The organism is Lysinibacillus telephonicus (genome assembly GCF_003966145.1).
GTDB lineage: Bacteria > Bacillota > Bacilli > Bacillales_A > Planococcaceae > Ureibacillus > Ureibacillus telephonicus.
The window spans coordinates 56,058-113,728 of record NZ_RXNR01000001.1; the positions used below are offsets into that span (position 1 = coordinate 56,058).

A 57,671-nucleotide genomic window follows, 5' to 3' on the forward strand; every position below is an offset into this window, starting at 1 on the left:
TATAATTCTGTGTAGATCACACCATCTTTCAAAAATAACACACGAGAACAAAAGCTTGCCGCAACAGAATCGTGCGTTACCATCATTATTGTCACAGATTTTTCCTTATTGATATTTTCTAAATTTGTTAATAATGCGGTAGCCGATTTTGAATCGAGTGCTCCAGTAGGCTCATCTGCAAATACTAGAGAAGGATTTGAGATTAGGGCTCTTGCTGCGGAAGTTCTTTGCTTCTGGCCTCCCGACACTTCATTTGGATATTTATTTAAAATATCTTTTATCCCAAGCAATTCAACAATTTCTTTCAAACGACTTTCAGCAACAGCTTTTGGCAGTTTACTAATCGAAAATGGCAATAGAATATTTTCCTTAACCGTTAAAGTATCTAACAAATTATAGTCCTGAAAAATAAATCCAAGCTGTTCTCGTCTAAAGTTTGCCAGCGCTTTTTCTTTCATTGAACGTAAATTTTGACCGTTAATTTCAATAATTCCTTCTGTTGGGTGGTCAATTGAGCATAGGACATTTAATAGAGTCGTCTTGCCAGAGCCAGAAGGACCCATAATGCCGACAAATTCCCCTTTATTTACTTCTATATCAATGCCTTTTAAAACTTCTTGCGAATTCGTTTTTTTACCATATGTTTTTCTTATTTTTCTTCCAACTAAAACAGCCATATTTTCCGCTCCTTTCATTACAATTACATTGTACAGTGGTAGTTCTGTAACTGCCTTCGATTTAGATGACAAAATAAAATGGTAGGTGACAATTTTGTCATCTACCTAATATATTTTGATATTCATTTCGATTGGGAAACTTTAATGTAAAACATGCCCCTTCATTGGGTGATGACCTTACTAAAATTTGAATTCCAAGTTTTTGAGCGGCATTTTTGGCTAAGTAAAGTCCCATCCCTGTAGACTGAACTGATTCTCTACCAATTGTACCCGTATAGGATTTATTAAAAATACGCGGCAAATCTTCCTGGGGAATTCCTACGCCATAATCCTGAAAGTGAAGTTGCGTTCCCTTTTCATTGGTTTCTGTATAGATTTTAATTTCGCTGTTATTATGACTATATTTAATTGCATTGGACAGTATCTGTCGAACGATAAATGCCAGCCACTTTTTATCCGATACTACAACTTCTTCAAGGTCGTCAATTTCAAAACCTATCCCCTTTTCTAAGCACCAAGATTGAAAATCCTTTATTTCTTTATAAACAATAGGACGTAATTCTACTTTTTCAAGTCGATTATCTTTCTCGATGGAAGCTAATCTTGTGCTATGGAGCTGCTGGTCCAATAATAAATGAATACGCATCCACTCATTTTCAAGCTTTTTGCGTACCTTTACATCCTCTACCTGTTCAATTACTAGTTTCATTGCAGTTAATGGTGTTTTCATTTCATGTACCCAAGCCAACAAGTCTTCTGTATCCTCCTGAAGTTGGACCTTTGATTGATTTAACATCAGTTCTTTTTTTTCGATTATTTCAAGCATTTCCTCAATGTATTTTCTTTGGAAGGGGGATAACGATATGTTTTCTGGAAATAACAAATCAGCCCGATTCGACAAATTTCCCAGGAAATTTTTAAGCAGCCATATTTCTTTTATACAACGCCATACTACGAATAAAGTGAATAAAGTAATAGTGACTATATTAAAATAGCTTACTGATATTCCCGAAAATCCCTCATCAAGATAAAAGAAAAGATTGATGCAAAGAAGAAATGAAATAATGAATATTATCCACGAGCTGCGTTCTTTTAGGAATAAAATAAGCATATTTCACCTCTATGAAGTAATGGCCATATATCCAAGACCTTTTTTAGTAATGATTACATTCTCCAATCCAATTTCTTCAAGCTTAATACGCAATCGATTTACATTGACCGATAGTGTATTATCATTGACGAATCGTTCATCATCCCATAATTTTCGCATGAGTTCATCTCTTGAAACGATATTATCAACTTGCTGCAACAATATACGTAAAATAAATAGTTCATTTTTTGTTAATTCACAGGTTTTGCTTCCGAGACTAATTATTCCTTTTCCGTAATCGATTGTAGCACCGTTCCAACGAATCAGCTCCTTGTGTTCTTCGATATAATCATATGTTCTACGCAAAATAGCCTGTACCTTTGCTAAAAGAACTTCCATATGAAATGGTTTTTGAACAAAATCATCAGCACCCATCTGCATTGCCATAACCATATCCAATGGATGATCACGTGAAGATAAAAATATAATAGGGACTTTGGAAACTGCACGTATCTCTCTGCACCAATGAAACCCATCAAAGGCAGGCAATTGTATATCAATTATGACTAAATGCGGCTCTTCTTCTATAAAATAATCCATCACTTTTTGAAAATCAGGTGGTCCAACTACATGCATGTCCCATCCTTCAAAACGTTCTTGAATCATTTCAAAAATTGATCGATCATCTTCTATTAAAAGAATTTTTGTATTCATCAAATCACCCCTCAAATCCAATTGTAACACCTGAATAGAAATAGATGGAAGAAATAAGGTGATCACTTTTATAAGAAAAAAAACCAATTCGTAGGCGTCCCCACGAATTGGTTTAGAAAGCTAAAAGCTAAATTATTTTTGGATAGAAGCTACTACTCCAGCTCCTACAGTACGGCCACCCTCACGGATAGAGAATTTTGTACCTTCTTCAAGAGCGATTGGAGAGATTAACTCAACGTTCATTTCGATGTTGTCACCAGGCATAACCATTTCTACGCCTTCTGGTAAGTTAATAACACCAGTTACGTCAGTTGTACGGAAGTAGAACTGAGGACGGTAGTTTGAGAAGAATGGAGTGTGACGTCCACCTTCTTCTTTTGATAATACGTAAACTTCAGCTTTGAAAGTAGTGTGTGGAGTGATTGAGCCTGGTTTAGCTAATACTTGTCCACGTTGTACTTCTTCACGAGCAACACCACGAAGTAAAGCACCGATGTTGTCACCAGCTTCAGCATAATCTAATAATTTACGGAACATTTCAACACCAGTTACAGTAGTTGATTTTGGTTCTTCTACTAAACCGATGATTTCGATAACGTCACCAACTTTAACTTGACCGCGTTCTACACGACCAGTTGCAACTGTACCACGACCAGTGATAGAGAATACGTCCTCTACTGGCATCATGAATGGTTTTTCAGTGTCACGTTCTGGAGTTGGGATGTAGTTATCTACAGCATCCATTAATTCAACGATTTTCTCTTCCCATTCTGGTTCACCTTCAAGAGCTTTAAGAGCAGAACCTTTGATTACAGGAACATCGTCACCTGGGAAATCGTATTCAGAAAGTAAGTCACGTACTTCCATTTCTACTAATTCTAATAACTCTTCGTCATCAACCATATCACATTTGTTTAAGAATACTACTAAGTAAGGTACACCTACTTGGCGTGATAAAAGGATGTGCTCACGAGTTTGTGGCATTGGGCCGTCAGCAGCAGATACTACTAAGATACCGCCGTCCATTTGAGCAGCACCAGTGATCATGTTTTTAACATAGTCAGCGTGTCCTGGGCAGTCAACGTGTGCATAGTGACGAGTTTCAGTTTCATACTCTACGTGAGAAGTATTGATTGTGATACCGCGTTCTTTTTCTTCTGGAGCGTTATCGATTTGGTCGTAAGATTTTGCTTCCCCACCAAGACGTTTTGAAAGAACTGTTGCGATTGCAGCAGTTAATGTAGTTTTACCATGGTCAACGTGTCCGATTGTACCAATGTTAGCATGCGTTTTCGAACGGTCAAATTTTTCTTTAGCCATTAGAGTTAGCCTCCTAATATGTGTTTTTATTATTTTTTTATGTTACAACTGCTGGCTGATAAGGGCCCTTCTCAGCCAGTCAATCATAGCTTACAAATTATTTATACTTGATACAAGATGAAATTTCAATTATTCACCTTTATTTTTTTTGATGATATCTTCTGCAATTGATTTAGGCACTTCTTCATAGTGATCGAATACCATTGAGAATACACCACGACCTTGAGTAGCAGAACGTAATGTAGTCGCATATCCGAACATTTCAGAAAGTGGAACCATTGCACGAACAACTTGTGCGTTACCACGAGCTTCCATACCTTCTACACGTCCACGACGAGAAGTAATGTTACCCATGATATCTCCAAGGTATTCTTCAGGAATTACTACTTCTACTTTCATCACAGGCTCTAAAAGAACAGGGTTACATTTAGAAACTGCGTTTTTAAGTGCCATAGAAGCAGCGATTTTGAATGCCATTTCGTTAGAGTCAACATCATGGTATGATCCATCGAATAATTTCGCTTTGATATCGATTACTGGGAAACCAGCAAGTACACCATTTTCAAGTGCATCTTTAAGACCAGCTTCAACTGCTGGGATATATTCACGAGGAACAACCCCACCAACGATTGCGTTTTCGAATTCGAATCCTTTACCTTCTTCGTTTGGAGAGAATTCAATCCAAACGTGACCGAATTGACCACGACCACCAGATTGGCGAACAAATTTACCTTCAACTTGAGCTGAACCGCGGAATGTTTCACGGTAAGAAACCTGTGGAGCCCCTACGTTAGCTTCAACTTTGAATTCACGTTTCATACGGTCAACAATAATGTCAAGGTGAAGTTCACCCATACCAGAAATGATTGTTTGACCAGTTTCTTGGTTTGTATATGCACGGAATGTTGGATCTTCTTCTTGAAGCTTTTGTAAAGCTTGACTCATTTTATCTTGGTCTGCTTTTGATTTTGGTTCTAATGATAAATCAATAACTGGTTCTGGGAATTCCATAGACTCTAAGATAACAAGGTTTTTCTCGTCACAAAGAGTGTCACCAGTTGTAGTATCTTTAAGACCTACAGCAGCTGCGATATCTCCCGCGTAAACTTTTGTAATTTCTTCACGAGAGTTAGCGTGCATTTGAAGGATACGTCCAACACGTTCACGCTTACCTTTTGTAGAGTTTTGTACGTATGAACCTGATTCTAAAATACCAGAGTACACACGGAAGAAAGTTAGTTTACCAACATAAGGGTCAGTCATAACTTTAAATGCTAATGCAGAGAATGGTTCTTCATCGCTAGAATGACGAACAATTTCTTCACCTGTATCAGGATCTACACCTTTAATTGCTTCTACGTCAGTTGGAGCTGGTAGATAGTCAATTACAGCATCAAGCATTAATTGAACACCTTTGTTTTTAAATGCAGTACCACAAAGAACTGGGTAGAATTGTACTGATAATGTAGCTTTACGGATACCAGCTTTTAATTCTTCGTTCGTGATTTCTTCACCAGCGAAGTATTTTTCCATAAGCTCTTCATCTAATTCAGCAACCGCTTCAATTAATTTTTCACGGTATTCTTCAGCTTGTGCTTTGTGTTCTTCTGGAATTTCACGAACCTCGATATCAGTACCTAGGTCGTTTCCGTAGAATGTAGCCTTCATTTCAACTAAATCGATAATTGCTTCGAATGCATCTTCAGCACCGATTGGTAATTGAATTGGGTGAGCGTTTGCTTGTAAACGATCGTGAAGAGTTTTCACTGAGTACAAGAAGTCCGCACCAATTTTATCCATTTTGTTAACAAAAACGATACGTGGAACACCATAAGTTGTAGCTTGACGCCATACAGTTTCAGTTTGTGGCTCAACACCAGATTGAGCATCAAGTACTGTTACCGCTCCATCAAGTACACGTAATGAACGTTCAACCTCAACAGTGAAGTCTACGTGTCCTGGTGTGTCGATGATGTTTACTCGGTTGCCTTTCCATTGAGCTGTTGTCGCAGCAGAAGTGATAGTGATACCACGTTCTTGCTCTTGCTCCATCCAGTCCATTTGAGAGGCACCTTCATGAGTTTCACCGATTTTGTGAATCTTACCAGTGTAATAAAGGATACGCTCAGTTGTTGTTGTTTTACCAGCATCAATATGAGCCATGATCCCAATATTACGTGTATTCTCTAGTGAGAATTCGCGTTTCATAGGAAATTTTCTCCTTCCATATTGGGTATAGACTTTTTTTGTTGATTATATATTTAAATCTACGTACTAGCACGCAGCTAGCACGTAGTTTAAATTACCAACGATAGTGTGCAAATGCTTTGTTTGCTTCTGCCATTTTGTGCATATCTTCGCGTTTTTTAACTGATGCACCAGTGTTGTTAGATGCGTCTAAGATTTCGTTAGCTAAACGTTCTTCCATAGTTTTTTCACCACGAAGACGAGAATAGTTAACTAAATAACGAAGACCTAAAGTAATACGACGTTCTGGACGTACTTCAACTGGTACTTGGTAGTTAGAACCACCAACACGGCGAGCACGTACTTCAAGAACTGGCATTACGTTATTTAATGCAGCTTCAAATACTTCTAATGGATCTTGACCAGAACGTTCTTTAACTAATTCGAACGCACCGTATAAGATCTTTTGAGAAGTACCTCTTTTACCATCAATCATCATTTTATTGATTAAACGAGTTACTAGTTTTGAATTATAAATTGGATCTGGTAACACGTCACGTTTGGAAACAGGACCTTTACGAGGCATGTGTTTTCCTCCTTTCAAGTAATTATCTCTTTTATCTAATCAAGTTGCCATTTGCATTCTATATTCACTTTCGAATCGTGCGCACATTTCATATGAATTCAAAAACAAATATGAATTACAAAGGCATGTGTTATTTCAGGAAACTAGATTATTTTTTCTCTTTTGGACGTTTTGTACCGTATAGAGAACGTGATTGCATACGGCCGTTTACACCAGCAGTATCAAGAGCACCACGAACGATATGGTAACGTACCCCTGGTAAGTCTTTTACACGTCCACCGCGGATTAATACTACGCTGTGTTCTTGTAGGTTGTGACCTTCACCAGGAATGTAAGCTGTAACTTCGATTTGGTTAGTTAAGCGTACACGAGCATATTTACGTAACGCTGAGTTTGGTTTTTTAGGTGTCATAGTACCTACACGAGTACAAACACCACGTTTTTGAGGAGAATTAACATTTGTTAAAGATTTTTTAAAGCTGTTATATCCCTTGTTTAACGCTGGTGAATTTGATTTCGTTACTTTGGATTTACGAGGCTTACGTACCAATTGGTTAATTGTAGGCATCGGTTTTTCCTCCCTTCATTTATTCCTTGTAATACCACACATCCAGGTGGTTCATTTTTAGGGTAAAAACAAAGTCTTTGTGTTTCACACACAAAAACTAACTTACAGCGATTGCAACAACCGCAGCTCCAACATGAATACCACAAGCTTTGCCAAGTTCTTTTTTAGACTCAACGAGACTCACTGGTACGCCGACTTCTTTTGCAAGAATAATGACTGGATCGGTTACCCAACTGTCTGCATCAAGTGCTACAAAAAGCTCTGTCACTTGACCAGCACGGATTGCTTTCACTGCTTGCTTTGTACCTATGATTGTTTTACTGGCCTGTTTTACTTTTTCATAAGACATTTTCATATCCTCCGAAGCACAGACAGTTAACTATCAACCTTTAGTATATTATCACTATCAATTTAAACTGTCAATATTTTTTATAAAATCCACTCGGGAGAAGGATGCTCCCCCGAGTGATTTTACTATTATTATTCAGCAGAAGAAAATTCTTCTGTAGCTTCTACAGCGTCTTCTTCAATACGAATTTGTCGGTAGCGTTGCATACCAGTACCTGCAGGAACTAGTTTACCGATAATTACGTTTTCCTTCAGACCAAGAAGCTCATCACGTTTACCTTTAATTGCAGCATCCGTTAACACACGAGTTGTTTCTTGGAATGATGCAGCAGATAAGAATGATTCTGTTTCAAGAGATGCTTTTGTAATACCTAGGATTACAGGACGACATGTTGCAGGATTTTTACCGCCTAGAATTGCTTCTTTGTTCGCCTCTGAGAATTGGTGAATATCTAGTAATGAACCTGGTAGTACATCTGTATCACCTGCTTCGATTACACGTACTTTACGAAGCATTTGGCGTACCATTACTTCGATATGTTTGTCGCCAATTTCTACCCCTTGCATACGGTATACTTTTTGCACTTCTTTTAATAAGTATTCTTGAACAGTGGCAACATCTTTAACCTTTAATAATTGTTTTGGATCAATAGAGCCCTCTGTAAGAATCTGACCAGGTTTAATTGAATCGTTAAGTTGTACTTTTAAGCGTGCATTATAAGGTGCTTGATATTTACGTGTTTCAATTTCACCTTGAATTGTAATTTCTTTTAAGCCTTCACGAATTTCTTCGATTTCAGATACAACACCTGAAATTTCTGAGATAACCGCTTGCCCTTTTGGATTACGAGCTTCAAAAATTTCTTGGATACGTGGAAGACCTTGTGTAATATCGTTACCAGCAACACCACCAGTGTGGAATGTACGCATTGTTAATTGTGTACCAGGCTCACCGATCGATTGAGCTGCGATAATACCTACCGCTTCCCCAACTTCTACTTCTTCACCTGTTGCTAGGTTAATACCATAACATTTTTTACATACGCCATGCTTTGTATTACATGTGAATGCAGAACGAATTGTCACTTCAGCAATACCAGCGTCTTCAATTTCACGTGCAATATCTTGAGTGATTAATTGATCGCGTTCTAAAATAACCGCACCTGTTTCAGGGTGACGAATTGTTTTCTTTGTATGACGGCCAACAATACGTTCTTCCAATGTTTCGATTACTTCTGTACCTTCCATTAAAGCACCAATCGTTAAACCACGGTCTGTACCACAATCATCTTCGCGTACAATAACATCTTGTGCTACGTCTACTAAACGACGAGTTAAGTAACCAGAATCGGCAGTTTTTAAAGCTGTATCGGCTAAACCTTTACGAGCACCGTGTGTAGAGATGAAGTATTCCAATACAGTTAAACCTTCACGGAATGAAGATTTAATTGGAAGTTCGATGATACGACCAGCTGGGTTGGCCATTAAACCACGCATACCTGCAAGTTGAGTGAAGTTTGATGCGTTACCACGGGCACCAGAGTCACTCATCATGAAGATTGGGTTAGTATCTGGTAAAGAGTCCATCAGTTTAGACTGAATTTCATCTTTTGCAGCAGACCAGCTTGAGATTACGCGGTCGTAACGTTCTTCTTCCGTAATTAAACCACGACGGAATTGAACCATTACTTTATCTACTTTCTTCTGTGCTTCGTCTAAGATTTCATTTTTCTCCGGTAATACGACGATATCTGAAATCGCAACTGTAATACCAGCTTTTGTAGAATATTTGAATCCTAGGTCTTTCATACGGTCAAGCATTTTAGACGTTTCTGTAATATGGAATCGTTTAAACACTTCCGCAATGATGTTTCCTAAGAATTTCTTACGGAATGGACTGATTGGAGCAACAGAAGCAAAATGTTTCTTCAACACTGCTTGTCGTTGTGCTTCAACCTTTTCAGCATCTGAAAGCGCATTGTACCCTTCAGAAGCCTCTACTTCTTTTAATGTTTCTTCATCAATCGTTAAAGTTGTGAAGTATTTCTCTGGTGTTTTTTGCTCAAGGTTAACTGCTGTTGGTTCATTAATGTAAGGGAATGATTCAGGAAGAATTTCATTGAAAATTACCTTACCTACTGTAGTTAATAAGAACATTTTATTTTGTTCTTCTGTAAACGTTTGATTGTTTAATGAACTTGCTTTAACCGCAATACGAGTGTGTAAATGCACTTTACCAGTTTGGTATGCAATTAGCACTTCGTCTGGACCATAGAAAACAGAGCCTTCCCCACGAGCACCTTGACGCTCAAGAGTTAAGTAATAGTTACCTAATACCATATCCTGAGATGGAGTAACAACAGGTTTACCATCTTTAGGGTTTAAGATGTTTTGAGCAGCAAGCATTAATAGACGGGCCTCTGCTTGCGCTTCTGCAGATAATGGAACGTGAACCGCCATTTGGTCACCATCAAAGTCAGCGTTATAAGCTGTACATACTAATGGGTGAAGACGAATTGCACGACCTTCTACTAATGTAGGTTCAAATGCTTGAATACCAAGACGGTGTAATGTCGGTGCACGGTTTAACAACACTGGATGCTCACGAATTACGTCTTCTAAAACGTCCCAAACTTCGTTGTGCAGACGCTCAATTTTACGTTTTGCACTTTTAATGTTATGAGCAAGACCACGTTCAACAAGCTCTTTCATTACGAAAGGCTTGAATAATTCGATAGCCATTTCTTTTGGAAGACCGCATTGATACATTTTTAAGTTTGGACCTACTACGATAACGGAACGACCTGAATAGTCAACACGTTTACCAAGTAAGTTTTGACGGAAACGGCCTTGTTTCCCTTTTAACATATGTGAAAGTGATTTTAACGGACGGTTACCAGGACCTGTAACAGGACGACCACGACGGCCGTTATCTATTAAAGCATCAACCGCTTCTTGCAGCATACGTTTTTCGTTTTGTACGATAATGCTTGGTGCACCAAGGTCAAGTAGTCGTTTTAAACGATTGTTACGGTTAATTACACGGCGATATAAGTCGTTCAAGTCAGAAGTTGCAAAACGTCCGCCATCTAATTGCACCATTGGACGCAGCTCTGGCGGAATAACTGGCAGTACGTCTAAAATCATCCATTCTGGTTTGTTGCCAGAGTTACGGAATGACTCGATTACTTCTAGACGTTTAATTGCACGAGTACGACGTTGACCTTGAGCAGTTTTCAGCTCTTCTTTTAATACATTTGTTTCATCTTCTAAATCAATTTGTTCTAGAAGTTTTTTAATCGCTTCTGCACCCATAGCAGCTTCAAAATCATTGCCGAATTTTTCACGGTATGCACGATATTCTTTTTCAGAAAGAAGTTGTTTCTTTTCTAACGATGTAGCACCTGAATCGATTACTACATAAGAAGCAAAGTAAATTACTTCTTCCAATGCACGTGGAGACATATCAAGAATAAGTCCCATGCGGCTTGGAATACCTTTGAAGTACCAAATATGTGATACAGGAGCAGCTAATTCAATGTGACCCATACGTTCACGACGAACTTTTGCACGTGTTACTTCAACACCACAACGGTCACAAACTACGCCTTTATAACGTACACGTTTGTATTTACCGCAGTGACATTCCCAGTCTTTTGTAGGTCCGAAAATGCGTTCACAGAACAGACCATCTTTTTCTGGTTTTAAAGTACGATAGTTGATTGTTTCTGGTTTTTTAACTTCCCCATATGACCAAGAACGAATCTTATCAGGTGAAGCTAAACCAATTTTCATATATTCAAATTCATTAACGTCTATCAAGGAGCCTACCTCCCTTTAGTATAAGTCCTCTAACGACTTTCCGAAGCTCAACAATTAATTTTAAAGTAACGGTTTGCTTAAATATTTAAAAAAAGAAGGGCAGGCAGATATTTATACCTGCCCAAATTTATGAAACATTATTCAAAAGTTTCTACTGCGTCTTCTTCCTTATCACTAGGAGGTAAGATGTTTAATGCATCTGTTGGCTGAAGTTCGTCTTCATCATCAAGATCGCGAAGCTCAACTTCTTCGTCATTGATTGTTAACATTTTTACATCTAAACCTAATGATTGAAGCTCTTTAATTAATACTTTGAAAGACTCTGGAACACCTGGTTCTGGAACACTTTCACCCTTAACAATTGCCTCGTATGTTTTCACCCGACCAACAACATCGTCGGATTTAATTGTTAAGATTTCTTGAAGTGTATACGCAGCACCATAAGCTTCAAGTGCCCAAACCTCCATCTCACCGAAACGTTGACCACCGAATTGCGCTTTACCTCCAAGTGGTTGTTGTGTAACAAGTGAATATGGACCAGTTGAACGAGCATGAAGTTTATCGTCAACCATGTGTGCTAATTTGATCATGTACATGATACCTACAGATACACGGTTGTCGAATGGTTCCCCAGAACGTCCATCATAAAGAATTGTTTTACCATCGCGGTTCATACCCGCTTCTTCCATTGTTTCCCAAACATCCTCTTCATTTGCTCCATCAAATACTGGTGTAGCCATATGAAGGCCTAGGTAACGAGCAGCCATACCTAAGTGAAGCTCTAAAACTTGTCCGATATTCATACGAGATGGTACCCCAAGTGGATTTAACATGATATCAACAGGAGTTCCGTCTGGCATAAATGGCATATCTTCTTCTGGTAAGATACGAGAGATAACCCCTTTGTTACCGTGACGTCCGGCCATTTTGTCCCCAACCCGGATTTTACGTTTTTGAACAATATAAACACGAACTAATTGGTTAACACCTGGAGGCAGCTCATCGCCATCTTCACGATTGAAGACTTTAACATCAAGAACGATACCACCCGCTCCATGAGGCACACGCAATGAAGTATCACGAACTTCACGAGCTTTTTCACCAAAGATTGCATGTAACAATCTTTCTTCAGCAGTTAGCTCTGTTACCCCTTTAGGAGTTACTTTACCTACAAGAATATCACCATCGCGAACTTCTGCACCGATACGGATAATTCCTCGGTCATCTAGGTTGCGAAGCGCATCTTCACCAACGTTTGGAATATCGCGAGTGATTTCTTCAGGTCCAAGTTTTGTATCACGAGATTCTGATTCATATTCTTCAATATGAACAGAAGTATAAACATCATCTTTTACTAGACGTTCGTTCATAATAACGGCGTCTTCGTAGTTGAAACCTTCCCATGTCATGAAGGCAACTAAAACGTTGCGTCCAAGGGCAAGTTCGCCTTTTTCCATAGATGGTCCATCAGCTAAAATATCTTTCGGTTTAACACGATCGCCAACTTTTACGATTGGACGTTGGTTAATCGAAGTACCGTGGTTAGAACGAGTGAATTTTTGAAGTTTATACTTCGTTAACTCACCTTTAACTTCTTTACCATCAATTTCTTCTATGCGACGCACATGAATAGAACGTGCTTCAACATGTTCCACAATACCGTGGTATTTATTTACTACAGCTGCACCAGAATCACGAGCGTTGACATGTTCCATACCAGTACCAACGAACGGCGCTTCAGGATTTAATAACGGAACAGCTTGACGTTGCATGTTCGCACCCATTAACGCACGGTTTGAGTCGTCGTTTTCTAAGAATGGAATACATGCTGTCGCAGCAGAAACTACTTGTTTAGGAGATACGTCCATATAGTCAACACGGTCTCTTTTAAATACTGTGTTATCACCACGGAAACGTCCTAAAACTTCTTCTTTTGCAAATGTACCATCTGGATTTAATGGTGAGTTTGCTTGTGCAACGATGTAGTTATCTTCTTCATCAGCTGTTAAGTAGTCGATTTGTTCTGTAACTTGCCCTGTTTCTGGATCAACACGGCGATATGGAGTTTCAATGAAACCAAATTTATTTACTTTCGCAAATGATGAAAGTGAGTTAATTAAACCAATGTTTGGACCCTCAGGAGTCTCGATTGGACACATACGGCCATAGTGGGAATAGTGAACGTCACGCACTTCCATACCAGCGCGTTCACGTGTTAAACCACCAGGTCCTAATGCAGAAAGACGACGTTTGTGCGTTAATTCTGCTAGTGGGTTTGTTTGGTCCATGAATTGAGATAATTGAGAGCTACCAAAGAACTCTTTAATCGATGCAATTACAGGACGAATATTAATTAATTGTTGAGGCACGATAGACGCTGTGTCATTAATCGACATACGTTCACGTACTACACGTTCCATACGGGACAACCCGATACGGAATTGATTTTGCAACAATTCACCTACAGAACGTAAGCGGCGATTACCTAAATGGTCAATATCATCCGTATTACCTACGCCGTGCAATAAATTGAAGAAGTAAGACATTGAAGCAATAACATCAGCTGGAGTAATATGCTTCACTTCTTCATCGATATAAGCGTTTGAAATAATGTTAATTTCTTTTTGCGCTTCATCATTTGGTGCATAGATTTTAATCGATTGAATCGTTACATCTTCTTCAAGTACGCCACCAACTTGTGATAACGTGCGGAAGCCAATGCCCTTTTCTAAATAAGGGATAATACGATCCAAAGTACGGCGGTCAAGAACAGTACCTTTTTCAACTAAAATTTCTCCTGTTTCAGGATCAACAAGAGCTTCTGCAATCGTTTGGTTAAACAAACGATTTTTAATGTGAAGCTTTTTATTCATTTTATAACGTCCAACGTTTGCTAAATCATAACGTTTAGCATCGAAGAAACGAGAATATAACAAACTTTTAGCGCTTTCTACTGTTGGCGGTTCACCTGGACGTAGTCGCTCATAGATTTCTAACAGCGCTTTTTCAGTGCTATCAGTATTATCTTTTTCAAGCGTATTACGTAAGTACTCATTATCACCAAGAATTTCAATAATTTCTTGGTCTGAACCGAATCCTAAAGCACGCAGCAATACTGTAACTGGTAGTTTACGTGTGCGATCGATGCGTACATAAACAACGTCTTTAGCATCTGTTTCGTACTCTAACCAAGCACCACGGTTTGGAATTACAGTTGCACCAAAGCCTTTTTTACCATTTTTATCAGTTTTATCATGGAAATAAACACTTGGCGAACGTACTAATTGTGAAACGATAACGCGTTCGGCACCATTAATTACAAATGTACCTGTTTCCGTCATTAATGGGAAATCACCCATAAAGACATCTTGCTCTTTTACTTCGTCTGTTTCTTTGTTGTGGAGACGTACTTTTACACGCAAAGGTGCAGCATAAGTAACGTCACGTTCTTTACATTCATCAACATCATACTTAGGCTCTCCTAAAGTATAATCGATGAATTCAAGTGAAAGATTGCCTGTAAAATCTTCGATTGGAGAAATGTCGCGGAACATCTCACGCAACCCTTCTTCAAGGAACCACTCGTAAGATGCTGTTTGAATTTCAATTAAATTCGGAAGCTCCAGCACCTCTTTAATACGCGCAAAGCTTCTACGCTGGCGGTGTTGTCCGTACTGAACTAGTTGACCTGTCAACTCATTCACCCCTCATTAAAGCGATAATAGGTCTTTGCAAAATCATCTAAATGGTGTATGATTTCGAAAGATTAGAAAACTTGGTTTATCACCATACGATAAACCTGGTTGCAGTTATGTAGAAAAGGAGGTTTACACTTTCTTTTCTACCAAAAAGAAAACGAGTCTTTCCTTAGACGTCATTTTCGGTTAAACTAAACTTATTCATGGCAAGTATACCCAGCACAACAGCATTGCATACAAAAGGGCACACTCCCACAAAATAATAATTTTGCATTTTATTATGTTATCATAGCCCATTTGTCAAGTCAATATTTTATAATTAATCAAATTAGAGACTTCTACTCTATACCTTTAGCACCTTAAATGCTTAGCAATACAGTAAGGATTATTTTTTTGCACGTATAATCCAATACCCCTTTTTCTTCTCAACAATGTCTACTTCTGCAAATTTTTCTTCTAGATGATTTAATGTAGATGGCGCTCCTTGTTTCTTTTGAATTACAATCCACAGTTCCCCACCTGAAACTAGCCTTTCAAAAGCACCATCATAAAATTTAAAGATCGTTTCTTTTCCAGCTCGAATTGGTGGATTGGTTAAGATCGCAGCAACTTGCAATTCATGATCAACCGCAGCAAGTCCATCACTTTCAAATATTCGTACATTTTGAATTCCGTTTAATTGCGCGTTTTTTTGCGATAACGCAACTGCTCGTTCATTAATATCCATCATGTATACTAATCGATGAGGATTTTGCTTCGCAATTGAAAGTCCAATCGGGCCATACCCACAGCCGACATCTAAAATCGCTCCATCGATATCCGGCAATTTAAAGGTCTCAATTAAAACACGGGATCCAAAATCTACTTCGCTTTTACTAAATACACCTGCATCCGTTTCAAATAAAAACGAGTGTCCGAGTAATGTAAATTTCCATTGGCGTGGTTTACTTTCAGTTTGAGGCTTCTTTGAATAATAATGTTCAGACATCTTAACTGCCCTCCTCAAAGAAATGAAGAAAGCCCGTCAAAATAGACGAGCTTTCTTTATTTATTGAAAATAAGATAAGCAATAAATTACTTAACTTCGATTGTAGCGCCAACTTCATCAAGTTTAGCTTTGATTTCTTCAGCTTCTTCTTTAGATACGCCTTCTTTAAGTGGTTTTGGAGCGTTGTCAACTAATTCTTTAGCTTCTTTTAATCCAAGACCAGTGATTTCACGTACTACTTTGATAACTTTGATTTTTTGGTCACCAGCGTTAGCTAGTACTACATCAAATTCAGTTTTTTCTTCAGCAGCAGCTGCACCAGCGCCACCTACTACTGCTACAGGAGCAGCAGCTGTTACACCAAATTCTTCTTCGATTGCTTTTACTAAATCGTTTAATTCAAGAACTGTCATAGCTTTAATAGCTTCTAAGATTTGCTCTTTGTTCATTTTATTTTCCTCCTATATGGATATTGTTGTTATTTTTAGGCAACTTGCCCGATGTTTAATTTGAAGTTCAGGCTACACTTACGCGCCTTGTTCTTCTTTTTGTTCTGCAACAGCTTTTGTTGCAAGCGCGAAGTTGCGCATTGGAGCTTGAAGTACAGATAAAAGCATTGAAAGTAGACCTTCGCGTGATGGAAGTTCTGCAAGTGCTTTAACGTCATCAGCTGAAGATACATTACCTTCGATGATACCAGCTTTGATTTCAAGTGCTTCGTTCTTTTTAGCGAAGTCATTGATAATTTTTGCTGGAGCTACTACGTCTTCATTAGAGAACGCAACAGCGTTTGGACCAGTTAAGAATTCGTTAATCCCTTCAACACCAGCGATTTCTGTAGCACGACGAGTTAAAGTGTTTTTGTAAACTTTGAACTCAACACCAGCTTCGCGAAGTTGTTTACGAAGTTCTGTAACTTGAGCAACAGTTAAACCGCGGTAATCTACAACAACTACCGATGAAGCAGATTTGAATTTCTCAGCGATTTCTTGTACTTGAACTTTTTTCGTTTCAATAGCATTGCTCATGATTGACACCTCCTATTAGAATGGGTCATTTATACCGACAAAAGAAAAGCCCCTAGTCAAATGCAGACTAGAGGCTGAAAATTCATCATCTAAAAAGAATCCGATTTCGATGTCCTCGGTAGGATCATTAAGTGACAAGCACCCCTACTGTCTACGGTACAAATGGATATTCACAACGACATCCATCTTACCAAAGAAGGGAGTCGTTGTCAACATTTTTTAATTTTATTATTTGTTAACTACGCTAGAAGCATCAATTTTCACTGATGGTCCCATTGTTGTTGTAACGTTTACAGATTTCATGTAAGTACCTTTAGCTGCAGCTGGTTTAGCTTTTTGTACTACATCAAATACAGCTAAGAAGTTTTCTACTAATTTTTCTGTATCGAAAGAAACTTTACCGATAGGAGCGTGGATAATACCAGCTTTATCTGCACGGTATTCTACTTTACCAGCTTTGATTTCTTCGATTGCTTTTGTTACGTCAAATGTTACAGTACCAGTTTTAGGGTTTGGCATTAAACCTTTAGGTCCTAATACACGACCAAGTTTACCAACTTCACCCATCATGTCTGGAGTTGCAACGATAACGTCGAACTCAAACCAACCTTGTTGGATTTTGTTGATATATTCAGCATCGCCTACGTAGTCAGCGCCAGCAGCTTCTGCTTCTTTAAGTTTTTCGCCTTTAGCGAAAACTAATACGCGTTGAGATTTACCAGTTCCGTTTGGCAGTACTACTGCACCACGGATTTGTTGGTCGTTTTTACGAGTGTCGATACCTAGTTTGAATGCAACTTCAACTGTTGCATCGAAGTTTACAGTACTTGTTTGTTTTGCTAAAGCGATTGCTTCTTCAGCAGTGTATAATTTTGAACGGTCAACTAATTTAGCTGCCTCTTGCAGTCTTTTACCTTTTTTTACCATTATCTTTTCCTCCTTGATTGTGGTTGTAGCGGATATTCCTCCCACGAATAGAGGTTGCGAGAGTTCAATACGAACTTAACGCAACCTCCAAAAACAAAAACATCATCATCAAGTAAAAATGGGAATTAGTCTTCGATAACAATACCCATGCTTCGTGCTGTACCTTCAACCATCGCCATAGCCGCTTCAACTGATGCAGCGTTTAGGTCTGGCATTTTTTGTTCAGCGATTTCGCGAACTTTATCACGTTTAACCGTTGCAACTTTTTTACGGTTTGGTTCACCTGATCCAGATTGGATACCTGCTGCTACTTTAAGTAACACTGCTGCAGGTGGAGTTTTTGTAATGAAAGTGAAAGAACGGTCTTCGAAAACTGTGATTTCAACTGGGATAATTAAACCAGCTTGATCAGCAGTACGAGCGTTGAACTCCTTACAGAATCCCATGATATTTACACCCGCTTGACCTAGTGCAGGACCAACCGGTGGAGCTGGGTTAGCTTTACCAGCAGGGATTTGAAGTTTTACAATTTTAATAACTTTTTTAGCCACGAGACACACCTCCTTAAGTCCGTGATGTGGTAATTGGGTTGCCCCTCCCACTCAATATCTGTCTGTCAGCTAATTGCCGATAACATTAAAAAATTAATTTATATGACAGACTATCAAATTGACAGTCTGACCTATGAAATGATACCACTTTTAATTTATATAAGCAAGTATAAATATTATCCGTTTATAAAATCGAATTTGCGTTTATGGCACTCTGTTCCCCAAGGATCTTTACACCATTCATCAATTATTTCGAATATGCATAAACTATTTTTTACAAATTTCTATGTTCAAGTTTTTAACATAACACTATATTTTTTGAATTTGTTCAAAATCAAGTTCCATCTTAGTTTCGCGACCGAACATATCGATAATTACTTTTACTTTCCCTTTTTCTAGGTCAATTTCTTCCACTTTACCTTGGAAGTGGGCAAATGGACCATCCAATACTTCTACTACTTCGCCGACAGTTACGTCTAATTCGCCGATTGCCTTTTTGGTAATACCCATTTGACGCAGTAAACGGTCTACTTCTTCCGGCAACAACGGAGTTGGTTTTGCTCCACCGCCAGATGAACCGATAAAGCCCGTTACTCCTGGAGTATTACGCACCACATACCATGACTCATCTGTTAAAATCATTTCTACCAGTACATAACCAGGGAATACTTTACGCATAACTGTACGTTTTTTGCCATCTTTTAAATCTGTTTCTTCATGCTCCGGAACTATAACGCGGAAAATATTATCCTGCATCCCCATCGTTTCTACACGCTTTTCAAGGTTTGCCTTTACGCGATTTTCATAGCCTGAATAAGTATGAACTACATACCATCTTTTTTCCATATTATTTTCGGACCTTTCGTCCGTCCCTCCTTCACTATGTCGCATGTGTATTTACGAAACTTCATATTCTTACGTTTATCACAAATTACAACAATTAATCAATTACGCCTTGACGTAATTATGTCCGGATTTCGGACTCGTGTTTGGGCCAACATAATGTTGGTCAGTTAACCGTTGTCGCATGGATGCGACGTACTTAGGTTAACTTCCTTATCTCAACTCCCCGCGAAATCCGTGACATCTGCCAGAGGCTTTATCTTCATTCAGTAGAGGTTTGAACCCCTATTGAATGAAGATAAAAACAAATGAAAAAAACCCGCAAACTTCAAGACGGGCTATTTTCAAAATATTAACATTGCATGAATTATAAATCTAAATACCAACGGAATAGTTTCGAAACGCCTAAATCAACTAACACAAAAAATATTGCCATAAAAATAACTGTTGAAACTACGACAACTGTATATTTTGTAAGCTCTTTACTTTTTGGCCAGCTTGTCTTTCTCATTTCTGACATTACGTCATGCAGAAATTGCTTAATCTTGCCCATTCTAGCTTAACCTCCGAAAAAATCATCTATTCTATGTTTCAATGTTATTTGATGAATAAAGTTATCGTGTTTGCTTATGCACGGTATGCTCATTGCAATGGGAACAAAACTTTTTCAATTCAAGTCGTTTTGTTGAACCTTCTTTTTCATTGAATGAGTAGTTTCTTGACCCACATTTCTCACAGCATAAAACTATCTTCTTTGCCATTTTGAAATTCACCTATTTCGGCATTTTGTCTTTTAAAGACTAACACCTAATAACTATGATGTCAACAAGCGGAAATGCTAGCTTATCCGATTTCACCAATTTCAAGATGGCGCTCTAGTTTGCGTTTTACTCTTTGCAGGGCATTATCAATCGATTTTACATGGCGATTCAGTTCTTCTGATATTTCGTTATACGATTGCCCATCTAAATATAACGCAAGTACCTGTTGCTCAAGCTCACTTAATATTTCACCAATCTTTTCTTCCAAGCGTGAATACTCTTCACGATTAATCATTAAATACTCAGGGTCTTCTGACTCCGAACTCGTAATGATGTCCATTAATGTACGATCTGATTCCTCATCATAAATTGGTTTATCGAGAGAAACATAGGAATTAAGCGGAATGTGCTTTTGACGCGTTGCCGTTTTTATAGCAGTTATAATTTGGCGAGTAATACAAAGCTCCGCAAACGCACGAAATGAGGAAAGCTTGTCCCCCTTAAAATCTCGTATTGCTTTATATAAACCTATCATTCCTTCTTGGACAATATCTTCCCTATCTGCTCCAATTAAAAAATAAGAACGTGCCTTCGCTTTAACGAACATCCGATATTTCGTAATTAAATAATCTAACGCTTCTGTATTACCTTGATGTACTTGCTCAACAAGCATTTCATCTGACAGCTCTTCAAATCGGTGTAACACTTGTGTTTGACTACCTTTTAGCAACGGCCTCACCCCAGTAACGTTCGATATTCTAATACGAACAGTATAACGGAAATGGAAAATATCGGTCAATTAGTTATTTCAAACCTCTTCTCCATTTCTCAAAAGCTAGTTCAACTTCTTTTGATAGAGGTATTCTAGATTTCGGTTTTTCCTCGTGTGTCGTCTTCACTTCTGCTGAGATGTTTGATTGTATAATTTCCATTTCTATTTCTAATTCACGTGCGGATTTTCGAAGTGCACCATTTCCAAAAATTACGTTTTGCTCTGTCATATCTGAGGTAGCTACATAGATTTGAATTTTTCTTCCCTTTAGTTCATTTGTTAACTTTTCAATACGTTCATCTGCTGTCTCATTTTTTCTAGTATAAATAATTTCAACACCATTTTGAACATAGGTTTGTTGCGCACCTGGAACTAAATGGGCATCAAACACAACAATCACCCGCGCCCCTATAGCAGCTCTATATTCTGCCATAAGGTCAAGCAGGCGATTACGGGCTTCCTCAAAATTAGTATCACGAAGAGGACGCAGCTCTTTCCATGCGCCGATCATGTTGTAGCCATCAACAAGTAAAATCGTTTGCATAACGCATCTTATCCATTCTTTTCTTGACGCTTTCTGTACACTTCATACATTAACAACGCAGCAGCCACAGATGCATTAAGTGATGTAACATGACCAATCATCGGCAAGTGATATAAAAAATCGCATTTATCTTTTAATAAACGGCTCATTCCACGTCCTTCACTGCCGATAATAATAGCTAATGGGAGGGTTGCATCCATCTTTCGGTAATCTGCCGAACCTTTTGCGTCTGTACCAGCTATCCAAATACCACGTTCTTTTAGTTCATCGACCGTTTGCGCAAGGTTTGTAACACGAACAACCGGAACATGTTCAATCGCACCAGTTGAAGCCTTCGCCACAACAGCAGTCAGTCCAACTGCACGGCGTTTTGGAATAATAATGCCATGTACGCCAATCGCATCAGCAGTACGCATAATAGAACCAAGGTTATGAGGATCCTCCAACTCATCTAAAATGAGGAAGAAAGGATCTTCATTTTTATCCTTTGCTGCATTAAATAAATCCTCTAACTCCGCGTACTTATAAGCTGCCACAGAGGCAACTATCCCTTGATGGTTTGCATCCGATAATTGATCGATTTTTTTCTTTGGAACAAATTGAACAAGGACGCCACGTTCACGAGCCAAGTCTAACAACTCATGAATTCCTGCTTTTTTTACCCCTTCAGCTACCCATAATTTATTAATTTCACGGCCTGAACGAAGCGCTTCAAGTACTGGATTTTTTCCAGCAATCATTTCACCATTTTGCTCACTCATGTTACGAAGCCCCCTTTGATTGTTCAACTATTTGAATAGCATAATCAATAATCTCATTCACACGATCCACTTGCTTTGTTAAGTAAAGACTGCCTAACACCGCTTCAAATCCTGAACTATTACGATATGTTAGTACATCGGTGTTTTTAGGTACAGAGCCAGACTTTGCATTGCGGCCCCTTTTATATACTGCAATTTCTTCCTCAGTTAAAAAGTTCTCATCGATTAAACGGTGAACAATCATTGACTGGGCTTTTGCAGAAACATAGTTTGTTGCCTCTTTGTGCAATCTATTTGGTTTTGCCGTCCCCTTTATGAGGAGATGCTCTCTTATTCTTTGCTCAAGAACAGCATCCCCCATATAGGCTAAAGCTAACGCATTTAATTGTTTCACATCTTCTACACGCAGTTGCGGCATCTTACAAACCTCGTTTCCAACGTGTACCTTGACGAGTATCTTCAAGAACAATATTCATGCCTAACAGTTGGTCACGAATTTCATCAGAACGGGCAAAATCACGATTTTTACGTGCGATATTTCTTTCTTCTATCAACGCTTCAATTTCTTCATCGAGAAGTTCGTCTTCAGTGGAAAATTTAATGCCTAATACTTCACCAAGAACATCAAAAGTTTCAATCAACGCTTTTAGCACACGTTCTTCAGTATTGCTTTCATTTAAGTACGTATTTGCAATTCGCGCTAATTCAAATAATACAGATATTGCATTTGCAGTATTGAAGTCGTCGTCCATTGCAACTTCAAATTGTTTTTTCACTTCATCAATTTTCGCTAAATATTCTTCACCATTTTTTGATAAGTTTGCTGATGCGCTTAAGCGATATTGAACATTTGAATATGCTGTACGAAGTCGTTCTAGACCCGAACGTGCTGATTCAACTAAATCTTGCGCAAAATTAATTGGGTGACGGTAATGTACAGACAGCATAAAGAAACGTAAAACCTGGGGATCAATTTGCTGACGGATATCATTTACTAAAACAAAGTTACCAAGTGATTTCGACATTTTTTCATTGTCGATGTTAATGTAACCGTTATGCATCCAATAACGAGCAAAGGTTTTCCCTGTATAACTTTCAGATTGCGCAATCTCATTCTCATGATGAGGGAATGTTAAGTCTTGACCTCCTGCATGAATGTCAATTGTGTCACCTAAATGTTCACGAGCCATTACAGAACATTCAATATGCCATCCTGGTCGACCATCTCCCCAAGGACTCTCCCATTTGATTTCACCCGGTTTTGCCGCCTTCCAAAGCGCAAAATCAAGCGGGTCCTCTTTTTTCTCACCGGCTTCAATACGTGCCCCAACTTTTAAATCATCAATCGACTGATGTGAAAGTTTTCCGTAGCCATCAAATTTACGTGTGCGGTAATAAACATCTCCTTGTGATTCATAAGCATACCCTTTTTCTATAAGAGTACCGATAAACGAAATAATATCTTCCATATGATTTGTTACACGAGGATGTACATCTGCTTTTTTACAACCTAACGCAGTAATATCATCAAAATAAGCATTAATGAACCGATTCGTTAATTCAGAAACTTCTTCACCTAGTTCATTAGCTGCTTTAATAATTTTGTCATCAACATCAGTGAAGTTTGAAACGTATTTCACTTCAAATCCTTTATATTGAAAGTAGCGGCGAACCGTATCATAAACGATAACTGGACGGGCATTCCCGATGTGAATAAAGTTATAAACGGTCGGACCGCATACATACATTTTTACTTTCCCTTCTTCAAGCGGAACAAATGGTTCTTTTTGTCTCGTTAAAGAATTAAAAATTTGAATAGTCAATTCTATCTCTCCTTTTGAGATTCCAATAGCTGGAGCTGCAATTCTTCAATTTTCTTTTCGAGCTTTTCAAAACGATCCTGAATAGGGTCAGGAATATTTTGATGATCAAGCTTTTTATCTGTAGTTTTAACGCCATCTTGAATTACAACTTTTCCAGGGATGCCTACTACAGTAGCATTTGGCGGTACATCCTTTAGTACAACTGAGCCAGCACCAACCTTACTATTTTCTCCAATCGTAATGGATCCTAATACTTTAGCGCCCGATGCAACTAAAACATTATCCTTTAGTGTTGGATGACGTTTGCCCTTTTCTTTTCCTGTACCACCTAGTGTAACTCCTTGATACAGAATAACATTATCACCAATTTCACATGTTTCGCCAATCACAACCCCTGTACCATGGTCAATAAAGAAACGTCGGCCGATTTTGGCACCAGGGTGAATTTCAATTCCAGTAAAGAATTTACTTATTTGAGAAATAGCGCGTGCGATAAAGAAAAATTTTCTCTTATAAAACCAGTGTGCAATACGGTGCGACCAAGTAGCATGAAGACCTGAATAAGTTAGGACAACTTCCAATACACTACGAGCAGCTGGATCATTTTCGAATATGTTATCAATATCTTCCTTTAATCTTTTGAACACAATAAACACCCCTTATATTGTTTTATCTTTTTCCCTTTGTTGTTGGATTTCCCCCAAGAAGCTCCTAAAAGCACATGCTGAATGAAAATAAAAAACGTCTCTGCCATAAAAAAATGACAGAGACGCTTAAAAATGCGCGGTTCCACTCTGATTGAAGGTATAAATGTACCTTATTGCCGATATCCCGGGTAGTCCGAACAATAAATAATAATACCTTCCGCTCAAAGTCCAATAACGAGGACGAACCGACTTGCCTACTTATTTTCAGCAAAGTGCTCAAAGGTGCATTTCCGTAAAACAGAGGTCTAGGTCACTTTCAGCCGATGATGACCCTCTCTTTGAGAACATAATTTACGTACTTCTCCTTCTCAACGCTTTAAATTTTATGAAACTACCTATAGAGGTATATTTATAATCCAACAAAGTTAAATTCATTTTACAATACGTTTTTTAAATGTCAATTAAAATGCAAGTCATTACTTAGCGTATTTTTCAATTCGAGCAATCGCCTTATCTTTACCAATTAAAGCGATGGAATCCGGCAATTCAGGGCCATGTGTTTGACCAGTTGTTACAACGCGGATTGGCATAAATAAGTTTTTCCCTTTATGTCCTGTCTCTTTTTGTACTGCTTTAATCGCATCTTTTATTGAGGGTGCATCAAAAGTTTCTAATGATTCGAGTTGCGCTTTGAAGGCAGCCATTACTTCAGGAACTTGTTCCCCTGCTAATACCTCTTTAGCAGCTTCATCATATTCAATCTCTTCTGTGAAGAATAGACTTGATAATTCTACAATTTCTGCACCATAGCTCATTTGATTATGGTATAGAGCGATTAAAGAAGTTGCCCATGCTTGTTGTTCTGCTGTCAATTCTTGAGGAAGCAGACCTGCTTTTTGTAAATGTGGAAGTGACAACTCCACTACTTTTTCAAGAGAAAGCTTTTTAATGTATTGGTTGTTCATCCATGTTAGTTTATTTTTATCAAACATAGAAGGTGACTTAGAAAGTCGTTTTTCATCAAAAATTTCGATGAATTGTTCTTTAGTAAAGATTTCTTCTTCCCCTTCAGGAGACCAACCAAGTAAAGCGAAGAAGTTAAACATCGCTTCAGGTAAATAGCCAAGGTCCTTATATTGGGAAACAAATTGAATAATTGTTTCATCGCGTTTTGATAACTTTTTATGATCTTCATTTACGATTAATGTCATATGACCGTATTGAGGATATTCCCAGCCAAATGCATCGAAAATCATCATTTGTTTTGGTGTATTTGATAAATGCTCTTCTCCACGGAAAACATGTGTAATATCCATAAAGTGGTCATCTAATACAACCGCATAGTTGTATGTTGGGATTCCGTTCGCTTTTACAAGCACCCAGTCACCAACATCTTTTGATTCGAATGTAACATCACCACGCACTAAGTCTGTGAAATGGTATGTCGTATTTTCAGGTACACGCATACGAATTGTGTAGGGAATGCCAGCTGCTTCTTTAGCGGCTACTTCTTCTTTTGTTAAATGGCGGCATTTTCCATCATAAGTTGGGGCAGCGACGCCTTTTGCTCTTTGTGCTTCACGCGATGCTTCCAATTCTTCTGATGTACAGAAACATTTGTATGCAATGCCGCGCTCTAATAGCTCTTCAGCATGCTTTTTATAAATATCCAAACGTTCCATTTGACGGTATGGTTCGTAAGGTCCCCCTATATCGATTGATTCGTCAGGAATAATGCCTAACCAGCGAAGGTTATCAAGCTGTGAAGCTTCTCCTCCCTCAACATTACGCTCGATATCTGTATCCTCAATACGTACGATAAATTTACCGTTGTGATGCTTTGCAAATAAATAGTTAAATAACGCGGTACGCGCCCCACCAATGTGTAAAAATCCTGTTGGGCTCGGCGCATAACGAACGCGAACTTCCTTTGTCATAGTTACTGCCTCCTATATTGTTTCAATCAATTACGCCTCGACGTAATTGCATCCAGATTTAATATCCGCTTTTACACGAATCTAAGGTTTTACAAAATCTGTGACTTCCGCCGAATGCTTAACTGCTTGTAGTTAACTTTGTCAATTTTACCACTCTGATTTAAGAAATGAAAGTTGATGCTTTTTATGGAAAACAGATATCTTTCGAGAGATTTCCAACCTAGTTAGGGCCTCCTAAATAGTATTAATTGGACCCCTGTACGATTACTCCCGACAAACAACTATTTCTTAATCAATAAAATCGTTGCCATAGCAGCAATTCCTTCTTCACGGCCAGTAAAGCCCAGCTTTTCTGTCGTTGTTGCCTTTACATTTACTTGAGAAGGATCTGCATTCAATAGCTCTGCAATTCGATTTCGCATTTGTTCAATATATGGCGCTAATTTTGGACGCTGTGCCATAATAGTACAATCAACATTCCCTAATACATAACCTTTATCCTGAACAATTTTCCAAATATGTTCTAATAATTTTGCGCTATCCGCATCTTTAAATGCAGGATCTGTGTCTGGGAAATGATGGCCTATGTCTCCTTCACCAATCGCACCAAGTGCCGCATCTGTTACTGTATGTAATAACACATCCGCATCAGAATGCCCAATAAGTCCACGATCATGAGGGATCTCAATCCCACCTAAAATTAATGGACGCCCTTCTGCAAAAGCATGAACATCAAATCCTTGTCCTACTCGAAACATATCGTACTGCCGCTTTCATCCTAGACCAAATCATTCGATTGTTGAGCTCGAATTATTATAATTCTGTCTATGATTTTGCAGCATTCACCATCCTTTACTTTTTAGTTTATCTAATTTACCACTTCATATATTAACATATTTCCTATTATATTGAATTGTAAGCATCTGCTAAGCTCTTTAATCTAATATGACTTAGAAAAATAAAAACTCTCCTTAATCAATCCGATTAACGAGAGTTTTTACTTTAAAACAATTCCGATTCGCGTTTTCGCAAAATCGCTTCACCTAATACTAAGTCTTCTTTAGTTGTCATCTTTAGGTTCTCATAGCTGGCTTCAACGATATGTACGGTGTGACCAAGACGCTCTACTAGCATCGCTTCATCTGTCCCTAGGAAGCCTACTTTTTCAGCCACATCTTCAGCTTCAGCTATTATGTCAAAGCGGAATGCTTGTGGTGTTTGGATCATCCATAAACTATCGCGATCAACTGTTTCGATAATAATGCCATCTTTTACTTTTTTCATCGTATCTTTAGCTCTTACGCCTGCTATTGCTGCCCCTTTTTCTTTTGCAGTATAAGTAAGTTTTGCAATGATATCGTGTGTAATGAATGGCCTTGCCGCATCATGTACCAACACGATGTCGACTTGCTCCATCTCCTTTATACAAGAATGGACTGAATGCTGTCTTTCTTCTCCACCATCAGGCAATCCTTTTACTTTTGTAATGCTGTACTTGTCTAACAAATGTTGTATATACTCACGTTCTTCTGGTTTTACAGCTAGCCATATCCCCGAACAGTTTTCATCGTGCTGGAAAACCTCCAACGTATGAATTAATATCGGCTTATTTGCCAGCAACAAAAATAATTTATTTTGACCTGCTCCCATTCGTTTGCCGCTGCCCGCTGCCGGAAGCACTACTTCATACTGCACAATTTCCACATCCTAATCTAAACACCGAACTTTTATCGCGTTATCTTTAAATTTAATAGTCGCCAATTATGCCACTTGCTCATCTTTTGGTTTCGCAAAAATCATTCTACCCGCAGATGTTTGCAATACACTTGTTACTGTAACGGTTATTGATTGTCCAATAAAGCTGCGGCCGCCTTCTACAACAATCATCGTACCATCGTCTAAATAGGCCACGCCTTGGTTATGTTCCTTACCATCTTTTATCACTACAACTTGCATGTCTTCACCAGGTATAACTACTGGTTTTACTGCATTTGCAAGGTCATTAATATTGAGTACTTGAACATGATGCAACTCACATACTTTATTTAAATTAAAATCATTTGTTAAAATTTGTGCGCCCATTTTCTTTGCTAGACGAACTAGTTTTAAATCCACCTCTTGAATATCTTCAAAATCTTCTTCTGAAATTTGAACAGTTGTCGCACGTTCATCCTGAAGCTTTTTCAAAATGTCCAAACCTCTACGGCCACGTGTACGCTTTAATGTATCAGAGGAATCAGCGATATGCTGCAGTTCAGTTAAGACAAATTGCGGTACTACAAGTACACCTTCTATAAAGCCTGTGGATGAAATATCTGCAATTCTCCCGTCAATGATGACACTAGTATCAAGCAGTTTATACAATGTTTTTGTTTCACCAAGAGCAGTGGTTGCTGCATCTGTATTTTTCTTTTTTGAAACTGCTCCAGACTTTGAAAACATTGTAATGAGTTCGTCTCGTTTAGTAAACCCTACACGGAAGCCTAAGTAACCAAGGATGATGGATAATAAAACCGGCAAAATTTGTGTTAGGATTGGGAATTTGATAAGCTCAATTGCAAAACCAACAAAGTAAGCAACTATTAGCCCAATGATGAGCCCCACCGTACCGAATAACAGATCTGCGGCCGGAACTTTAAATAAAATACCTTCCATCCAAACAATTAATTTAACAAAGTAGTCTGATAATGAAAATGATAAAAGGAATAGTAAAATTGCACCTAGTATTACCGATACATACGGATTGTTAAGCCAAGGATTAGATGATAAATTAATGAATTCGTATAATGGCGGTAAAAAAACAAAACCTAACGCTCCACCGATAAATAAGAAAGCAATTTGTATCACTCTTTTTAACATAATTCCACCTCCTTTTTATTAACCTCAATTATACATAGTTCATATATACTTTGCCCGAATTACACTTTGGAATTTAATAATTGAGGTAAAAGTAATACACTGGATGCTTGAAGTGTATATTTTATCGTATGTTTCATTTCTACCCAACATTAGAATGAATTACTCCTTGGCTAGCCAAGATAATGTTGGTGGTCGTACAGATGCAGGAGAAAGCGCAACGTCAGGAATAGGACGTGGAGTACTTAATCTAAGTTCCCTCACACTCACTCAATTCATAGCTGTAATGAAGATAAAAATGCCCATTCCATCACTAATTGAGAGTAAGGGCATTTTTAAACTAATTATAAATCATGGAAACATGCTCTTAATGCGTCATTGATTGTTTCGACTCCAATCACTTGTATGCCGTTTGGATAATCCCAACCACCTAGGTTTGACGCTGGGATAAAAGCACGTTTAAAGCCAAGTCTAGCTGCTTCTTGAACACGTTGCTCCACTCGTGAAACACGACGAACTTCCCCTGTTAATCCGACCTCACCTACAAAACAATCGGTTGCTTTTACAGCCTGATCCTTATAGCTGGAAACAATAGAAGTTAATATGGCTAAATCAATCGCAGGTTCGTCCAGCTTAACGCCCCCAGCTACTTTTATATAGGCATCCTGTGCTTGCAATAACATGCCCATTCGTTTTTCTAAAACTGCCATTAATAGCTGTACACGATTTTGATCGACTCCATTTGCCATCCGCTTTGGATAGTTAAAGCTTGTCGGTGTTACAAGAGATTGGATTTCTACTAAAATTGGCCTTGTTCCCTCCATCGAAGCTACAATCGTAGAACCTGCCGCATCGTGCGAGCGTTCCTCTAAAAAGAGCTCAGAAGGGTTCAATACTTCCTTTAAACCTGCTTGGACCATTTCAAAAATAGCAATTTCATTTGTTGATCCAAAGCGGTTTTTTTGGCTGCGCAAAATCCGGTAAGTATGATGACGCTCACCTTCAAAATAGAGAACTGTATCTACCATATGCTCAAGTAGTCTCGGCCCAGCAATTTGGCCTTCCTTTGTAACATGTCCAACTAAGAAGATTGCAATGCCTTTCGTTTTAGCTATTCGCATAAGCTCGGCGGTACATTCCCTCACCTGGGACACACTACCAGGCGCACTCGTCACCTCTGGATGATAGATTGTTTGAATCGAATCGACAATAACAAATTTCGGCTGAACCTCCTCAATTGTTTGGTTCAACCGCTCTAAATTCGTTTCAGAGTAAATAAATAATTCGGGAGATTGCACACCTAATCGAGATGCACGCAGTTTTGTTTGACGCATTGATTCTTCTCCTGATATGTACAATACTCGATGTCCTTTATGTGATAGGAGTGCTGATACTTGCATCAACAATGTCGATTTCCCTATCCCTGGGTCCCCACCGATAAGAACTAGCGAACCAGGGACAATTCCCCCTCCTAATACACGATTTAATTCGTCCATTTCCGTTTTAACGCGAGGCTCTTCCGCTGTTTCTATATTAATAATAGGCGTCGCTTTTTGTGAAACTGAATTAGAATGTTGGAATGCTCCGCGCGGTCCTTTCGAAACAACCTCAACCTCTTCCACCATCGTATTCCATTCTCCACAGCCAGGACAACGCCCCATCCATTTCGGTGATTCGTAACCACAGGAGTTACAACAGAATTTTGTTTTCTTTTTTACCATATGCCCTCCTATAACGTTTTCTTTTATTATTATAAATTATTTTCACTAATCCTAAAAACGAAAAAGGGTGCCCATAAGAAGACACCTTACTTATGAGACACCCTTATATACTTAACTTTCTACAGTACTTTTCTGACGTACTACAAATTCTCCATCAACATAATCAAAGACAATTTGCCCGCCAGTTGATACAGTTCCTTTTAGCAATTCTTCTGAAAGGCGGTCCTCAACATGTTTTTGGAGTGCACGGCGTAATGGGCGTGCTCCATATTGCGGATCATAGCCTTCTTCAGCGATTTTATTAAGCGCTGCATCTGTTAATTCGAGCTCGATATTTTGCTCTTTTAGACGAGCAGTTAAAGAGTTAGCCATTAATGAAATAATCTGTTTTAACTCATCTTTTTCTAGTGAGTGGAAGACAATCATTTCATCAATACGGTTTAAGAACTCTGGACGGAACGCTTTTTTAAGCTCTTCCATCATTGTTCCTTTCATGTCTTTGTATTTGTCAGATGTGTCGCCTACACCAAAGCCTAAACTTTTTCTGTATTTCAATGCATCTGCACCTACGTTAGATGTCATAATGACAACTGTATTGCGGAAATCTACAGTGCGGCCTTTTGAATCAGTTAAGCGGCCATCATCTAGTACTTGAAGTAAAATGTTAAACACATCAGGATGTGCTTTTTCAATTTCATCAAGCAATACAACAGAATATGGTTTGCGGCGTACTTTTTCTGTTAGTTGGCCACCCTCATCAAATCCAACATATCCTGGAGGTGAACCAACTAGACGTGATGTTGAATGTTTCTCCATGTATTCAGACATGTCGATACGAATCATTGCATCCTCATCGCCAAACATTACTTCCGCCAACGCACGGGCAAGTTCAGTTTTACCAACACCTGTTGGACCTAAGAAGATAAAGGAACCAATCGGACGCTTAGGATCTTTTAAACCTGCACGAGCACGGCGAATTGCACGGGAAATTGCTTCTACCGCTTCTCCTTGGCCAACTACACGTTTGTGCAGCTCTTCTTCAAGGTTAAGAAGCTTTGCAGATTCTTCTTGTGCAATTTTTGAAACTGGAATTCCAGTCCACATCGATACTACCATTGCAATATCATCCACTGTTACTTTTGATTCTTCTTTTCCTTGTTTTTCTTTCCAAGTTTTCTTTGTTTGCTCTAGTTCATCTTTAATCTTTTGTTCCGTGTCGCGAAGTGCTGCCGCTTTTTCAAACTCTTGGCTTGATACTGCAGCATTTTTTTCGTTTCGGACATTTTCAAGTTTATCTTCCAACGCTTTTAAGTTTGGCGGAACTGTAAATGAACGTAAACGTACTTTTGATCCAGCCTCATCGATTAAGTCAATTGCTTTATCTGGCAAGAAACGATCTGAAATATAACGGTCTGATAATTTTGCTGCCGCTTCTACTGCCTCATCCGTAATTTTCACACGGTGATGTGCTTCATAGCGGTCACGTAAACCATTAATAATTTGAATTGTTTCTTCAACAGACGGTTCATCGACTTGAATTGGTTGGAAACGACGCTCTAGGGCAGCATCTTTTTCAATATATTTACGGTACTCATCTAATGTTGTTGCACCGATACATTGCAGCTCTCCTCGCGCTAATGATGGTTTTAAAATATTTGAAGCATCGATAGCACCTTCTGCACCACCTGCACCGATTAATGTATGCAATTCATCAATGAATAAAATAACGTTGCCTGCTTGGCGAATTTCATCCATTACCTTTTTCAAACGATCTTCGAATTCACCGCGATACTTTGTACCAGCAACAACAGTCCCCATGTCTAAAGTCATTACACGTTTGTCGCGCAATGTTTCCGGCACTTCGTTGTTGACAATTTGTTGTGCCAAACCTTCTGCGATTGCTGTTTTACCAACACCTGGTTCACCAATTAAAACAGGGTTATTTTTTGTACGACGTGATAATACTTCAATAACACGTGTAATTTCTTTACTGCGGCCAATAACAGGGTCAAGAGAACCTTCACGAGCAATCGCTGTTAAATCACGTGCTAACCCATCTAATGTAGGAGTGTTTACTGATTGAGTTGGATTTGAAGAGCTTTGAGCAGCATCATTGTTACCAAGTAATAACAGCACTTGTTGACGAGCTTTATTTAAGCTTACTCCTGCATTTGCTAAAACGCGGGCTGCAACCCCTTCACCTTCTCGAATTAACGCAAGCAAAATATGCTCAGTGCCGATATATGCATGGCCAAGCTTACGTGATTCGTCTACAGACAGTTCAATCACTTTTTTAGCTCTAGGTGTATAGTGTACGATTGGACCAACGTCTTTTGTTCCTTTGCCAACCAACTCTTCAATGCCGGATTCAATCATTTGCGGGCTAACGTCGATGGCTTCTAATGCTTTCGCAGCAATACCGCCGCCTTCTCGAATTAGTCCAAGCAAAATATGCTCTGTACCAATTGATTCGTGCTTCCAACGAATTGCTTCTTCTTGTGCTAACTGCAATACTTTTTGTGCTCGTTGTGTAAAACGGTTAAACATCATATCTTTCCTCTCCTTCTTCCATTAACTTTTGGGTTTTCGCGTTTAGTTTTTCACGTAGTAGTTTTGCTCTAAATACGTCGCGCTCACTTGCTTGCAGAGTTGTGCCGGCATATTGCTGCACAAAGCCTGGTTGTATAAGAATCATACATTCATTCAATACATTTAATGGAACTTCTTTGATTATATTCAAATCTACTCCAAGACGGACATTCGATAAACAAGCAGCAGCTTCTTCACTTGTCATAATACGCGCATATTTTAATGTACCTAACGAACGATTAAAACGATCCTCCAAAGCAATTCGAGAATTTTTCAACAACGCTTCTCGAGCCCCACGCTCATTTTGAATAATCTGTACAACAACACTTTGCAAGTCGTCGATAATTTCTTCTTCCGATTTTCCAAGTGTTACTTGATTTGAAATTTGATAAATGTTGCCTAAATTTTCACTACCCTCTCCATAAATGCCTCTTACAACCATCCCTAATCTCGCTAACATTTGGGTAACCACCTTAATTTGCTTTGACATTGTAAGTGCGGGTAGATGCATCATCACTGAAGCCCGTAAACCTGTTCCAACATTTGTCGGGCAGCTTGTTAAATAACCGAAAGCCTCATTATAAGCATATGGTAAATGTTTCTCTAATTGACTATCTAATTTGTTTGCAAGTGCATAAGTTTCTATAAGTTGAAGCCCTGGCGCCAAGCATTGAATGCGTAGATGATCCTCTTCATTTATCATGACGCTAATCGTTTCATCATTTGAAATTAAGACAGAAGCCGATTTTTCTTTTTTAGATAAAAGCGGGCTTATTAAGTGCTTTTCTACTAACACTTGACGCTGTAACAGCGGCATATCTTTAATAGTAAAATGTGAAAAGTTATGCTCTTTATTACTTATTTGATGCATTGCATCTGTTACGATTTCATCTACTTGTATTGCTTCATGATCTGTAAAGCTTAATGGGAATCGGTAACCATCTAGGTTCCTTGCCAAACGAATGCGTGTGCTTAATACAATATCTGCATCAAGTCCTTTATCACCCATCCAACCTGGAGCACCGCTTTTTAAAAAGTGTTCAAGATTCATGGTGTATCCACACCCCCATGTTCAAGCTTACGTTCGATTTCTCTTATTTCATCTCGTAATTTAGCCGCATCTTCAAATCGCTCTTCTACAATTGCTACCTGTAATTGTTCACGTACAGATTCAATTTGTTTTTTCATCCACTCTTTATTGTTATTCATTTTTCCAGGAGCTTTTCCACTATGCTTTGTTCCAGCTTGAATTTTTGTTAGTACTTGAGGAAGCTGTTTACTAAACGTCTCATAACATTGTGGACAACCTAGCTTGCCTTCATTCAAGAAATGGCGAAAAGTAAATCCACATTTTGGGCATTGTGCAGCCTTTTGTGTGACTGTTTGTTGCTTTTCCTGTGTTTCACTTTTCCATACAGGTAGACCAAACAAATTTGAAACAAGTTGGTGTATTGGTATTTGATCCTCTTTATGGAAATCTAAATTGAAAGGATGAAACTGACTGGCACAAACCTCACAATAATGTCTTTCACTTTTTTGGCCATTAATTACTTGTGTTACCGTTATAGTTGCTTGCCGCTCTTTACAGTGTTCACAAATCATGACCCTCCACCTCTTTTTAACTTAAGATTTAAAATTATAAATTTCATTTACTGCTTTTTAAATAAGTAGAACAACATGCTTCACTACCATTTCATATTATTCGTATTTTAATGTTATTAGCATGGATTTTAAAATATAAGACCTGAGTTCGTCCCTAGTCGGTAATTGCAATCGAAGAGTAGCTCGGTCAATTGCAGCAAGCATCAATTTAGCTTCTCGCTTAGAAATGACCTCTTCATCAATTAATCGGTAGATTATATCTTCAGCCATAGATTGTGTGGCGCCATTATGAACTTGCCTTATCATATCTTCCAGCAAGTCAATTTTCGAATTTGCTTTTACGCGTAAAATTCGGATATAGCCGCCGCCTCCACGTTTGCTTTCGACTAAATAACCCCTTTCAGCAGTAAATCTCGTATTGATAACATAATTTATTTGTGAGGGTACACACTGGAATTTATCCGCCAATTCGCTGCGTTTAATCTCAATATGTCCTTGACCACCTAATTCGATAACTTGCTTTAAATAACCTTCAATGATGTCAGATATATTTCTCACTTTTTATACCTCACCTCACTCGCTACTGACTTTGACTATCTTTGACTATATTATATAAATGGAAAAATCAAAATGCAAATTAAACGCCTATATTAATTTATAAAAAATTCACATGCAGCTTGCTTGGCAGAGAACTTTTTTTCATAATTAGAGCTGGTATAAATATTAAAAAAATCGACAAAATCGTTTTTTAAACGTTCTGTCGATTAGTATTTCTTTTTTTAATTAAACATAATCATTTTTATAAACAGTTGATTATACCCATCTTCCAACGATTGGATAATCCCAGCTTGTTTCACCCAACGCTTTAACAATACCGATAATCGGAACGACAATCGTCATAATTCCGAAGATAATTAAGAACGGAATGCCAATTATTAAGAAACTTAAAAGTGAGGAAATAAAAATCAATAACCACATTACCGCTTGGAATAATAATGCCTGAATTGAAATTCGTTTCACTTCTTCATCTACGCTTAATAAAAAGAATAAAATTGGAACTAACACTGGAGCAAAAAATGCACTAGCATGTATAATGACCTTTGACCATTTACTATCCATTTATATATCAGCCTCTCTTAACTTTTTCTTGATAGTATATATACGACTAACTTAAACATTAGTTTCATCAGATTTAATATTTTTATAAAAATAAAAAAGAGCATCGAACCCAAATTCATCTGCTCTTTAAAGTTTAATTATTTAGATGATTTTTTATTAATATTTGATGGCTTTTCATCTGGTATTTCCTCATCATTATGCGGAAACAACCCATGAGCTAATATACCCGAAAAAATGGTTGCACTAATGACAATTAAAATCTTATGATAGGTTGGAACTTCCTCATAATAGTTTACTAGCATCAAAATAGCACTAGTCGCTACAATAACCATTGTTGGGATAATAAATTTCAAGCGGCGCTTCTCCATATTTAATTCTCCCTTGCTTTATTAATTAACGTTTTTCATACAAATACACTGAATCGTATTTTACATGGGATGCTTACAAATTACAAACCGAGGATAGGTTTAAATTGTTACGAAATTTGGAAAATTTCAATATATAACTAGTAATTTCATCCAAAACATAGAAACTTATAATAGAGTTAATGTATCATAACGAAGATAGGAACATTAAATAATCATAAACTAAATAATGAACGGAGAACTACTATGGTTATCTTTAAAAGCAAACCAATTAAACACTCATCTTATTGTTTAGAAGTTGAAAAATATTTAAGCCAGGTTCAACTTGATTTCTCCAAATATCCAGAACTATTAAAGCATGTGCAACTCATTAAATTAAATAAAGAAGATTTAGCCGTTTTAAGACAATTGAAACCGCTTTCAGTAGATTTTATTCCTAATATGGTCGATCAATTTTATGATGCAGTGAGTTTAAGTGGCCACTTGATGGATATTATTAATAAAAATAGTAGAATTGAAAAATTAAAAATAACTTTAACAAAGCATTTAACTGAAATTTTTGAGGGGCGTATAAATAACGACTATATAGAACAACGCAAAACCATTGCATCAGCACATGTTCGTATTGGGTTAGAGTCAAAATGGTATATAGGGTCATTCCAATCTTTAATGACTACATTTATTAACTTTGTAAATGAGCTGGACATGTCAAAAGAAGATACTGCAAAAGCAATTAATGCATTTTCAAAAATTATCAACTTTGAGCAACAGCTGGTTATCCAAGCATATGAGGCTGAACAACAGCGCATCCGCAAGCTCGATGAGGATGTAAAACTTGCGCTTATAGCCACAATTCAAGATACCGCTGAGGAATTAAATGCAATTAGCCAGGAAACAACAGCATCTTTATACGCCATTTCCTCTCAATCAGAAAATATCGCAGCTGCTACAAAACACGGATTAAACTTCGTTGCAGATACAGAGGAAAAATCAAACTATGGAAAAAGTCATTTGGAAACTCAAACAAAATTGATGAACGTGATCTTAGAAAGTGTCAATTTATTAGAGCATTCAATGAAAAATCTTAAAATCTCTTCTCAAAAAATAAGTGAAATTGTTGGATTAGTTACAGGAATTGCAGATCAAACAAACTTGCTGGCATTAAATGCATCTATTGAGGCAGCTAGAGCAGGCGAACATGGAAAAGGCTTTGCTGTAGTTGCGGAGGAAGTAAGAAAGTTAGCTGAGGAAACAAAAAATGCAGTTCAAAATGTATCACACCTTATTCGCGAGACCGAAAATAATATTAAAAACATGACAACTTCCGTAAGTAACGTTGATGCGCAAGTTCAAAAAAGTGTACAAACACAGCAAAACTTAGAAGAGTCCTTTAATGATATTGCAAAAGCTGTATCAGGTATTAAACAACAATATACCAGCACTTCAAAAGACGTTAGTGAAATATCAAGTTTAATCAGCGAACTAACAGCCAGCGCATCTCAAGTTTCTTCTTCGTCCGATTCTTTATTAAATGTTGTTCATGAACTATCTGAATAATATAAGACTTAGTAAAAAAGGAGCTAGGGCCGCTAAGAAAAAATCCATATTTTCTTAGACAGCCCTTCTGCTTCTTAGTATTTAGTTAAAATTATTTAAGCTACAAAAGAAACGCTCATCAAGGATTTATGGACAGCTCTTTATTGCTGATCTTCGTTATCTAAAAGCTGACGACGCTCTTTCGCATTTTCACGTTTTGCTTTTCTTAATTTTTGTCGACTTGGCCCAGTATCAAACAGCTTTTTTTCCCTTTCCGTTTCAGGGTAAACGCCAGGAACTGGAGTAGGTTTGCCGGATTCATCAATTGCTACCATTGTTACAAAGGATTCTGTCGTTAATTTTTTTTCACCTGTTTTTATATTTCGAGACATCACTCTAACATAGACTTCCATAGAAGTACGTCCAGTAGATGTGACAAAGGCTTCCAATTCCAAAATGTCTCCTACATATGCAGGAGATACAAAATCTACTGAATCAATGGAGGCAGTTACAACTCCAGATTTAGCATGTTTCATCGAAGTGATGGCTGCAATTTCATCAATATACGCTAATACTTTCCCTCCGAATATTGAGCTATGCTGGTTCGTATCAGGTGGTAATACTAAGTGTGTTTGAAAAGATCGTGATTGACTCATTGGTACTGCATTACTCATCTATTGCCCTCCAAATTAACTGCCTTTTTGTTGATATTACCTTTGATAATATAGTATTACAAACATTTCAATAAATATAATAAATTAAAAAGGGGCAAGTATATCTTATATCGTTGTTTTTATCGTAATAAATTTTAAATCAGTCATTTCCTCGATTGCATATTTAATGCCTTCTCTTCCATAGCCGCTATTTTTTACACCGCCATAAGGCATATTATCTACTCGGAATGTTGGGATGTCATTAATTACTACAGCCCCTGCCTCAATTTCATCCGCAGCCTTCATTGCATCTGTTAATACATTCGTATAAATCCCTGCATTTAAACCTAATTCTGAAGCATTTACTAAAGAAATAGCTTCATCTAAATTTTTATACGGTACAAGCGAAACAATAGGAGCAAACGTTTCTTGGCAAACAATCTTCATCTCTGGCTTCACATTTGTCATAACTGTAGGCGTTAGTATTCTATCTGTAAATTCAGCACCAGTTGCAATCACAGCACCTTGTTCAATCGCCTCTTCTATCCATTGCTTAATACGTTTTACTTCATTCGGATTGATCATTGCACTAACATCTGTTGATAAATCCAATGGATCACCAACTACTAGTTTTTTAGTCTCCTCTACAAATGCTTTTGTAAATTCATCATAGATGGATTCATGAACATAAACACGCTGTAATGAAATACAAACTTGCCCCGCGAAGCCAAATGCCCCTCCAACACAACGTGTAATGATTTTATCTATTGGTGTACTAGGTTCTACAATAACAGCGGCATTTGACCCAAGCTCTAATGTAATTTTCCTTAAACCAACCTTTTCTTTAATTTTCAACCCTACTGCCCCACTACCAGTAAAGGTAACCTTTTTAACAAGAGGGTGGGTTACTAACGTATCACTCAATTCACTGCCAGACCCTGTGACAATTTGAAGCGCTCCATCTGGCAAACCTGCTTCTTTAAAAATTTCCGCAAGTATAAGTGAACTTAATGGGGTTTGAGTTGCAGGCTTTAAAACAACTGTATTCCCAACTGCAAACGCAGGCCCCAATTTATGCGCTACTAAATTGAAAGGAAAGTTAAATGGTGTTATTGCTGAAACGACACCAATTGGAACACGTTTTGTGTAGCCGATTCGATCCTTTGTTCCAGGAGCAGCGTCCAAAGGTACTGTTTCTCCCATCGATTGCTTTGCTGCTTCTGCTGAGAATTGGTATGTTGCAATTGTACGGTCAATTTCTTGAAGCCCAGCTGAAAGAGGCTTACCTGCTTCTAAAGCTAAGATTCTTGCAAACTCATTTTTTCTACCGCGCATAATCTCAACGACTTTATATAAAATTTCCGCTCGCTCATATGCAGTTGTCTTTTTAAACGAAAGAAACGCCTTGTGTGCCCCTTCAACTGCATGCTCAACATCCTGAATAGAGGCCCTAGCTACCTTCGCGATGACTTCTCCTGAAAAAGGTGATGTTAATGTATAGCTATCTTTAGTATCAACCCATTTACCATTTATCCAAAGTTCTTTCTCTTCCATTGATAACACCCTCCGAGATTTTCTATACCCCTATTGTATCACTATTCATTTTGAAGTCATTACGAACTGCCTATATCCTACTAATCACTGGAAGTACTAGTTGAGTCTGCGACTACCGCTATGGTAGTAGTAGCCGTTATTGCTTGCTCAGCCTGTATAAGCATTTCTAAATTTGTAATGATGCTCATATCAAGGGAATCACTTAAATTCGCAAGATCGTGAAGCACCTTTTGTAAAGCAATACTAAACGCTATACTTTTATACCATCGAAATAACTTTACCTTTGTTAGCTCTTCATAAAGAGCAACAATTTGATTTATATTCTCTGTTTTTGCCCCAGCAACAGCTAAAAAACCTATTAAAGGATAATGCTCTTTTTTTAAATTAACTTTTCTTTGAACTAACTCATTTCGAATTTGCACTACATAAGGAACAAGCTGCTCCACATAAACCGAACTATTTAAAGTTAAAACTTGGGATAGCCATTGTGAATGATTCTCTAAAGCAAAGTTATTTTTTCGTAATTCTGTATAATAACGATTCATCGTTTGAGCTCGGAGTTCAGGGTCCTCATCATTATTAGACAATAAAACAGAATAAGGCATATCTTCATGGGAAGTTAAGAACGGATGATGTTTTCTTATTGCATCATATAGTTTTCTAGCTTTATGAGCATGAGTTTGTTTTTGTTCAGAATGTTTAGTCAAAAAAATGGCTGAAATATAACTATATGCAGAACGCTTAAACTTTGCTTGCTTAAGAATTTCTTCACTTTCAATTAAATTTTTGACCGCTTGATGTGGCTCTTCTTTCCCATCTAGCAACATGGCAACACTATAAAGAAGGTTTGAGCTTGAACGCAATGTTGATAGCCAGCTTGTTTGGCGTTTAATTTCTTCAATGACTGCTTCAAACGAGCCAAATGAAAATGTCTTTCCTTCCGCACTATAATGGCTTGCGAGCATTAACATAATACGTTTATCTATCGTCCAGCTTAAGTAATTTACAAGCTTTTCGTAATTTTTATTTAATAACTCTATATACGCTTTGTTTTCCATGCTGTTCACGCTACCTTCATTTAGTTTGAAGTTTGAATCATTTAAAAATATCAACGACATCTAAAATTCCACCCGGTATAAATGAACCGATTTCCAAAATAAAATCCGCTAAATCAAGCAAGTCTGTTAAATGGGAAAGAAATGTGATATCAATCATTTCCTGAACTTCAATTAAATCCTGAACTGTTTTTTGAATAGCGATAATAAGTGCAAATTCTTTTGCATTTTTAAAAATCTTTTGCTCTGTTAGTTGATTATATAAAGCAACGATTTCATCAACCTTAGAATTATCAGTTGCTGTCAAAGCCAAGAAACCTAAAAATGGATAGTGAACTTTTTTCACTTTAATGTTTCGCTTTATTAATTCCTCCTTAAGCTGAACCACATATTGCATTAAAATTTCATTATAGCTGCTGCTATAAATAGTCATGATTTGAGCTAATGCTTGGAGATGATTCCCTATAATAAAACGCTGTTTTCTTAAGGCATTATAATAGCAAACAATTGTTTCAGCTTGTTTTAGAGGCTGGGCCTCGTTACTGGCAGTTAAAACAACAACATATGGAATATCTTCTTTTGAAGTTAAAATACGCTGATTTCGGTTCATTGCATCAAATAATTGCTTTGCTCTTTTTGCATGTTCCTGTTTGTTTTCTCGTAAAAACAGCGCTCCAATTATACGTAATGACGAATTCTTAAATTTTACTTCTTTTAAAATACGGTCATTTTCAATGAGGTTTGAAACCGCAAGCTTTATGTCCTGTTCCTGTATTAATTGAGCTGCTATTTTATAGCTAATGGTTGAAAAATTTTGTATTGAAAATGGAAGTTTTGCTTCTTCTCCAAAATGCTCAATAACTTTTTGCAAAATTACGCCGCTAAATTGTTTTTTGGCAAGTGTATACTTACAAGCCAACGACATGATGAGCTGCTGGTCTCCCCCGCCGATATAGTTATAGACACGATTATAATTTTCTTGAAATATTTTTATAAACTGTTCATCGTTCATGCAACCACTCCTATTATTTTCTACGAGTAGGATGGAAATAAGTTTCATAACAACCTGTGCTATAAATCAATACAGGAAACAAGATTAAATTAGACTTGAAGGGGGCTTTAGCGAGTATAAAGTAAAATACCCTATCAAGTAGAAGCATTGTTCAATTGATAGGGTAGGCTGAGTTATTTAATTAAAAGCACATCTTTTTTAGCACTATATTTTCCTTATTCGCTGGGTATATAACCGACTACCTTATTTGAATCAATATCAACAAGAATGATGGGGGTGCCGACTACAGTATTCTCTTTGTCTTTAAAAGAAACTGCCAGCACTTCTTTCCCTTCATAATTCTGATCCAGCAATTCAACATAATTATCAACAATGATCGTAGTTACTACCGCAGTTTCCCAGTCTTTATTCGCTGTGTCATTCCAACCTTTTTTATGTAAGAAATCCCAAGCAATTTTTCTGACACTATAATTCTCATCTTTAAGGTCAGTAGAATTTTCTAGCACTTCATTATTTGAACATCCCACTATTAAAATCATTGAAAATAATAAAGTTAAGTATAGGACATTCCACCTCATTAAATCCCCCTACTTTAAAAGTAGTATTAAAGAAATTTATTTATTTAATTCATCATCTTATAAACAACATAAAATATATTCCCGGAATTAATAAAGCTACCCTAGACAAACGACAGCTGCTGCTTTAGATTGCTTTATAAGCCGTTCATCGCCTTCCTTTAAGTACTGAAAGAATGTTAGGGTAAAATAAAGGCAAGATACTATTAATAATTTCGATATAATACTAAACCAATTACCTGTCTCAATTAATGTCAAATTTTCCTAAATTTAATTCACCCCATTATACCATATAATTCCAAAAATAAAGGAGCACTTCCCACTATGGAGAAATGCTCTCTAAATTACTTCTTACTTTAAATACTCGTTGCTTACAAGAACACCTTGGAGCTCTTCTGTTGGAATAATAAACTCCACCGCTCCCATATAACCTGGTGCTACTTCATATTCATTAAACGAGATGACTAATTGATTGTCAGCATTAATGTAAAAGTTTTGATTTTCTTTAATCGTTGTGAATGCGTCCGGGTCAGATGGCTCAATCCAATAAACTTTTGATTCATCTTCCTCCATTTGTTGACGCATCTGTTGTTTTATATTTTCACTAATTACTTCTATATAACTATTATCTTTAAATAGACTCGGCAATGTTATGAGTAATTGGTTTTGTTTATCAATCGTATCGTAGTGTATTGTTGTCGCAGAAGAAGCCATTGTTTCTTCGACATAGCGGCCAATTGATAAAATTTGATTTGTTTCGGTTTTAATTTCGTAACCACTCTCTATTTTAAGATGTCCATCCTCGCCAAACGCTTTTTGAGCACCCATCTCACTCATAAATTTTTCATAGAGTTGCTGACTTTCCTCTAAATACTTATTGTTTAAGCTTTCCTGCAATGATGTATTTTCCATGTTATCGACTTTCGGCACTTGAATATCAACCTCATAGTTCCCTTCACTAACGTGATATTCTTTAAACGTTAGCACCTCAACGAGATCTCCTACAACTGGTACATCCGATAACGATTTAGCTAATGCCGGGCTTATGTTTAAACTTGTAGTAAAAATTACAGCCGCGGCTGCAACCCCAGCTCCCCATAAAGCTAAAGGTCTTTTATTATTTTTTTTTCGCAACGCTTGTTCTACAACTCCATCTAATTGTAACGGTATGGGAATATCTTTATATTTCTTTTTTAGTTGTTCCATTTTATTGTTATCCATTATGTCGTTCCCCCTCAGTATTAAACTCTTCCATCTGTACCCTTAGAATTTTTAAAGCTTTATATATTCGAGTTTTGACAGTGTTAATATTTAAGTCTAAAATCTCCGCCACTTCCTCAATCTTTAAATCCTCAAAATACCTAAGTACAATGACAATTCGATATTCAGGAAGCAACTCATTTAATGCTTGATGTAAATCAATATCCTTATAATGATCTTCTCGCCCCTTCATATGCAGTTGAATTGTTGTATCATCTACAACCGTTATTTTCTTTTTGCGACGGAGAAAATCTAATGATGTATTGACAATTATTTTATAAAACCAACTTTTAATTGCTTTTTGATCTTTTAATTGTTCAGATGTAATTGCTTTTTGAATTGAATCCTGCACGATATCAAGTGCATCATCTGGATTCTGAACATAGCTATATGCTAGGCGATAAAAATTCTCTTTGTTTTGCATAACATACTCTGCTATCATTTTGTCCTGATTAAGCTTCCACTTTAACACATAACACCTCTCCTTGTTTTTTCCCGTTAGCTAACTGAGTTTTCATAATATAGACGTATAGCATATAGGAAAAAGTTGTTGAGTATTATTATTTTTTTAAATTTATAATTTTTTAAAAATAAAAAAAGCTGGGACAAAACTAAAAGACGCCATTTTTCTTGATGAGAAAAATGACGTTTTTTTGCTAAGTTGAAAATTGATTTCCGTTCCGGGGACGCGCATCCAGGGCTGGCCCAGAACCTCCTCGTCGCTACACTCCTGCTGGGTCTCGAGTCACGGGCTATTCCCGCAGGAAGCTTTGTACCTGACGCTTCGCTTTCGGTACAGAAAAACATTGCTCTGCATCGAAAGCGTAGCGACAGATGCACTCGTTCCCTTCACTCCAATCAATTTTAAAAAATATCATATTCTTATTAATGGAAAAAGAGAATTCTTACAAAAAATCCACTTATGTCCCAGCCCCCTTCTTTACTTATTTCTATTAAACTGCTTCTATATACTATAATCTTTTTCCCTCTTTTTTAAGTTGTCGTAATTCCTGCCAGAATTATTAAAAGCGAAATAGAGGCAGCTATTGCTGGTTTCATTGATGCTTTTTCATCCTTTACTAAGGATGCAATCGCATATACGAATGTAAGAACAAATACAAATGGCCAAATAAACCACGTCCAATAATAAAATATTCCTAAAAATTGCATTAAACCTATTAACAAAAATGTCACTCCTCCTTTATATGTATTTGTTTTCTATCATTAATTTACATTCTAACAAATTCCAGTTCCAAAGTTTGGAAATTAAAAACCCCCTGCCAGATATCTCTAGCAAGGGGAGTTCACTAATTCTTCTATTTTAATTGAGCCAACTCTTCTGAAGTAAACGCTCGCGATCTTGTTAAAAAACGTTTTCCTTCTACACCTTCCAACGAAAACATACCACCGCGACCATCTACTACATCAATAATGAGCTGAGTATGTTTCCAATAGTCGAATTGACTTTTATGCATATAAAACTTTGCGCCTCCAATTTCACCTAACAGGACGTCTGCATTTCCAATGATTAAATCGCCTTCTGGATAGCACATTGGTGATGATCCATCACAACAGCCACCAGATTGATGGAAAATAATCGGACCATGTTTTTCCTTTAGCTTATCAATAAGTGCAAGTGCGTCATCTGTCGCAACCACTCGCTTTACCACAAGCAGCGCCCCCTTACCCAATCAATTTCGCCTTGGCGTAATTGCATAAAATTAGAAGAAGCCAAGCTTATTTGGACTATAGCTAACTAGTAAATTTTTAGTTTGTTGGTAATGCTCAAGCATCATTTTATGGTTTTCACGGCCTACACCGGACATTTTGTATCCACCGAACGCTGCATGTGCAGGGTATGCATGGTAACAATTCGTCCATACACGACCAGCTTGAATCGCACGGCCAAAACGATAAGCTGTATTCATATCGCGTGTCCAAACGCCCGCACCTAAGCCGTAAAGTGTATCATTAGCGATTTCAAGTGCTTCTTCCTTTGTTTTAAAAGTTGTTACTGCAACAACTGGACCAAAAATCTCCTCTTGGAAGATTCGCATTTTATTATTACCTTTAAATACTGTTGGCTTGATGTAATAACCGGCTGCAAATTCTCCACCTAGCTCGTTGCGCTCGCCGCCAGTTAACACCTCTGCGCCTTCTTGTTTACCGATATCTAAATAAGATAGAATTTTCTCCATTTGCTCATTTGATGCTTGGGCACCCATCATTGTATTCGGATCTAACGGGTTTCCAGTTTTAATCGCTTCTACACGTTGTAAAACTCTTTCCATAAATTTATCGTAAATAGATTCTTGGATTAATGCACGAGAAGGACAAGTACATACTTCTCCTTGGTTAAGGGCAAATAATACGAATCCTTCTACTGCTTTATCTAAAAATGCATCGTCTTCTTCCATAATATCTTCAAAGAAAATGTTTGGTGACTTACCGCCTAACTCTAATGTTACTGGAATAATATTTTGAGATGCATATTGCATGATTAAGCGGCCAGTTGTTGTTTCACCAGTAAATGCAATTTTGCCGATCCGAGGATTTGAAGCAAGTGGCTTACCCGCCTCTAAACCAAATCCGTTGACAATGTTCACAACACCTGGCGGCAATAAATCTTCAATTAACTCCATTAGCACTAAAATAGAAGCTGGTGTTTGTTCAGCTGGCTTTAGTACAACACAGTTTCCTGCTGCTAGCGCTGGTGCTAGCTTCCAAACAGCCATTAAAATCGGGAAATTCCAAGGGATAATTTGACCAACAACACCAATTGGTTCATGGAAATGATATGCCACTGTATCTTCATCGATTTGGCTGATGCCGCCTTCTTGTGCACGAATTGCACCTGCAAAGTAGCGGAAATGATCTATCGCCAATGGTAGATCGGCATTCAATGTTTCGCGAACTGCTTTTCCATTTTCCCAAGTCTCTGCAACAGCTAATACCTCTAGGTTTTCTTCAATACGATCAGCAATTTTGTTTAAAATATTTGCTCTCTCATTAACAGATGTTTTTCCCCAAGCATCTTTTGCTGCATGTGCTGCATCAAGAGCAAGTTCAATATCTTCCTCTGTTGAACGTGCAACTTGTGTAAACACTTTACCTGTAACAGGCGTTACATTTTCAAAATATTGTCCTTTTACAGGTGGTGTCCACTTGCCCCCAATGTAGTTGTCATAGCGTTCTTTGAAGTTTACAATTGCTCCTTCTGTGTTTGGAAATGCATAAACCATTGAAAATTCTCCCCTTTAAATTTATAAATTAATACCTTTTTTCGCGAAACCAAATTTATAAAAGGTATTTATATTATCTTATTATTTGAAATGATAGATTATTCGAAAAGTCCTTACTATTTTTCATTCTATTAATAATATGGTTACTTTTCTTAGAAGAAATTGTAAAATAATATTTGTAGCAAATTTCAGGGAGGTCTATCCATTGCGCTTTAAAATATTCATAACCTATGTGTTGCTGTTCTTCTTTGCTTTTACTCATAGTCCATCTTCTGCAAATGAAATGGTAGATTCAAAGATAGAAATTACACATGATGTAACAGGTCAAATAAAATTACTTAGCGAAGAACAAATTAATTACATAAAACTTTTAAAAGGAAACCAATATTACGCAACATCAATTGATGATAAGTACTGGGGAATTCAAATAGGAAATGGCAACATAATCATTCCAAAGCAATACACAACCATTGTTGATGGAGATCTTATAAAAAACACCGCTACAAGCCAAGTTGAAGTTATTTCCATTAAAAATGCCAGCATCTATTCCGAACCGACTAGACATTCTAAAGAAATAGCACAGCTTGTAAAAGATATGCGTATTAGTACAAACGGATTAAATGGTAATTTTTACGAAATCAATATAGGAGGGCAGAAAGGGTATGTTCATAAATGGGACGTCCAAGTGGACAACGGAATTCCTATTTTAATTTATCATCACTTAGTAGTTGATCAGGAGAATTCTATTTTCAAAGATAGTACATCCGTTTACGACATTGATTTATTTAAAGAACAAGTAAAATATTTAAAAGAAAATAATTACTTTACTATTTCTTTAAAGGATTTAGATTTGTGGATGCAAAAGAAACATACTCTTCCTGGCAAAGCAGTTGCACTTACCTTTGATGATGCAAATTTATCTGTGGAGAAGCTTGTATATCCAATTTTAAAGGAAAATAACATGCACGCTACTACTTTTGTTATTGGGAACCGAGTTAAAGAAGAAATACAAACTTTTAATATGAATTCCTTCCAGTTTGCAGGTTTTAATGAACTACGAAACATATTAGATGTCTTTGATCTTGAATATCATACATATGCATTTCATGAGTTTAATAGCAAAACAGGACGTTCTATATTGCAAGATGCATCTCCAGAAGAATTTTTAGAGGACTTTGTCAATTCAAAAAATGTAATTAAAACTGTTGATTCGTCTTTAGAGCCAAGCTATTTTTCTTATCCATATGGAAAGTATATTAGTAAATATGAGGCAATCCTTTTACAAAGCGGCGTGTCCCTTGCTTTTCTAAATAAGGGAGGAAAGGCAACAATTGATAGCCCACGATTTTATGTCCCACGTGTACCAGTTCAAGCTAAAATGACATTGGACGATTTTATCAACGCCATTCAAAATTAATGAATGACGATTTCTACTTACGACAACACTAGTAAGGTCAAAAGTTTTTTTCTATTGTATACTGGTGATATTCTAAACTTATTAGGAGAATTTATGCGTATCAATAAATTTTTAAGTGAAACTGGAATTGTCTCTCGCCGTGGAGCAGATAAATGGGTTGAAGAAGGAAGGATCACCATAAACGGCGAACTTGCTACAGTTGGAAGTCAAGTAAACGAAGGAGATACTGTTTGCGTTGACGGCAAGCCTGTAAAAAAAGAAGAGGACCTTGTCTATATTGCCTTAAACAAGCCAGTTGGAATCACAAGTACAACTGAAAAACATATAAAGGGAAATGTTGTTGATTTTGTCGGGCATTCAAAACGAATTTTCCATATCGGTCGTCTTGACAAGGATTCTGAGGGCTTGCTGCTTCTAACCAATGATGGGGATATTGTTAATGAGATATTACGTGCAGAAAATCAGCATGAAAAAGAATATGTCGTACAAGTAGACAAGCCCATTACTGATAAATTTTTAAAGCAAATGGCATCTGGAGTTGAAATTTTAGATACTAAAACGAATCCATGTTATGTAGAAAAAATTTCGTCACATGTATTTAAAATTATTTTAGAACAAGGCTTAAATCGGCAAATTCGCCGCATGTGTTCCGCCCTTGGCTATTCAGTCAAACGTTTGCAGCGAATCCGCATAATGAATATCCACCTGGGAAATCTTAAGGTTGGACAATGGCGTGACTTAACTGAAAAAGAAAAAACAGAACTATTTAAACAACTAAATTACAAACAAAAATAAAAAAAGTGGGAGGCGTTAAAGCTCTTCCCACTTTTTTTCATTCTGTACAGAAAGCGTCAGCGACAGGCACAACTTCACCAAGCCGTAATTGATTTTACAACCCTCCAAGATAAGCCGCTTTAACTTGTTCACTTTCTTGAAGTTCTTTCGCCGTACCTGACAACACAATTTTACCTGTTTCTAAAACATAAGCACGGTCTGCAATTGAAAGTGCCATGTTCGCATTTTGTTCTACAAGTAAAACAGTTGTCCCTTGGCTGTTTACTGTTTTAATAATTTCAAAAATCTTTTTTACGACAAGTGGCGCCAATCCCATTGATGGCTCATCCATTAATAACAGTTTCGGCTTTGCCATTAGTGCGCGTCCCATAGCTAACATTTGCTGTTCCCCACCGGATAAGGTCCCTGATAGCTGTTTGCGTCGTTCATCTAAAATTGGGAACAATTCATACACATAGTCTATATCCTTTTTTATACCATCACGATCATTGCGTAAATATGCGCCTAATTCCAGATTTTCTTCTACCGACATATTTGAAAATACACGGCGGCCTTCTGGTACATGTGAAATACCACTTTTCACAATAGTCTGCGCAGGTTTACCAGCAATTTGTTGTGTTAAGTATAAAATATTGCCGTTCTTTGGTTTTAAAAGACCTGATAATGTTTTTAAAAGCGTCGATTTCCCTGCACCATTCGCCCCTATAAGTGTAACAATCTCACCTTCATTTACTTCTAAGGAGATATCTTTCAATGCGTGAATATTTCCATAAAATACATCAATGTTGTTTACTTTTAGCATTAATCAATAACCTCCTCACCAAGGTAAGCCTCAATTACTTTTGGATTATTTCTAATTTCTTCAGGTGTTCCGTCCGCAATTAGTTGACCATGATCAAGTACATAAATTCGCTCACAAATCCCCATAACGAGGTGCATGTCATGCTCGATTAATAGAATCGTTAAATCAAATTCTTTTCGAATAAATGCTATCAATTCCATTAGATCATGCGTTTCTTGAGGGTTCATCCCTGCAGCGGGTTCATCAAGTAAAAGAAGTTTTGGATTAGCCGCAAGTGCACGAGCAATTTCTAAACGACGCTGCATCCCATAAGGTAAATTTTTAGCCAACTCGTCTTTATAAACATCCAAACCAAAGATTTTTAAAAACTCAATAGACTCCTTTTCCATCTTCGCTTCCCCTGCAAAGTGGCTTGGTAAACGTAAAATGGAAGCAAGCAGCGAATGTTTCGCCAGATTATGGTTTGCAACTTTTACGTTATCAAGTACTGATAAATCTTTAAATAAACGAATGTTTTGGAACGTACGGCTAATACCCAGTTTCGTTACTTGGAATGGTTTAAGTCCATTTAGCTTTTTCCCATCAAAAGTAATCGTACCTTCAGTTGGTTGATATACTCCTGTTAACATGTTGAAGGTTGTCGTCTTCCCAGCACCATTTGGCCCGATTAACCCAATTAATTCACCTTTATTTAAATACATATTTACATTTTGTACCGCTTTTAAGCCTCCAAATTGAATGCCGACTTTCTCTGCTGTTAAAAGAAGGTTACTCATACTTTAGAACCTCCTTTTTTACCAAACTTGAATAAAGAAGTAATTTCTTTTGTTCCCATTAATCCTGTTGGACGATACAACATAACAATAATTAATACTAAAGAATAAATAATCATACGTGTTTCTGGGAAGTTTGCTAAATATGCAGAAACTATTGTTAAGAAGATCGCTGCAATTGTAGCACCTGAAAGACTTCCTAACCCACCTAATACAACGTAAATTAAAATATCAAATGACTTTAAGAAGTTGAATGTTGTCGGTTGAATAATGAAGAAGTTATGTGCATAAATAGCTCCTGCAACTCCTGCAAAGAATGAACCAATCGTAAAGGCTACAACTTTGTAATATGTTGTATTGATTCCCATTGCATCTGATGCAATCTCATCTTCACGAATTGAAATACATCCTCGACCGTGACGAGAGTTGGTAAAGTTAGCAATCACCAAAATTGTAATTACTACACCAACAAAAGCATATGTCCAAGTCGTCATATTAGTAACGACCATACCAGCAGCTCCACCAACATAATCAACGTTTAAGAAAATAATTCGGATAATCTCAGCAAATCCTAATGTTGCAATCGCTAAGTAATCTCCTTTAAGTCGCAATGATGGGATACCTACTAGTAGCCCTGCTAACGCAGATATTACAGCACCCATAATAATTGCTACTGGCAATGACAATCCCAGCTTCATTGTTGCTATTGCACTAATGTAAGCCCCTACAGCCATAAATCCTGCATGACCAATAGAAAATTGTCCTGTGACCCCAATAACAATGTGTAAACTTACAGCAAGCATAATGTTAATACACATTTGGATTAATATATTTTGATAATAAAGATCTAGTATTCCGCCTGAGATCATGCCCTGTACGACTGCATAGATTACTAGTGCTAAAACAAGGAATCCCCAAAAGGCTTTAGACTTTTTCATATACCAGTCACCTACACTTTCTCACGGGCGTTTTTACCGAATATACCCGATGGTTTCAAAATTAGAATTAAAATTAGAATAACGAATGCTGCCGCATCACGCCATAACGAATAGCCTAATGCACTTACGATTGTTTCCACTACACCTAGTACTAAACCACCAACCATTGCTCCAGGGATGCTTCCGATTCCACCAAGAACCGCTGCAACGAAGGCTTTTAACCCTGGCAGCACTCCCATTAAAGGCTCAATTCTCGTGTAGTATACACCGAAAATAACACCTGCAGCACCAGCTAATGCCGAACCAATTGCAAAAGTTGCTGAAATTGTATTATCGACGTTAATTCCCATTAAACGCGCTGCATCCGCATCATGTGATACCGCACGCATTGCTTTCCCAATTTTCGTTTTATGAACGATAAATTGTAGTAGAATCATTAAAACAATTGTTACCGCTAGAATCATAATCGATTGTGAGCTAATACTTGCACCCAAAATTGAAATTGATGTATTTGGCAATACTTCTGGATATGCTTCTGGTGAAGCTCCACGGAAGAAGATTACTGTATATTCGATTAATAGCGAAACTCCAATTGCAGTAATTAAAGCCGCAATACGAGTTGCATTTCGTAAACGTTTATAGGCAACACGTTCAATAATAACCCCTATAATCGCACAAAGTAACATCGAAATAATTAACGCTGGGAAAAAGCCTAAATCCCATCTTGCAATTGCATAGAAGCCAATAAAGGCACCAAGCATAAATACGTCGCCGTGGGCAAAGTTAATTAACTTGATGATTCCGTATACCATTGTATATCCCAATGCAATTAAGGCGTAAATACTACCAAGTGATATACCATTTACCAGCTGTTGTAACCATTCCATACATTCACACTCCTTTTTTATTTAATATCTCTTAATCTTTGAATCTATGTACACATAACCAATTATCTATTGTGTGAAAATTGAAACATTAAGACTGTAAAAAAGGGAGGCTCGGCACGCCCCCCTTGTTCTATTTAAATACGAGGTTCTCGTATTTACGGATTAACTTTAGAGTTGAACTGTTGATTGCCGTCTACATATTCTAGAACTGTTGCTGATTTAACTGGGTTGTGTTTTTCGTCAACTGAGAATGTACCTGTAATTAAACTTAAATCTTTTGTTTCAGCTAAAGCTTTTTGAATTGCTTCGCCATCTGTTGATCCAGCACGTTCGATAGCATCTTTAATAAAGTAAACAGTGTCATATCCAAGAGCATGGAATGCGTTTGGCGACTCGCTATATTTTGATTCAAATGCTGTTACAAAACCTTGAATTGTTTCATCTGGATCTTGAGCTGAATAGTGGTTTGTAATAAATGTATTGTTAAGAGCTTCAGCACCTGCAAGTTCTACTAGAGTTGGAGAGTCCCAACCATCAGCCCCCATAAGTGGTGCTTCAATTCCTAATTCACGTGCTTGTTTAACAATTAACCCTACTTCTTCATAGTATCCAGGAATAAAGATAAACTCTGGATTTGCTGATTTTAGACGAGTTAATGTTGATTTGAAATCTGTATCTTTAGCAACATATGCTTCTTCTGCTACTACAGTGCCACCATTTTCTTCAATTTGCTGTTTAAATGATGCAGCTAAGCCTTTTGCATAGTCTGAAGAGTTGTCCGCGTAAATTGCAACATTTTTTGCCCCAAGTTCATTTGTTGCAAAGTTTGCTGCTACAATCCCTTGGAATGGGTCAATGAAGCATGTACGGAATACAAAATCATTGATTGTTCCATCTGCGTTTTCTGTTACGTTAGGTGCCGTACCCGAAGCTGTAACAGTTGGAATTTTGTATTGGTTTGCGATTTGAGCTGTTGCAATTACGTTACCAGAAGTTGCTGGAGCAATCATTGCTGTTACTTTATCTTGTGTTGCTAGTTTAATAGCTGCATTTGTAGCTTCTGAGTTTTCGGATTTATTATCAACTGGAACAAACTCAACTTGTTTTCCATCAATACCACCCGCTGCATTAATTTCTTCAATTGCAAGCTCTGCTCCTTGTTTAATTGATGAGCCGTAAGAAGCAACCGCACCAGAAAGTTCTAGGTTTCCACCGATTTTAATTACTTCACTGTTTTCACCACCACCAGTTGAGCTTCCACTGTTTGTAGAAGTCCCTTCTTCACTGGAACTGCAGGCAGCTAATGCACCGACAATTAAAGATGATGCTAGAAAAATAGATGCAAATCTCTTTAAACTTTTCTTTTCTGTCATACTTTTTTCCCCCCACATTGATGATTCGTAAGATATAGATATTTCTGATAATTATAATAAATAGATCACATTACATCAATAGGTAATCTAAATATTCTGAATTATACAGTCATTCTGAAATCTATAATGATTTGACTTTATGATTGTAAAACATTCTTTTTATTTAGTCTAGTGTGATTTTTTAGTAAATTTAGAGTTTTATATAAATTTATAATAATCTTAATACAAAATTGATGATTTTATTACAATTTCCAATTTATTTCAAATTTAAATAATAAAATAATAACTGTTTAATTTTTTCTTTCTTATGATTTATATGCAGTTTATACTAGAAGTTATTTTAAAATATAAAAAGTAGAGAGCTTTATTTTTTACTCTCTACATTTATCCGGATCAATTTGTTCTTTTTACGACTCTATATTTTCAATTTAATATTTTAAATTTTTTAGTTTAATTTCCGACAACCTGGGAAGTTTTACTTTCAAGGAGGTCCTATACCAAATATTATTTTTTTAGTCTATATAAATCTCGGCTTTTATAGCCTTCACCTAAAATCTGTTTCATTTCATCGCGGCGTTTTGCTTTTGTAGCTTCTTGCTTTGCACTGTAAACATAACGGGCCCAATCTTTTTTATATCCAGGGGTCAATGATTGGTAAAATGCTAATAATTCCGGGGCATCTTCTAAGTCTTTTTCAATTTGCGGTATTAAGTCAATATAATCATCCACACATTGGCTTGCCTTTGTAGACGTACCTTTTTTCGCTTTAGAATCCTCTTTTAAGCCGACAACTGTAAATATATCATCCAATGCAACCATGCGTGAAAATTTAATATTACTATTTAGGACATAGCCTTCCTCATCTGCACCTAATCCAGACAATAAATCGTCGCGATGAATATAAGTTGAATAAACTTTATTATCTTTTTTCGGATAAGCCAAATATAAATACCCTTTATTATCAAGATAGTTTTTTTCTATAATTAATTTCACTATTTTTTTTAATGAATCCATATCTAAGACAAATGCAAAAATTAAATCAAATGTATTTGTACCTAATTCTGTTTCATAATCTTTTAATTCGCTAAAATAATTAGAGTTTGTTGGTACATTTAAAAGTGCTACATTATTATATTTTTGTAATTTTAATTTTTCAACAATCGCGCTAGCCATATATAACACCCCATAAATTTCATTGCTGCTTCTATAGAATTTATTTTGCTAAAGGGAAGTAAATTGTAACAGTCGTTCCTTTCCCTTTTGAGCTGTTAAAGGTCATTTCTCCATTATAATTAGAAACTATATTATTACAAATCATAATACCAAGTCCAGTTCCCTTGCTTTTTAAAGAATAGAAAGGTGTACCGAGCAATTCCAGTTCCTCCGCAGACATTCCTTGTCCCTTATCAGTTATGGTTATTTCGACAAAACCTTCCTTTTTACCGGCCGTGACAGTTATTGAATCTCCACAAGCAGAGGCTTCAATTGCATTTTTAATGATGTTTACTAATAACTGATTGAATTCAATTTTATTTATTTCAATATAACAATCTTCTTCCGCAAAAACTTCAATATAATTTCTGTGTGATAGCCCATATGATTGGAGCAAATCCGTCACACTATGTATAACAAGCTTAACATCTAATTTTTCTGTTGTATTCTCCTTGGATGGTTTTGATAAAGATAATAACTGTGAAATAACTTGTTCTGCTGAGTCTAATTCTTTGATCATTATCGAAAAGTTTTTCTTACCTTTATCATCAATAGCATTATTTTGTTCGTATAATTGTAAATACCCTTTTACAACGGTTAAAGGATTACGAATTTCGTGTGCTACAGCTGCCGCTAATAATCCAGTAGTTTTTAACCGTTCTGAATGTTTCATACTTTCGTAATATAATTGAAGTCTTTTTATTCTCTCCGAGGTAGCATAGAAAATTAAAAATAAAACTAGTTGGCTTCCTAAAAAGTTTATTATGTTTCCTATTAAATCATGTCCAATATATGAATATAAATCTCCATTATCACTAAGCTTAACAATTGAGAATGTAATAGTTGCTAAAAAACTATTTAATATTATTGAGAAATAGAAAAGCTTTGCATCAAAAAATAAAATAGAAATTGCCGGTATGAAGCATAATAAAATAATTGTAGACCCTGTTTCTGGATACAAAAAGAAAAGTAAATAGAAGAAAAGGGCAGATACAATAACGAAGATCAATCTAATGCTACTCGTCCTGAATTTTGGATATAGCAATAGACATACGGATTGTAGGATAGCAAATAGAAGGTGAAGCAAAAATCCAATTTCCAAATTACAAACTCGAGGGTTTAATACAAATAATCCTAATGCTATTGCGACAATTATAAAAAATGTAGATAAATAATAATACTTTAAATTTGTATCCGTCATAAAATCTTTCATATATAACTCCTTTTCTTCAAACCAAAAGTTCAACCATTGTTGCCATGCTCCGATTAATATTAACAATATTAAAGCATTCTTGTTTTCAAATTGCCCCCTCTTAATACCACAAAAAAATCGTCCAGCAACAAAATCTTCTAACTTTTAGCATTTTTCCTTCTAATTAGTGGAAGTGTATCATTATTTTATAAAATCCTTCATACACTAAAATACTTTAAAACTAGTTTTCTTACTTAAAAAATATTATGAATGGAGGAAGAATCGATATGGAAAAAGTAGAATGGAAGATTTCATTAAAAATAATTCCAAAAGTATTACAATGGTTTTTAAACTTTTGTCTTATTGTTTTGGCTTTAATTATGTCGTTTCTTCTCATTATTGAAATTATTGATTTCATTAAGATAATTGTTTCTGCTGGAAAAAGGGACTTTAAACTTTTCCTCGCGAATATCCTTATCTTCTTTTTATATTTCGAGTTTATTACGATGATTGTTAAATATTTTAAAGAAGATTATCATTTTCCACTACGC

Annotated in this window: 56 protein-coding genes and 2 other annotated features (2 of these 58 cut by a window edge); of the genes, 4 read left to right on the forward strand and 52 right to left on the reverse strand. The window is 37.0% G+C overall.

The features are described 5' to 3' along the window. The 35 genes from EKG35_RS00365 to EKG35_RS00535 all read right to left on the reverse strand — a co-directional run. Positions 1-677, reverse strand: the 5' portion of a protein-coding gene (locus EKG35_RS00365; RefSeq protein WP_126292381.1) for an ABC transporter ATP-binding protein. 85 nt of this gene lie to the left of the window's left edge; only the first 677 of its 762 coding nucleotides appear in the window; the start codon lies at positions 675-677; its stop codon lies off the left edge, out of view. Between the two features lie 97 nt (positions 678-774). Further along, positions 775-1,473, reverse strand: coding sequence for a sensor histidine kinase (locus tag EKG35_RS00370; protein ID WP_246020117.1), 699 nt, complete (start codon positions 1,471-1,473; stop codon positions 775-777). A gap of 324 nt (positions 1,474-1,797) precedes the next feature. Further along, entirely contained in the window at positions 1,798-2,481 is a 684-nt protein-coding gene (locus EKG35_RS00375; protein ID WP_126292325.1) for a response regulator transcription factor, read from the reverse strand. 132 nt (positions 2,482-2,613) lie between these two features. Next, positions 2,614-3,801: an elongation factor Tu gene (gene tuf, locus EKG35_RS00380; protein WP_126292326.1), complete on the reverse strand. Its 1,188-nt coding sequence runs from the start codon at positions 3,799-3,801 to the stop codon at positions 2,614-2,616. Positions 3,802-3,930: 129 nt separating this feature from the next. After that, positions 3,931-6,009 carry an elongation factor G gene (fusA, locus tag EKG35_RS00385; RefSeq protein ID WP_126292327.1) on the reverse strand — a complete coding sequence of 693 codons (2,079 nt, stop codon included), beginning with the start codon at positions 6,007-6,009 and terminating at the stop codon, positions 3,931-3,933. A gap of 94 nt (positions 6,010-6,103) precedes the next feature. Beyond that, positions 6,104-6,574 carry a 30S ribosomal protein S7 gene (rpsG, locus tag EKG35_RS00390; protein WP_126292328.1) on the reverse strand — a complete coding sequence of 157 codons (471 nt, stop codon included), beginning with the start codon at positions 6,572-6,574 and terminating at the stop codon, positions 6,104-6,106. Positions 6,575-6,722: 148 nt separating this feature from the next. Then, a complete protein-coding gene (rpsL, locus tag EKG35_RS00395; protein ID WP_121214180.1) occupies positions 6,723-7,142 on the reverse strand; it encodes a 30S ribosomal protein S12 in 420 nt (139 codons plus the stop codon). 97 nt (positions 7,143-7,239) lie between these two features. Beyond that, the gene (locus EKG35_RS00400) at positions 7,240-7,491 is read right to left on the reverse strand and encodes a 50S ribosomal protein L7ae-like protein (protein ID WP_126292382.1); all 252 of its coding nucleotides are present in this window, start codon (positions 7,489-7,491) and stop codon (positions 7,240-7,242) included. Positions 7,492-7,622: 131 nt separating this feature from the next. Beyond that, positions 7,623-11,312: a DNA-directed RNA polymerase subunit beta' gene (rpoC, locus tag EKG35_RS00405; RefSeq protein WP_126292329.1), complete on the reverse strand. Its 3,690-nt coding sequence runs from the start codon at positions 11,310-11,312 to the stop codon at positions 7,623-7,625. Positions 11,313-11,449: 137 nt separating this feature from the next. After that, positions 11,450-15,016, reverse strand: a complete 3,567-nt coding sequence (gene rpoB / locus EKG35_RS00410) for a DNA-directed RNA polymerase subunit beta (RefSeq protein WP_185807595.1) — start codon at positions 15,014-15,016, stop codon at positions 11,450-11,452. Between the two features lie 379 nt (positions 15,017-15,395). Then, a complete protein-coding gene (locus EKG35_RS00415; RefSeq protein WP_126292331.1) occupies positions 15,396-15,998 on the reverse strand; it encodes a class I SAM-dependent methyltransferase in 603 nt (200 codons plus the stop codon). An 86-nt stretch (positions 15,999-16,084) separates the two neighbouring features. Beyond that, on the reverse strand, positions 16,085-16,447 hold the full coding sequence (rplL, locus tag EKG35_RS00420) for a 50S ribosomal protein L7/L12 (RefSeq protein ID WP_126292332.1): 363 nt from the start codon (positions 16,445-16,447) through the stop codon (positions 16,085-16,087). Between the two features lie 78 nt (positions 16,448-16,525). After that, positions 16,526-17,026 carry a 50S ribosomal protein L10 gene (gene rplJ / locus EKG35_RS00425; RefSeq protein ID WP_126292333.1) on the reverse strand — a complete coding sequence of 167 codons (501 nt, stop codon included), beginning with the start codon at positions 17,024-17,026 and terminating at the stop codon, positions 16,526-16,528. Between the two features lie 33 nt (positions 17,027-17,059). Then, positions 17,060-17,201, reverse strand: a sequence feature (ribosomal protein L10 leader region). 53 nt (positions 17,202-17,254) lie between these two features. After that, entirely contained in the window at positions 17,255-17,953 is a 699-nt protein-coding gene (gene rplA / locus EKG35_RS00430; RefSeq protein ID WP_126292334.1) for a 50S ribosomal protein L1, read from the reverse strand. A gap of 125 nt (positions 17,954-18,078) precedes the next feature. Next, a complete protein-coding gene (gene rplK / locus EKG35_RS00435) occupies positions 18,079-18,504 on the reverse strand; it encodes a 50S ribosomal protein L11 (protein ID WP_141396955.1) in 426 nt (141 codons plus the stop codon). 309 nt (positions 18,505-18,813) lie between these two features. Continuing rightward, positions 18,814-19,350: a transcription termination/antitermination protein NusG gene (nusG, locus tag EKG35_RS00440; protein ID WP_126292335.1), complete on the reverse strand. Its 537-nt coding sequence runs from the start codon at positions 19,348-19,350 to the stop codon at positions 18,814-18,816. A gap of 364 nt (positions 19,351-19,714) precedes the next feature. Beyond that, positions 19,715-19,900 carry a preprotein translocase subunit SecE gene (secE, locus tag EKG35_RS00445; RefSeq protein WP_126292336.1) on the reverse strand — a complete coding sequence of 62 codons (186 nt, stop codon included), beginning with the start codon at positions 19,898-19,900 and terminating at the stop codon, positions 19,715-19,717. Positions 19,901-19,961: 61 nt separating this feature from the next. After that, on the reverse strand, positions 19,962-20,108 hold the full coding sequence (gene rpmG / locus EKG35_RS00450) for a 50S ribosomal protein L33 (protein WP_126292337.1): 147 nt from the start codon (positions 20,106-20,108) through the stop codon (positions 19,962-19,964). A gap of 82 nt (positions 20,109-20,190) precedes the next feature. Continuing rightward, entirely contained in the window at positions 20,191-20,838 is a 648-nt protein-coding gene (gene sigH / locus EKG35_RS00455) for an RNA polymerase sporulation sigma factor SigH (RefSeq protein ID WP_126292383.1), read from the reverse strand. 73 nt (positions 20,839-20,911) lie between these two features. Continuing rightward, positions 20,912-21,424 (reverse strand): NYN domain-containing protein, encoded by a 513-nt coding sequence (locus tag EKG35_RS00460; RefSeq protein ID WP_126292338.1) that lies wholly within the window; start codon positions 21,422-21,424, stop codon positions 20,912-20,914. An 8-nt stretch (positions 21,425-21,432) separates the two neighbouring features. Beyond that, complete coding sequence (gene rlmB, locus EKG35_RS00465) at positions 21,433-22,185, reverse strand: 23S rRNA (guanosine(2251)-2'-O)-methyltransferase RlmB (protein ID WP_126292339.1); 753 nt, start codon at positions 22,183-22,185, stop codon at positions 21,433-21,435. 1 nt (position 22,186) lies between these two features. Then, entirely contained in the window at positions 22,187-22,603 is a 417-nt protein-coding gene (locus EKG35_RS00470) for a Mini-ribonuclease 3 (protein ID WP_126292340.1), read from the reverse strand. Position 22,604: 1 nt separating this feature from the next. Then, positions 22,605-24,008 carry a cysteine--tRNA ligase gene (gene cysS, locus EKG35_RS00475; RefSeq protein WP_126292341.1) on the reverse strand — a complete coding sequence of 468 codons (1,404 nt, stop codon included), beginning with the start codon at positions 24,006-24,008 and terminating at the stop codon, positions 22,605-22,607. Between the two features lie 2 nt (positions 24,009-24,010). Next, the gene (gene epsC, locus EKG35_RS00480) at positions 24,011-24,655 is read right to left on the reverse strand and encodes a serine O-acetyltransferase EpsC (protein ID WP_126292342.1); all 645 of its coding nucleotides are present in this window, start codon (positions 24,653-24,655) and stop codon (positions 24,011-24,013) included. A gap of 115 nt (positions 24,656-24,770) precedes the next feature. After that, positions 24,771-25,036, reverse strand: a binding site (T-box leader). A 95-nt stretch (positions 25,037-25,131) separates the two neighbouring features. Continuing rightward, on the reverse strand, positions 25,132-26,592 hold the full coding sequence (gene gltX, locus EKG35_RS00485) for a glutamate--tRNA ligase (protein WP_126292343.1): 1,461 nt from the start codon (positions 26,590-26,592) through the stop codon (positions 25,132-25,134). Between the two features lie 281 nt (positions 26,593-26,873). After that, complete coding sequence (ispF, locus tag EKG35_RS00490) at positions 26,874-27,350, reverse strand: 2-C-methyl-D-erythritol 2,4-cyclodiphosphate synthase (protein WP_126292344.1); 477 nt, start codon at positions 27,348-27,350, stop codon at positions 26,874-26,876. 244 nt (positions 27,351-27,594) lie between these two features. Next, positions 27,595-28,287, reverse strand: coding sequence for a 2-C-methyl-D-erythritol 4-phosphate cytidylyltransferase (ispD, locus tag EKG35_RS00495; RefSeq protein ID WP_126292345.1), 693 nt, complete (start codon positions 28,285-28,287; stop codon positions 27,595-27,597). A gap of 66 nt (positions 28,288-28,353) precedes the next feature. Next, positions 28,354-29,451, reverse strand: a complete 1,098-nt coding sequence (locus EKG35_RS00500; RefSeq protein ID WP_126292346.1) for a PIN/TRAM domain-containing protein — start codon at positions 29,449-29,451, stop codon at positions 28,354-28,356. Positions 29,452-29,792: 341 nt separating this feature from the next. Further along, a complete protein-coding gene (radA, locus tag EKG35_RS00505) occupies positions 29,793-31,169 on the reverse strand; it encodes a DNA repair protein RadA (RefSeq protein WP_126292347.1) in 1,377 nt (458 codons plus the stop codon). Between the two features lie 111 nt (positions 31,170-31,280). Then, a complete protein-coding gene (locus EKG35_RS00510) occupies positions 31,281-33,719 on the reverse strand; it encodes an ATP-dependent Clp protease ATP-binding subunit (protein WP_126292348.1) in 2,439 nt (812 codons plus the stop codon). Then, entirely contained in the window at positions 33,709-34,809 is a 1,101-nt protein-coding gene (mcsB, locus tag EKG35_RS00515) for a protein-arginine kinase McsB (protein WP_126292349.1), read from the reverse strand. The genes EKG35_RS00510 and mcsB overlap by 11 nt, the downstream gene beginning before the upstream one ends. Next, a complete protein-coding gene (locus EKG35_RS00520; RefSeq protein ID WP_126292350.1) occupies positions 34,806-35,360 on the reverse strand; it encodes a UvrB/UvrC motif-containing protein in 555 nt (184 codons plus the stop codon). Before EKG35_RS00520 ends, mcsB begins: the two co-directional genes overlap by 4 nt. A gap of 96 nt (positions 35,361-35,456) precedes the next feature. Then, entirely contained in the window at positions 35,457-35,918 is a 462-nt protein-coding gene (locus EKG35_RS00525) for a CtsR family transcriptional regulator (RefSeq protein WP_126292351.1), read from the reverse strand. A 255-nt stretch (positions 35,919-36,173) separates the two neighbouring features. Then, a complete protein-coding gene (locus tag EKG35_RS00530; protein WP_126292352.1) occupies positions 36,174-36,479 on the reverse strand; it encodes a DUF4870 domain-containing protein in 306 nt (101 codons plus the stop codon). A gap of 137 nt (positions 36,480-36,616) precedes the next feature. Beyond that, positions 36,617-36,847: a hypothetical protein gene (locus EKG35_RS00535; RefSeq protein WP_126292353.1), complete on the reverse strand. Its 231-nt coding sequence runs from the start codon at positions 36,845-36,847 to the stop codon at positions 36,617-36,619. Positions 36,848-37,090: 243 nt separating this feature from the next. Here EKG35_RS00535 and EKG35_RS00540 point away from each other — a divergent pair, with 243 nt between their 5' ends. Further along, on the forward strand, positions 37,091-38,401 hold the full coding sequence (locus EKG35_RS00540; protein WP_126292354.1) for a globin-coupled sensor protein: 1,311 nt from the start codon (positions 37,091-37,093) through the stop codon (positions 38,399-38,401). 140 nt (positions 38,402-38,541) lie between these two features. On the opposite strand, the gene EKG35_RS00545 is transcribed toward EKG35_RS00540, so the two are convergent. From EKG35_RS00545 to adh, 10 genes are all read right to left on the reverse strand, one after another. Continuing rightward, the gene (locus EKG35_RS00545; protein WP_126292355.1) at positions 38,542-39,054 is read right to left on the reverse strand and encodes an acyl-CoA thioesterase; all 513 of its coding nucleotides are present in this window, start codon (positions 39,052-39,054) and stop codon (positions 38,542-38,544) included. Positions 39,055-39,159: 105 nt separating this feature from the next. Beyond that, positions 39,160-40,587: an aldehyde dehydrogenase family protein gene (locus tag EKG35_RS00550; RefSeq protein ID WP_126292356.1), complete on the reverse strand. Its 1,428-nt coding sequence runs from the start codon at positions 40,585-40,587 to the stop codon at positions 39,160-39,162. An 80-nt stretch (positions 40,588-40,667) separates the two neighbouring features. Next, positions 40,668-41,705 (reverse strand): DUF4003 family protein, encoded by a 1,038-nt coding sequence (locus tag EKG35_RS00555; RefSeq protein ID WP_126292357.1) that lies wholly within the window; start codon positions 41,703-41,705, stop codon positions 40,668-40,670. Then, positions 41,683-42,654 (reverse strand): DUF4003 family protein, encoded by a 972-nt coding sequence (locus tag EKG35_RS00560; RefSeq protein WP_185807596.1) that lies wholly within the window; start codon positions 42,652-42,654, stop codon positions 41,683-41,685. Before EKG35_RS00560 ends, EKG35_RS00555 begins: the two co-directional genes overlap by 23 nt. A gap of 215 nt (positions 42,655-42,869) precedes the next feature. Then, on the reverse strand, positions 42,870-43,232 hold the full coding sequence (locus EKG35_RS00565; RefSeq protein WP_126292359.1) for a hypothetical protein: 363 nt from the start codon (positions 43,230-43,232) through the stop codon (positions 42,870-42,872). 348 nt (positions 43,233-43,580) lie between these two features. After that, positions 43,581-44,450, reverse strand: coding sequence for an anti-sigma-V factor RsiV (gene rsiV, locus EKG35_RS00575; protein WP_126292360.1), 870 nt, complete (start codon positions 44,448-44,450; stop codon positions 43,581-43,583). Then, positions 44,443-44,931, reverse strand: coding sequence for an RNA polymerase sigma factor SigV (locus tag EKG35_RS00580; RefSeq protein WP_126292384.1), 489 nt, complete (start codon positions 44,929-44,931; stop codon positions 44,443-44,445). The genes rsiV and EKG35_RS00580 overlap by 8 nt, the downstream gene beginning before the upstream one ends. A 551-nt stretch (positions 44,932-45,482) precedes the next feature. After that, positions 45,483-45,674 (reverse strand): hypothetical protein, encoded by a 192-nt coding sequence (locus EKG35_RS00585; RefSeq protein WP_126292361.1) that lies wholly within the window; start codon positions 45,672-45,674, stop codon positions 45,483-45,485. A gap of 131 nt (positions 45,675-45,805) precedes the next feature. Beyond that, positions 45,806-46,159, reverse strand: coding sequence for a DUF779 domain-containing protein (locus EKG35_RS00590; protein ID WP_126292362.1), 354 nt, complete (start codon positions 46,157-46,159; stop codon positions 45,806-45,808). Positions 46,160-46,210: 51 nt separating this feature from the next. Next, complete coding sequence (adh, locus tag EKG35_RS00595; protein WP_126292363.1) at positions 46,211-47,731, reverse strand: aldehyde dehydrogenase; 1,521 nt, start codon at positions 47,729-47,731, stop codon at positions 46,211-46,213. A 205-nt stretch (positions 47,732-47,936) separates the two neighbouring features. Between adh and EKG35_RS00600 the strand changes: the two genes are divergently transcribed. Together EKG35_RS00600 and rluF are read left to right on the forward strand one after the other, a co-directional pair. After that, a complete protein-coding gene (locus EKG35_RS00600; protein WP_185807597.1) occupies positions 47,937-49,148 on the forward strand; it encodes a polysaccharide deacetylase family protein in 1,212 nt (403 codons plus the stop codon). A 93-nt stretch (positions 49,149-49,241) separates the two neighbouring features. Then, the gene (gene rluF / locus EKG35_RS00605; RefSeq protein WP_126292365.1) at positions 49,242-49,943 is read left to right on the forward strand and encodes a 23S rRNA pseudouridine(2604) synthase RluF; all 702 of its coding nucleotides are present in this window, start codon (positions 49,242-49,244) and stop codon (positions 49,941-49,943) included. 94 nt (positions 49,944-50,037) lie between these two features. On the opposite strand, the gene EKG35_RS00610 is transcribed toward rluF, so the two are convergent. The 7 genes from EKG35_RS00610 to EKG35_RS00640 all read right to left on the reverse strand — a co-directional run bounded on the left by EKG35_RS00610 (position 50,038) and on the right by EKG35_RS00640 (position 57,207). Next, the gene (locus tag EKG35_RS00610) at positions 50,038-50,745 is read right to left on the reverse strand and encodes an ABC transporter ATP-binding protein (RefSeq protein ID WP_126292366.1); all 708 of its coding nucleotides are present in this window, start codon (positions 50,743-50,745) and stop codon (positions 50,038-50,040) included. Then, positions 50,745-51,521, reverse strand: a complete 777-nt coding sequence (locus tag EKG35_RS00615; RefSeq protein ID WP_126292367.1) for an ABC transporter ATP-binding protein — start codon at positions 51,519-51,521, stop codon at positions 50,745-50,747. The genes EKG35_RS00610 and EKG35_RS00615 overlap by 1 nt, the downstream gene beginning before the upstream one ends. Next, positions 51,518-52,456 (reverse strand): branched-chain amino acid ABC transporter permease, encoded by a 939-nt coding sequence (locus tag EKG35_RS00620; protein WP_126292368.1) that lies wholly within the window; start codon positions 52,454-52,456, stop codon positions 51,518-51,520. Before EKG35_RS00620 ends, EKG35_RS00615 begins: the two co-directional genes overlap by 4 nt. 11 nt (positions 52,457-52,467) lie before the next feature. Next, positions 52,468-53,343: a branched-chain amino acid ABC transporter permease gene (locus EKG35_RS00625; protein ID WP_126292369.1), complete on the reverse strand. Its 876-nt coding sequence runs from the start codon at positions 53,341-53,343 to the stop codon at positions 52,468-52,470. Positions 53,344-53,498: 155 nt separating this feature from the next. Beyond that, positions 53,499-54,716 carry an ABC transporter substrate-binding protein gene (locus tag EKG35_RS00630; protein ID WP_126292370.1) on the reverse strand — a complete coding sequence of 406 codons (1,218 nt, stop codon included), beginning with the start codon at positions 54,714-54,716 and terminating at the stop codon, positions 53,499-53,501. A 504-nt stretch (positions 54,717-55,220) separates the two neighbouring features. Further along, positions 55,221-55,889 carry a YdeI/OmpD-associated family protein gene (locus EKG35_RS00635; protein WP_126292371.1) on the reverse strand — a complete coding sequence of 223 codons (669 nt, stop codon included), beginning with the start codon at positions 55,887-55,889 and terminating at the stop codon, positions 55,221-55,223. A 40-nt stretch (positions 55,890-55,929) separates the two neighbouring features. Beyond that, the gene (locus EKG35_RS00640; RefSeq protein WP_246020118.1) at positions 55,930-57,207 is read right to left on the reverse strand and encodes an ATP-binding protein; all 1,278 of its coding nucleotides are present in this window, start codon (positions 57,205-57,207) and stop codon (positions 55,930-55,932) included. Positions 57,208-57,407: 200 nt separating this feature from the next. On the opposite strand from EKG35_RS00640, the gene psiE reads away from it, so the two are divergent. Further along, positions 57,408-57,671, forward strand: the 5' portion of a protein-coding gene (psiE, locus tag EKG35_RS00645) for a phosphate-starvation-inducible protein PsiE (protein ID WP_126292372.1). Its footprint extends 186 nt past the window's final position; only the first 264 of its 450 coding nucleotides appear in the window; the start codon lies at positions 57,408-57,410; its stop codon lies beyond the right edge, outside the window.

Excerpts from the sequence above, each read along its gene's own strand:
- EKG35_RS00375 (WP_126292325.1), bottom strand. The coding sequence starts at position 2,481 with ATGAATACAAAAATTCTTTTAATAGAAGATGATCGATCAATTTTTGAA.
- rplA (WP_126292334.1), bottom strand. The coding sequence starts at position 17,953 with ATGGTAAAAAAAGGTAAAAGACTGCAAGAGGCAGCTAAATTAGTTGAC.
- EKG35_RS00540 (WP_126292354.1), top strand. The coding sequence starts at position 37,091 with ATGGTTATCTTTAAAAGCAAACCAATTAAACACTCATCTTATTGTTTA.
- mcsB (WP_126292349.1), bottom strand. The coding sequence starts at position 34,809 with ATGAATCTTGAACACTTTTTAAAAAGCGGTGCTCCAGGTTGGATGGGT.
- EKG35_RS00580 (WP_126292384.1), bottom strand. The coding sequence starts at position 44,931 with ATGATAGCAGAGTATGTTATGCAAAACAAAGAGAATTTTTATCGCCTA.
- rplL (WP_126292332.1), bottom strand. The coding sequence starts at position 16,447 with ATGAACAAAGAGCAAATCTTAGAAGCTATTAAAGCTATGACAGTTCTT.
- gltX (WP_126292343.1), bottom strand. The coding sequence starts at position 26,592 with ATGACAAAGGAAGTTCGCGTTCGTTATGCGCCGAGCCCAACAGGATTT.
- EKG35_RS00370 (WP_246020117.1), bottom strand. The coding sequence starts at position 1,473 with ATGTTAAATCAATCAAAGGTCCAACTTCAGGAGGATACAGAAGACTTG.
- radA (WP_126292347.1), bottom strand. The coding sequence starts at position 31,169 with ATGGTAAAAAAGAAAACAAAATTCTGTTGTAACTCCTGTGGTTACGAA.
- rlmB (WP_126292339.1), bottom strand. The coding sequence starts at position 22,185 with ATGAGTGAGCAAAATGGTGAAATGATTGCTGGAAAAAATCCAGTACTT.
- EKG35_RS00470 (WP_126292340.1), bottom strand. The coding sequence starts at position 22,603 with ATGCCGCAACTGCGTGTAGAAGATGTGAAACAATTAAATGCGTTAGCT.
- rplJ (WP_126292333.1), bottom strand. The coding sequence starts at position 17,026 with ATGAGCAATGCTATTGAAACGAAAAAAGTTCAAGTACAAGAAATCGCT.
- rpsG (WP_126292328.1), bottom strand. The coding sequence starts at position 6,574 with ATGCCTCGTAAAGGTCCTGTTTCCAAACGTGACGTGTTACCAGATCCA.
- adh (WP_126292363.1), bottom strand. The coding sequence starts at position 47,731 with ATGGTTTATGCATTTCCAAACACAGAAGGAGCAATTGTAAACTTCAAA.
- EKG35_RS00620 (WP_126292368.1), bottom strand. The coding sequence starts at position 52,456 with ATGAAAAAGTCTAAAGCCTTTTGGGGATTCCTTGTTTTAGCACTAGTA.
- EKG35_RS00545 (WP_126292355.1), bottom strand. The coding sequence starts at position 39,054 with ATGAGTAATGCAGTACCAATGAGTCAATCACGATCTTTTCAAACACAC.
- fusA (WP_126292327.1), bottom strand. The coding sequence starts at position 6,009 with ATGAAACGCGAATTCTCACTAGAGAATACACGTAATATTGGGATCATG.
- rpsL (WP_121214180.1), bottom strand. The coding sequence starts at position 7,142 with ATGCCTACAATTAACCAATTGGTACGTAAGCCTCGTAAATCCAAAGTA.
- EKG35_RS00555 (WP_126292357.1), bottom strand. The coding sequence starts at position 41,705 with ATGTCGTTGATATTTTTAAATGATTCAAACTTCAAACTAAATGAAGGT.
- EKG35_RS00565 (WP_126292359.1), bottom strand. The coding sequence starts at position 43,232 with ATGAGGTGGAATGTCCTATACTTAACTTTATTATTTTCAATGATTTTA.
- EKG35_RS00630 (WP_126292370.1), bottom strand. The coding sequence starts at position 54,716 with ATGACAGAAAAGAAAAGTTTAAAGAGATTTGCATCTATTTTTCTAGCA.
- EKG35_RS00560 (WP_185807596.1), bottom strand. The coding sequence starts at position 42,654 with ATGAACGATGAACAGTTTATAAAAATATTTCAAGAAAATTATAATCGT.
- EKG35_RS00625 (WP_126292369.1), bottom strand. The coding sequence starts at position 53,343 with ATGGAATGGTTACAACAGCTGGTAAATGGTATATCACTTGGTAGTATT.
- rsiV (WP_126292360.1), bottom strand. The coding sequence starts at position 44,450 with ATGGATAACAATAAAATGGAACAACTAAAAAAGAAATATAAAGATATT.
- EKG35_RS00415 (WP_126292331.1), bottom strand. The coding sequence starts at position 15,998 with ATGTCTGAACATTATTATTCAAAGAAGCCTCAAACTGAAAGTAAACCA.
- EKG35_RS00615 (WP_126292367.1), bottom strand. The coding sequence starts at position 51,521 with ATGAGTAACCTTCTTTTAACAGCAGAGAAAGTCGGCATTCAATTTGGA.
- EKG35_RS00510 (WP_126292348.1), bottom strand. The coding sequence starts at position 33,719 with ATGATGTTTAACCGTTTTACACAACGAGCACAAAAAGTATTGCAGTTA.
- rluF (WP_126292365.1), top strand. The coding sequence starts at position 49,242 with ATGCGTATCAATAAATTTTTAAGTGAAACTGGAATTGTCTCTCGCCGT.
- EKG35_RS00530 (WP_126292352.1), bottom strand. The coding sequence starts at position 36,479 with ATGGATAGTAAATGGTCAAAGGTCATTATACATGCTAGTGCATTTTTT.
- EKG35_RS00610 (WP_126292366.1), bottom strand. The coding sequence starts at position 50,745 with ATGCTAAAAGTAAACAACATTGATGTATTTTATGGAAATATTCACGCA.
- nusG (WP_126292335.1), bottom strand. The coding sequence starts at position 19,350 with ATGGAAAAAAGATGGTATGTAGTTCATACTTATTCAGGCTATGAAAAT.
- EKG35_RS00550 (WP_126292356.1), bottom strand. The coding sequence starts at position 40,587 with ATGGAAGAGAAAGAACTTTGGATAAATGGTAAATGGGTTGATACTAAA.
- EKG35_RS00400 (WP_126292382.1), bottom strand. The coding sequence starts at position 7,491 with ATGTCTTATGAAAAAGTAAAACAGGCCAGTAAAACAATCATAGGTACA.
- EKG35_RS00535 (WP_126292353.1), bottom strand. The coding sequence starts at position 36,847 with ATGGAGAAGCGCCGCTTGAAATTTATTATCCCAACAATGGTTATTGTA.
- EKG35_RS00635 (WP_126292371.1), bottom strand. The coding sequence starts at position 55,889 with ATGGCTAGCGCGATTGTTGAAAAATTAAAATTACAAAAATATAATAAT.
- tuf (WP_126292326.1), bottom strand. The coding sequence starts at position 3,801 with ATGGCTAAAGAAAAATTTGACCGTTCGAAAACGCATGCTAACATTGGT.
- EKG35_RS00520 (WP_126292350.1), bottom strand. The coding sequence starts at position 35,360 with ATGATTTGTGAACACTGTAAAGAGCGGCAAGCAACTATAACGGTAACA.
- rpmG (WP_126292337.1), bottom strand. The coding sequence starts at position 20,108 with ATGGCAAAGAAGATAGTTTTATGCTGTGAGAAATGTGGGTCAAGAAAC.
- EKG35_RS00460 (WP_126292338.1), bottom strand. The coding sequence starts at position 21,424 with ATGCAAACGATTTTACTTGTTGATGGCTACAACATGATCGGCGCATGG.
- ispF (WP_126292344.1), bottom strand. The coding sequence starts at position 27,350 with ATGTTTCGAGTAGGACAAGGATTTGATGTTCATGCTTTTGCAGAAGGG.
- secE (WP_126292336.1), bottom strand. The coding sequence starts at position 19,900 with ATGGGCAAGATTAAGCAATTTCTGCATGACGTAATGTCAGAAATGAGA.
- EKG35_RS00500 (WP_126292346.1), bottom strand. The coding sequence starts at position 29,451 with ATGTTAAAAAGAGTGATACAAATTGCTTTCTTATTTATCGGTGGAGCG.